This is a genomic window from Ruegeria sp. BHSC029, from assembly GCF_059613085.1.
Genome location: NZ_JBXWRU010000004.1, coordinates 283,232 through 338,148, shown reverse-complemented (window position 1 = coordinate 338,148; position 54,917 = coordinate 283,232). Strand labels below are relative to the sequence as shown.

Here is a 54,917-nt window from a genome sequence, read left to right as displayed (position 1 = left end):
CCCTTCCAGATCTTGGGCACGATGTCATGCGGCAGGTCATAGGGCAGCCAGCCGTCGGTCTCGGCCACGATTTCCACGAGGTCGGGGGTGACGCCGATTTCCTCCTGCAACTCGCGCAGCGCGGCCTCGCGGGGGGATTCGCCCTCGTCCACGCCGCCTTGGGGCATCTGCCAGGCGTCCTCGAACCGGTCGTTGCGCTGGCCGACAAAAATCTGACCCTGATCGTTCATCAGCATCAGGCCCACGCAGGGGCGGTAGGGCAGTTTGGCGATCTGTTCTGGGGTCATGGGCGGGCCTCGTGATGTGGTTGGCCAAGCTGTAGCAACTGGCAAAGCGGCGGCAAAGGGGGTGACGTCAGGTTTCGCGTGACACCGGCGCGGTGCGGCGCGATTGTCGGCCCCGAATTGAGGGAGAGTTTCAAGATGACTGCGTACCCGAACCTGCTGGCCCCGCTGGATCTGGGCTTCACCACGTTGAAGAACCGGGTCCTGATGGGCTCGATGCATACCGGGCTGGAGGAAACCGGCGACTGGAACCGGGTGGCCGAGTTCTATGCGTCGCGCGCGCGCGGTGGCGTGGCGCTGATGGTGACGGGTGGCATCGGGCCGAACCTCGAAGGCTCGGTCCTGCCGGGGGCGGCGATGATGGCCAGCGACAAGGATGTGGCCAATCATTCCGTCGTCACCGACCGGGTGCATCAGGCGGGCGGCAAGATCGCCATGCAGATCCTGCACGCAGGCCGCTATGCCTATGGCCCGAAATGTGTGGCCCCCAGCCCGGTGAAGTCACCAATCTCGCCCTTCCCCCCCAACGAGCTGGACGAAGAGGGCATCGAGAAGCAGATCAGCGACATCGTGAACGCCGCCGTGCTGGCCCAGAAGGCGGGCTATGACGGGGTCGAGATCATGGGGTCCGAGGGGTATTTCATCAACCAGTTCCTGGTGACCCATACCAACAAGCGCACCGACCGCTGGGGCGGGTCCTATGAGAACCGGATGCGCCTGCCGCTGGAAATCGTGCGCCGCACCCGCGAGGCGGTGGGCACCGATTTCATCATCATCTACCGCCTGTCGATGATCGACCTTGTGCCCAACGGCTCGACCCATGAAGAGGTGGTACAGCTGGCGCAAGCGGTCGAGAAGGCCGGGGCGACGATCATCAACACTGGCATCGGCTGGCACGAGGCTCGGATTCCCACAATTGCCACCAGCGTCCCGCGCGCGGCCTTTGCCTGGGTGACGAAGAAGCTGATGGGCAAGGTGGGGATTCCGGTCATCACTTCGAACCGGATCAACACGCCCGAAGTCGCCGAAGAAGTGCTGTCGACCGGCTGCGCCGACATGGTCTCGCTGGCGCGGCCGATGCTGGCGGATGCGGATTTCGTGGCCAAGGCGATAGCCGGTGAATCGGCCAAGATCGCGCCCTGCATCGCCTGCAACCAGGCCTGCCTGGATCACACCTTCAGCGGCAAGCTGACATCGTGCCTGGTGAACCCGCGCGCCTGCCACGAGACCGAGCTGGTGATCGAAAAGGCCGCCGCGCCCAAGCGCGTGGCCATCGTGGGCGCGGGTCCGGCGGGCCTGTCCACCGCGATGACGGCGGCTGAACGCGGCCATGACGTGACCGTGTTCGACAAGGCCGACGAGATCGGCGGCCAGCTGAACATGGCCAAGCAGGTGCCGGGCAAGGAAGAGTTCTGGGGCTTGGTGGACTGGTATCGCACCATGCTGGACACGCTGGGCGTCACTGTGGAACTGGGCCGCGCGGTTGGCGCCGACGATCTGGCCGGGTTCGACGAGGTGGTGATCGCCACCGGCGTCAACCCGCGCGACCCGCAGATCCCCGGCGAGGACCGCGACAATGTCGTGAACTATATCGACGTGCTGCGCGACAAGGCCCCGGTGGGCAAATCGGTGGCCGTGATCGGCGCCGGCGGCATCGGCTTCGACGTGTCGGAATACCTGCTCGAGGAAGGCCACTCGCCCACCACCGACCTGCCCTTGTGGATGAAGGAATGGGGCGTCGCCGACCCTGAACAACACCGCTCGGGCCTGGCGCCCGAAGGCCCGCAGCCCGAGGCGCCCAAGCGGCAGGTCACGCTGCTTCAACGCAAGAAGCAGGCGCATGGCAAGGGGCTGGGCAAGACCACCGGCTGGATCCACCGCGCGACGCTGAAGATGAAGGACGTGAACTTCGTGGGCGGCGTGAACTACGAGCGCATCGACGACGAGGGGCTGCATGTCTCATTCGGAGAAGAGCGCGCGGACCCGACGGTTATCAAAGCCGAAACGATTGTCCTTTGTGCCGGACAGGTGCCCGAGCGGTCGTTGGCCGATGCACTGATCGAACGCGGGATCACCCCGCATGTGATCGGCGGCGCGGATGTGGCCGCGGAACTGGATGCCAAGCGGGCGATCAACCAGGGCACGCGGCTGGCCGCTGCACTTTAGGGAAGACCCGTTCCGTCCACTGCCCCAAGGCGAGAACACCCAGACAAAAGAAAGCCACCCGAACGATGCCCGGGTGGCTTTTTTGAGAGTTGAGCCAATTCCCCGCCTTAAACGGAAAAAGTCAGACCTGTCTCGTCCTCGAACAGTGCCAGGTATTCCTGGTAGTCCCGAAAGGCGCGGCGCAGAAGAATTTGTGACGCTGGCTTCGCGCGCCAGGGCTTCTTGCCCCCGATATAGTGCCACATCTTCGGGTTTCGGCTTGCCTGTTTCAGTTGGTCTCGAAATTCGGCAGAGGTATGCCGGAATTTCGGACTGTGCGCGTCGTACCAAATCTGCGGCCGCGTGTTCCACTGCTGAGGAAGTCTGAGCCACTGGCCCGCAAAAATCTGGTTCATCCGATCCTGCTCGGGCAGGTCGTGGATATGCGGGATCAGCTTGTCGAAATCGCCCAGCTCCTTGCCTGCGGGTGAGTTCCGGATCGCTTCGCAATCCATCAGAAGGATGCCCGCATTGAAGTAGTTCTCGCCGGGCAGAAAGCCCAACCGGATGCTGCGCAAAACGCGCGTCACCGACTTTTGGTGTTCGTGCCCCGGCCTCAGAACACTCTGCATGGATGGGCGCAGAAAGCGACCTTCGCCCAGCGTGACCAATCCCATGTCGACACAGGCCCCGATCCCGTGGCCATTCATGTCGAGCTCCTGCAACTCGCAGACATCGCCCAGCACAAGAGTGTCGGCGTCAATGAACAGACACCGGCCCGAAAAGAAGTCTGGCAGAAACAACGGCAGCAGCGTGATTTTCGGGTATTTCGTCTTGAACTCTGAAAATCGGCCGAGCGTCTCGGACTGGAACTCCCGATAGCGGACCGTGCCGTTGTCGACGGCGTGGTCCAGCTGTTCGACGGCTGCGATGTCCTGTGCGGTGAAATCCTGACCGAAAATGGTAACGTCAACAGGCCGGCTGGCGTTCTTGACCACGGAATAGGCCGACAGCAATGCGGGATACATAAAGTTCCGGTCGACCCCAAAAACAACGTTCATTCAAATACCATGGCTCCGCCCCTGATCGGGATCGTGTATAGGCGAGGCAAGCACATGCAATCAAACCGAAACCGTCCCGCCGCTGTCGGCGGGTTGGTCCCGGCGCTGCGGTTGGTCGGTACGGGCTACTCCACGGTGATCGTTATCACCTCGGAAACGATCGGCGTCGCGTGAGGCACATGACCCGCATCGCCCAGGACCAGTTGCAACGTGTGCGTCCCGGGGGCAAGCTCCAACGTGACTTCGGTCTGACCACCGCCAAAGTGCAGGTGGTTGTCATCAGCCGGCAGTCCATAGGCCAGTTCGTCGACTCCGTCCTCACCCTGACCCAATGGGGGGCGATCGATCAGCAAATGGTGATGGCCGGTGTTTTCCTTTTCGGTCCCGGCTGGCGCAACGCCCATACCGCGGAGGCCAAAGACCACCGTCACCGGCGACGTTACCGTGTCGCCGTCCGACAGGTTGACGAAATAGACCTCGGCGTCCGGGTTCGATGGCGTCTCCCCTCCGGCCCAGGCCAAGGGGGCAAACAGGCAAAAAATAGTTGCTAGAATGGCTTTCATGATCTCCTCCCTGGTCACAAAAATGCCATTCTGACTTTAGCACGTTGCGAGAAATTACCAGAAAAGAACACGCAAACAGGGGGCGGATGCAGGCGGGAAACCACTGTTTCCGCGTTTCCGAAGCGCAAACGATCCGATTCAAAACCCTGATATTATCCCATGTCTGCCCAGTTTCCGCCCAGATTGGAGGCGATGGTCGGTCAACGAACAGACGACCTGGGGAACGAGAATGGACCGACTGACAGAAATGGAGGCCTTCGCCAACGTGGTGGACCAAGGTGGTTTCACCGACGCGGCCAAAAAGATGGGCATTTCCAAATCAGCCGTGTCAAAGCACGTGTCGAGCTTGGAGGCCCGCTTGGGCGCGCGTTTGCTGAACCGCACGACGCGCCGCGTGTCGCCGACCGAGATCGGGCTGGCCTATTACGACCGCGCACGCCGCGTGCTGAATGATGCAGGCGAAGCCGACGCGCTGGTGACGTCGATGCAATCGGCGCCTTCGGGTCTGCTGCGCATCAGTGTGGCCACTGATTTCGGGGTGAACCACCTGTCACCCGTTCTTTCGGGTTTCCTGGCGGCCTATCCCGACATCACCGTGAACATGGTCTTGAACAATCGCTATGTCGAACTGATCTCCGAAGGGTTCGACGTGGCCGTGCGTATCGGCGAACTGGAAGACAGCACCCTGCGCGCGCGCAAGCTGACCGAAACGGTCAAACGCATGGTTGCGGCCCCCAGCTATATCGAGAAGTTCGGGCGCCCGGCAAAGATCGATGACCTCAACGAACACAAGCTGCTGCATTACTCCAGCCAGTCCTCGGGCAACGTCTGGAAGTTGACTGCGCCCTCGGGCGAAAAGAGGCAGGTGCGCACGGCCGGTTGGCTGAGCGTGAACGACGGACAATCCCTGTTGAATGCGGCGATCTCGGGCCTCGGAATCGCTTATCTGCCCAGCTATCTTTACGCGGACGCGCTGAAATCCGGCCAGGTGGTCGACGCGATGCCATCGTTGCCGGACGAGGTTCAGGGCGTCTATGCGGTGTACCCGCCGGGCCGGTTCACCCAGCCCAAGGTGCGGGCGTTCATTGATTTCCTTGTCGAGTCCTTTGCCGAAAAAGGTCCGATGGATTGGTAAGACCTCCCAGTGAAGACTGACCGGCCCGCGCAAGTTGCGCGGGCTTTTTTTCTTGGTCAGTTCAACAGCAGAACAGCCTCGACCCGGCGGTTCTGTTCGCGCCCTACCGGGGTGGCGTTGGAAACGATCGGGGCGAGGTAGCCGACGCCCTGCGCCTGCACGCGGTCTTCGGCCACTCCATGTGCCTCGATCAATCGCGCACGGACAGCCTGAGCGCGGCGCGTGCTGACCTCGATATTGGCCTGCAGGTCGCCGGTGTCGTCGGTGTGCCCAACCAGCGCCAGCCGCGCGCCGGGGGTTTCAGCCAGGTAGCCAGCCAGCAGGCCCAGCGACTCGAATGGCCCGGCCCCCAAGGCGACCTCGCCCGTCTCAAAGCTGAGATCGCCGAGTATCACGTGTCCATCCCGTACAAGGCTGGCAACCAGCCCGTCGCCGCCAATCACCGTTTCCTCGACCACCAGCGGCGGTGGGGTCTTACCCTTCGGAGTGACGCGGATCATCTGCACATACCCGTCGGGCTGGTTTCGGCTGATCAGCAAGGTCAGGGCTTCGGCTCCACGAGTGGCTGACAGAAATCGATAGTCATTGATTGCCACATACATGTCGGGCGTCGGCACCACCTCGGTTCCAAAGCGGAAGTCGAACCCACCGCAAGTGCGGGCCTCACATTCGAAAGCGATCTCGAAACCCTGCGCCTTGAGCTGATCCCGCAGCGGGTCGAGGATCTGCAGCGTCGTGCTGGATCCGGCCTGCAAGCGCCATGTGGTGCGCTCGATCCGGCCTTCGACCGTGCGCGCGGGAACGGCGTTGTCTGCAAACGGGCCGGTCGGCAATTGGTAGCTGTCCAACGGGCTGACGCGCTGGCTGATTTGTCGCGCGCTCGCCGGCAGCGACAGGTCCTGCGCCGCCACAGGACCCGCGATCAGACAGAAAAGAAGGACAGCAAATCGGGTCATCGGAACTGCGCGTGATACTCGTCATTGGGCACCATCGCCGTGGCACTGGCGACCCGGTTGGACATGTTGAAAAAGCCCGCAACATTTGCGATGTCCCAGATATCGCGGTCGGTGAACCCCGCATCGCGCAGGCGCTGGCGGTCCGGTTCCTCGATCTCGGCGCTGGCGGTGGTCATCTTGGCGGCGAAGTCCAACATCGCGCGCTGGCGGGCATCCAGCGGCGCCACACGGTAGTTCATCACCAGCATTTCACCCAGCTTGGGATCACCTGACAGCTGACGCACGGCGGCACCATGGGCCACCAGGCAATAGAAGCATCGGTTGATCGACGAGACCACGACCGCGATCATCTCACGTTCCAGCTTGCTGAGCCCGCTGTCCGCCAACATCAGGTCATTGTACATGCCCGTGAACGCGTTCAGCTTGTCGATGTCAAAGGCGTTTGCCTTGAGTACGTTCGGGACCATGCCCAGCTTCTCGACGCAGATATCGAAGTATTTCTGCGTCTCGGGCGGCAGCGGATCCACCATTGGCAGGTCAAGCGCGGTGGGCATGTCTCGATCGGTCACGTCTGTCTCCTCTCAGACCAGCTGGCGATAGTGATACTCTCCGACGCGTTCCATCCCCAGAGAGTGGTAGAGCGCGTTGGCGCCGGTATTGGCCTTGGTGCAGATCACGCTAAGGGTATGCGCGCCATTGTCCAGCGCCCAAAAGGCCGCGGCGCGCATTGCCCATTGGCCCAGCCCCTGCCGTCGGTGGGCGGGTACGATCTCAAGCGCGTGCAGCATGGCGATGCCGTCGTGGATGGCCACGAAACCGGTGCCCGCCGGCTGATCGCGGTGGCGCAGCAACAGGCCGGTCTTGGGCCCGGGGACGCGCTCCATCACCGCTAGGCGTTCGGGGCCGATGCCCCCCTGCGCCCAGATCTCGCGCATGATGGCCAGCGGCTCCCACAGGGTAAAGACGGTGACCGGCGGCACCGGCTGGTCGGTCAGCCGCGCGACCGGGCAGGCATAGATGTTGACCGGATCGAGGATCCCATAGCCCCGCGCGGCCAGCATTTCATCCAGTGCCTCATCACCCGGGCGCAGGCAAAAGATGCGTTTCTGGCCCATCTCCAGCATGGCCGCCTCGGCCGCGTCGATATCCGGCGGGGTGACCGGGCCGATACGGCTGGCCGCCGACACGCGCGAGCCGCCCCCCTGCCCTTCGCGCAGCAGGAACGGACCCAGTTGCGAGTACCGAGCGGCAGGCCAAGTGCCGTCAACGACGGCGGCCCAGTCGACGCTCAAAGGTCAAGCTCCCTTGCCAGGCGGGTGATGGCGGCGTCGATGCGGGCGCCGTCGGTGCCGCGCACCACCACGTTGGCGCCGAACACGCCGTTGACCTGAAACGGGTAGCAGCCGATCGACAGGTCGCCGAAATCCTGCGCCAGGGCCGACAGATTGGCGGCGATGTCGCCCTCGCCCCGGTTCACGCGCAGGGTCTGCGACAACAACGGTTTGCCTCCGGTCAGGGTGGGCAGCACGCTGGCCACCATTGCCCGGAACACCGAGGGCACCCCGGCCATCACGTGGACGTTGCCCAGCGTGAAGCCCGGCGCGGTGGAAACCGGGTTGTCGATCAGCGTTGCCCCGTCAGGGATGCGCGCCATGCGCAGGCGCGCTTCGTTCAACTCCAGCCCCGATTGGTCGTAATGCGCCTGCAGCAGGGCACGGGCGTCCTCGCGCACGTCGATATGGGCCCCGAAGGCGCGGGCGATGCAATCGGCGGTGATGTCGTCATGGGTCGGGCCGATGCCCCCGCTGGTGAACACATGGTCATAGGCCTGCGACAGCGCCTTGACGGCGGATTCTATGGCCTCGGCGTCATCGCTGACGATACGAACTTCTTTCAGGTCGATGCCATGCTTGGTCAGCTCCTGCGCCAGAAAGTGCATGTTCGCGTCGCGGGTTCGGCCGGACAGGATTTCATCCCCGATCACCAGCATTGCAGCGGTTGGGTTGGGCATGGCACGCTCTCCTCTTGATCGACCTTTGCGGCAGGTATAGGCCCGGAACCATGCGCTTTCAAACCCCTCTTGTGCCCGCCCGCCTGATCCGCCGCTATAAACGCTTTCTGGCCGACTGCAGGCTTGAGGACGGGCGCGAGGTGACGGCCCATTGCGCCAATCCGGGTTCGATGATGGGTCTGGCCGAACCGGGCGAAAAGATCTGGCTTGAGCCTAATGAAGACCCGAAGAAAAAGCTCAAATTCGGCTGGCGGCTGGTCGATCATGAAAACGGCCATTTTACCGGCGTTGATACTTCGGTCCCCAACCGGGCCTTGCGCGCTGCGCTCCAAGCCCGGGAGATCCCCGCATTGGCCGCCTATGAAACCGTGCGGCCCGAGGTCAGATACGGCCAGAACAGCCGCATCGACTTTTTGCTGACGCAACCCGGGCTGCCCGACGCCTATGTCGAGGTCAAAAGCGTGACCCTGTCGCGCGAACCGGGGCTGGCCGAATTCCCCGACAGCGTCACCGCTCGGGGCACCAAACATCTGGGGGAACTGGCTGAAATGGCCGCGCAAGGACACCGGGCCATCCTGCTCTACCTTGTTCAGCGCACGGACTGCCGCAAATTCGCGTTGGCCGCGGATATCGATCCGGCCTACGCGGCAGCGTTTGCGACTGCCCGGGCCAATGGGGTTGAACACGTGGTCTGTGGTACGCGCATCTCACCGGATGGCGTCTGGGTTCAGCCGCAGGCGACGATCTCCAGCGACTGAAGGCCGGTCGATTTCCGCCGCACAGCAATTCAATCGGGGACGACGGCGTCGACCTCGATTTCAACCAACCATTCGGGATTTACGAACCTGTTGATCGCCATGATCGTGTCCACGGGTCGCGCGCCCAGACAGTACAGCTTGCGGGCCTCAATCGCCTGCTTCCAATTGTCGATATCGGTCAGGATCACGCGGGTTCGGACGATGTCCTGCAAACCCGATCCGGCACGCTCCAGCGCATCCTTGATGATCTCAAAGCATTGTTTGGTCTGCAGATAGACGTCCCCGACCCCGACTGTCTTGCCTTGCGCATCGACCGGGGCAGTCCCCCCGACCGCGCTGAAATTCCCCACCCGAACGGCGCGGCTGAAGCCGACGACCGCCTCCATGGGGTTTCCATTCGATATCAGTTCCCGTTTCTGCGACATTCATCCGGCTCCTCTCTTCCCGACCAAATGAGTCTCTGTAGATTCATTTGGCCCCAAATCCGGGCATCGGTCGAGGCCTTTTGACGCCGGGCCGGACCACCCGCGCAAAACGCGGCAGCGTCCCTTGACGTTTCGCCCCCCGCATCCAAATTCAGATCAGGGCGGGCACCCGCGACCCTGCGCCCTCTGGTACTTTCTGCACAAGCAGCGTAGAAAGGATGCTGCGCAGAATTTTTTGGAGCCCCGCACGAATGAAAGAGCATCGTGGCCGTCTGACGAAGGACGGTATCCGCATCTACGAACAGGCTGACTTTGCCGGCATGCACGCGGCAGGGGCTCTGGCGGCGCGCATCCTGGATGATATTGCCGAGCATGTCTTTCCCGGCCAGACCACTGGCGAGATCGACCGGATCATCACCCAGATGGTCGAGGACGCCGGCGCGAAATCGGCCACCATCGGTTACAAAGGCTATCAGCACGCCAGCTGCATCAGCGTGAACCACGTGGTCTGCCACGGGATTCCCGGGGACAAGAAGCTCAAGGATGGCGACATCCTGAATATCGACGTGACCGTGATCGTCGACGGTTGGTTCGGCGACACGTCGCGCATGTATGTGGCCGGAAAGCTGCCGCGCAAGGCCGAGCGGCTGATCCAGGTGACCCACGACGCCCTGTTCAAAGGCATTGAGATGGTCAAGCCGGGCAACACCTTCGGTGACATTGGCCACGCGATCCAGTCTTATGTCGAAGCCCACCGCATGAGCGTGGTGCGCGATTTCTGCGGGCACGGGCTTGGCCGCGTGTTCCACGCGCCGCCCAACGTGCTGCACTATGGCCGCCCGGGCACCGGCGCGGTTCTGGAAGAAGGCATGTTCTTCACCATCGAGCCGATGGTGAATTTGGGCCGCCCCGAGACCAAGACGCTGGCCGATGACTGGACCGCCGTGACCCGCGACAAGTCGCTGTCGGCGCAGTTCGAGCATTCGGTGGGCGTCACCGCAGACGGGGTCGAGATCTTTACCCTGTCACCGGGCGGCAAGTTCCACCCGACCTATTCCTCCTGATCGGCGGCCTGATCGCGCAGAAGCTTCAGCAGCAGGGTGTCCGGGCCCCATGACGTCACCGCGTCCTGAATGAAGACGGGTGCGGGCCGAGGCCGTGGCTCGGGTCCTGAGGTAGCCTGCGCCTCGAACCGGGCGGGCCAGAGTGGGCGTGAAAGTGCGCGGTCCATAACCGCAGTCTAGCACAGGCCGGTCAATGACCCAAAAGCCGCGGCGCGTCCTTCATGTCACGGATGACTTCAGCCCCGAGCCCGGCCAGGCGCGCGCCGTCATCGTGCGGCGCATAGGCAAGGCACCTCATCTGGGCCCGGATCGCGGCGGTCACACCGTTCGCACTGTCCTCGATGACGACGGGCGACTTCGCACCGAAATGTCGGGCCGCGGTCTGGAACAACCCCGGCTCGGGCTTGGCGCTGCCGACCTCATGGGCCGAGAAGATCGCGCCCTGGAACCTGTCCCACAGCCCGTTCTGGCCCAAGGTGATCTGCATCTTCTCGCGCCGCCCGTTCGAGGCCACACAGAATGGAATGCGCTGTTCGTCCAGATGGCGCAGCAACTCGGGGATTCCCGGAATCACCGGAACACCCGCGCGCAGCACATCATAGATCTGCGCATAGATCTGCTCGGTCCAGTCATCGGGCAGGTCAGCGCCCATCTTGCGAGCCGAGTCCCGGACGCCCGACATGGTGCCGCCCACGAACATCGACATGCAGTCCTGCAGCGACAGGTTCAGCCCATACCCGGCCAGGTTGTCGACCATCACTTGGTTGGAGATCGTTTCACTGTCGACCAAGACACCGTCGCAATCAAAGATTACCAGATCATGCATGCGTTCCGTCCCGCCACATCAGAGAGACATGGGTGTCGCCGTATTTGCGCGCATCGTGCAGCGTAAAGCCTTCGGGCGGGGCCATCGGGGCGTTCTCTTCCCAGACCACCAGCGTGTCATCGGCCAGCCAGCCGCCCTTGAGTGCCGCCACCAGCGCCTTTTGCCCCATTCCCTTGCCATAGGGCGGGTCGAGAAAGATCAGGTCGAACGGCGCTTCGGGATTATCGCCCAGCCGCGTCGCGTCGCGGCGGATCAGGGCGGTGCGGTTGGCGCTGCGGGTCAGGTCGATATTCTTGCGGATCAACCCCTGCGCCACCCGCCCGTCATCGACGAAGATGACATGCGCCGCGCCGCGTGACAGCGCCTCGAGCCCCAGCGCGCCGGTGCCGGCGAACAGGTCCAGCACCCGCAGCCCGTCGAAATCGATCAGGTGGTTCAGCACGTTGAACAGGCTTTCGCGCACCCGGTCGGTGGTGGGGCGCAGATGCGCGCCCGCATCCCCCTTGCCGACCGAGGCCAGCGCCCGGCCCCGGAAATCTCCGGCGATGATCCTCACGCCTTGAGCAGCGGTTTCAGATCCGCTGCGGGGTCGGCCACCACCGCCGGATCCGCGGTTTTCCCTGCGTCGATCAGGCGCTTGCCGACCATATAGGCGCGCGGGTCGTTCATCGCATCCACGGCCAGCAGCTGATCGCCCTGGTAATACCAGAACGAGGTGGTCGCTCCCTCTCCCGGACGGGTTACGACGTGGTCATAACCCATGTTCAGCCCGGCGATCTGCAGCTTCACGTCATACTGGTCCGACCAGAACCAGGGCGTGGCCACGTAATCCTTGCCCGCGCCCAGCATGTTCTGCGCCACCACCTCGGCCTGGTCGATGGCGTTGGGCACGCTTTCCAGACGGATTCGCCGGCCCTTGTAGGGGAACGAGGCGCAATCGCCCGCCGCCCAGATATCGGCGGCAGAGGTGCGGCCATGCACATCGGTTTTGATACCGTTTTCGATGGCAAGCCCGGCCGCTTCGGCCAGTTCGGTGGCCGGAGCGATGCCCACGCCGACCACCACGAAATCGACCTCGAGTTCGGTCCCGTCGCCCAGCACCGCGCCGGTGACCTTGCCATTCTCGCCGGTGATCCGGTCCAGCCCTACGCCTTCGCGGATGTCCACGCCATGCGCGCTGTGCAGTGCGCGGAAATAGTCGCTGGTCTCGGGGGCCGCGACACGCTGCAGGATGCGGTCAGCCATCTCGACCAGCGTCACCTGCACGCCGCGTTTGGCGCAGACCGCCGCGGCCTCGAGCCCGATATAACCGCCGCCCACGATCAGCGCCCGCGCGCCTTGGGTGACGGCGGGGGCCATCGTGTCCACATCGGCCAGCGTGCGCACCACATGCACGGCCGCCAGGTCTCCGCCGATCGCGGCAGGCAGGCGGCGCGGATGCGAGCCGGTGGTCAGGGCAAGCTGGTCGTAGGATATCACCTCACCGCTTATGGTCACGGTCTTGGCCGCCGGGTCGATCGCGCCCACCTGCTGGCCCAGACGCAGGGTGATATCGTTCTCGGCATAGAAACTTTCGGGGCGCAGGTAGAGCCGTTCAAGCTCCATCTCGCCCAGCAGATAGGCCTTGGACAGCGGCGGGCGCTGATAGGGCAGCACGGGTTCCGCCCCGATCAGGGTGATCGCCCCGTCAAACCCGCCTTTGCGCAGCCCGGCCACCAGTGATGACCCCGCCTGCCCGGCTCCGATCACGACGATATGGCTCATCTGGTCCGCCCCCTGTCAATTTCCCGTGGCTTGTGCCACCCGCCCACCTATATTGCGGCAAGGAGCGAGTTTGCAATTTCAATCGACAGGAGCATGAAGATGATTTCAACCGGCAACACCCTGCCCGAAGCAACCCTGATCCAGATGGGCGCTGACGGACCGGAAGAGGTGCGGGTCTCCAGCAAGATCAAGGGCCGCAAGGTGGTGATCTTTGCCGTGCCCGGCGCGTTCACCCCCACCTGCCACTCGGCCCATGTGCCCAGCTTCATGCGCACCAAGGACCAGTTTGCGGCCAAAGGCGTGGACGAGATCATCTGCGTGTCGGTCAACGACCCCTTCGTGATGAAGGCCTGGGGCGAGGCCACGGGCGCAACTGCGGCCGGACTGACCATGCTGGCCGATCCGGCCTCGGAATTCACCAAGGCGATCGGCATGGATTTCGACGCCCCGCCAGCCGGCCTGATCGCGCGCTCCAAGCGCTATGCGATGCTGGTCGAAGACGGCAAGGTCGTGGCGCTGAACCTGGAGGAAAGCCCCGGCGCCTGCGAGATTTCGGCTGGCGAAGGCTTGCTCGAAGTCATCTGACAGGACGGCCCCGGTGCGCACCGGGGCCATGCCACAGATCACGTTGGATGAAGGCCAATTAACTTGGCCCGCACCCGCGGATTGTGCCAGTGTTCCTGCATGGGAACCGGGAGCTCATTCATGAAAAGAATTCTAGCAGTCATTACTTTGGGTGGCGCGGGGCTGTTGACCGCGTGCGGGCCTGCGCCAACACCGCAGCAACAGGCTGCGCGCCAGCACGAAATCGCCTGTCTTGGCGGCACCCTGGGCGGCGCGTTGATCGGCGGCGCCATCGGCAACCAGTTCGGCGGTGGGTCGGGCAAGGATATTCTGACCGCAGCCGGCGCCGTGGCCGGCGGGGTCGAAGGCCAGAGATTCGCATGCTGAGGAGCGCCAGGATGAAACACTCGGTTCTATTGATGACGGCCCTGATGATGGCAGCACCTGCCGCCGCAGACAGCGTGGCCGAACTGAATGAGCGCGAATTGAACGCGATCGACGCCAACAACGACGGTTTCCTGTCGCGCGACGAATTCGATGCCTTTTCGGATTACGCCTATCAGGAAATGGACGATGACAAGAATGGCACGCTCGGTCTGGACGAGGCCAAGCCGTTCATGGATATCAAGATGTTCCAGAAGATTGACCGCAATCGCGACAACTCTATCTCTCGGTCAGAGTATGACTCGCAGATGAATGACGATTTCCTGTCTGCGGACAAAGACCGGAACGGTCAGTTGGATTGAGGCCCGGCGCCCCGGCACGGCTGACCCTGTGACCAATAGGAGCGCAGGCATGAGAGTATTTTATTGGCTTGGCGCGGTCGTTCTGCTGGCAGCGTGCGACGTCCCGCAGGCGCCGGTCGTGACCGGGCCGGACGGGCAAGCGCACATTCAGATCAATACGGCAGGTCTGACCTGCTATCAGACGCGCTGTCTGGACATCAATCCGGCGGCGCGTAGCGTACGGATGATGGGCAATCGCACCGCCGGAATCCCGCGCGACATCGACGTGAGCGACGGTACCGTGACCCCGGCCGAGTTCCGTCGTCTGGGCGAGGTAGCGATGTTGGCTGGGGGCATGGGGTCGCGGGGCGACCGCGGCTAAAGCAGGCTGTCCATCTTGCGCGCAAGCTTGGCGTCCTGAGACGACAGGCCGCCCACGTCATGAGTGGTCAGCACCACCTCGACCGTGCGGTAGACGTTGGACCATTCGGGATGATGGTTCCATTTTTCCGCAAAGATCGACACTTTGGTCATCCAGCCGAAGGCATCGACAAAATCGTCGAAGATAAAGGTCTTGGTGATCGCGTCACGATCCTTGACCATGGTCCAGCCGTTCTTGAACAGCGGATCCAGCAGCGGGCCACGGGTCTCGGTCGACAGAAGTTCGCTCATTGCTGTTCCTCCGGGTTGGCTTTTCTGAACGGGCCGTAATCCGTCAGAATTTCGATCTCTTCCCCCACCGCGCGGGCCTCGGCCTCGAGATACCGCGCGACGGCGTCCGCAAAGCCGGGATCGGCGATCCAGTGCAGGCTGTGCGTGCGCGTGGGCAGATAACCCCGCGCCAGCTTGTGTTCTCCCTGCGCGCCGGCTTCGACGCGGTCAAGACCATGCGCGATGGCAAAGTCGATCGCCCTATAGTAGCACAGTTCGAAATGCAGGCAGGGGTGATGTTCGTTGCAGCCCCAATAGCGCCCGAACAAGGTCTTGCGCCCGATGAAGTTCAGCGCCCCCGCGATCGGGTATCCGCCCCGCTCGGCCAGCACCAGCGCCACGTCATCGGCCATGGTTTCGTGAACGATGTCAAAGAATTGCCGCGTCAGATAGGGCGAGCCCCACTTGCGCGCGCCGGTGTCCTGATAGAACTCCCAGAACGCGTCCCAGTGATCGGGGCGCAGATCGGCGCCGGTCAGGGTGCGGATCTCGCCGCCAAAGGCATTGGCCTGCGCCCGTTCCTTGCGGATGTTCTTTCGCTTGCGCGAGGACAGCGCGGTCAGAAAGGCTTCAAAATCGGCATAGTCGTCGTTCAGCCAGTGAAACTGCTGCGAGTCGCGCGCCAGCAGGCCCATCTGCTGCCCGGCCAGCGCCTCGTCCTGGGTGCAGAAGGTGACGTGAAGCGACGACAGGCGATTGTCGGCGGCCAGTTGCACCGCCCCCTGCACCAGCGCCGACATGGCGATCCCGTCATAACCGGGCCGTGTCAGGAACCGCCGCCCGGTGGCCGGAGTGAAGGGCACCGCGATCTGCAATTTCGGGTAATACCGCCCGCCCGCGTTTTCATAGGCATGGGCCCAGCTGTGATCGAAGATGTATTCGCCCTGGCTGTGCGACTTGGCGTACATCGGCGCGGCCCCGATCAGCAGGCCGTCCAGATAGGCGGTCAGGTATTTCGGCTGCCAGCCGGTGCCCCGCCCGACCGAGCCGCTGTCTTCCAGCGCGCGCAGGAACCGATGCGTGGTGAACGGGTCCAGCGGGCGGGTGCCGTCGGCGGCCTCGGGGCAGGCGCAACTGTCCCATTCGGCCGCCGGGATCTGATCCAGCGTCGACAGAACCCGGATCTCGATCTGTGACTGGTCCATGTGCCCTCCTGCGTCCCCCTGAACTATCTGTGACGCCGGCAGCCGGGTTCAACCCGGAATGGCGGCCAGATAGTTTTCGAAGGTCACGTTGTCGGCCACCTTTCGCGCCTCGGCCTCCTGTTCGGCCGAGCGCACCGTCCAGCACAGGATCGGCACGCCTTGCGCCTTCAACTCGGCCACGCGGGGGCGGGCCAGGTCCTGCACCTCGTGGCTGATGAAGCTGGCGCCAACCCGGTTGAAATCGGGGATGTCGCGCAGGTGGTCGCAGACCTCGGCCGGCAGATGCTCGACTTCGGGCTTGTAGGAACAGGTCGTCAGCCCACGCGGAATCTCCGGCGCCAGCCGGGCCAGCTCGGCCACGGAGTTAGGGTTGAACGACATCAGCGCGACCGGACCGTCATAGGACTTCAGCAGCGCGACCGCATCCCCTTCCAGCCGCCCGTCCACAGGCCCCATCGCACCGTGCTGATCCTTGAACTCGATCAGCAGCGGCACGCGGCCCGCCACCAGTTGCAGAACTTCCTCAAGCGAGGGGATCCCCTCGTCCCCGTGCAGCAGCGGAAGGTCCGCGGCCTCGGCCCGGGTGATCTGCTGGATCGCGCCGGACTGGCCGGTCAGGCGCGCCATGTCATAATCGTGGAACACCATGGCATGGCCGTCCGACGTCAGCTGCAGGTCAATCTCGATCCCGTAACCCGCAGCAATGGCGGCCCGGATGGCAGCCCGGCTGTTTTCCGGGCGGGTCTGGCGAATGTCATGCAGCGCCCGATGCGCAATCGGCGCGCCCATGAACACACGAGGCAGAGACGGTGTCATTGGATCTCGAAAATCCCTTCGATCTCAACCGCGACGCCCAGCGGCAGCGACGCGGCACTGACGGCCGAACGCGAATGGCGACCCGCATCGCCCAGCGCCTCGACCAGGAAGTCGGACGCGCCGTTGATCACTTGCGGCTGGTCGGTGAAATCGGCGGTCGAGTTCACGAAGCCGGTCAGTTTGATCACCCGCACCAGCTTGTCGATGTCCCCGCCGCAGGCGGCCTTGACCTGGGCCAGCAGGTTGATCGCGCAGACCCGGGCCGCCGCCGCACCGGCAGCGACATCCATATCGGCACCCAGCTTGCCGGTGATCAACGCATCGTCCTTCGAGATCTGGCCCGACACATAGACGATGTTGCCCACCCGCACGAACGGGACGTAGTTGGCTGCCGGTGCGGGGGCGTCCGGCAGGGTCACGCCCAGGGATTCCAGTTTGGCTGCGATGCTCATGTGATTGTCCTCAACTTCATGTGACTCGGGCGGACGCTAACCGGGAACACCGCCCACGAAAAGCCGGAAACCGGCAATTTCGCATTTGCCCGCGATTTGGGCAGGTCTCCACTCATGCGGATGTGTTGAATGCAGGCCACTTTACCCGGGTCCGGCGCGCGGGTTAAACGCTAGGAGTTTCCTTTCGAGTGCGAAACGACTATGTGCCGTTGAATTGGTCCGTTGTGCCAACGAGAAAACGTATTGATTGAGTGTCCGGCTGGATTACATCCGGACGATCGGGAGTAACCAAGACCGTGTCCAACCGGATCCGTTTCAAGCACATCGTCGCAGTGTCGCTGTTCGCGGTTCTGTCGGCCTGCGCGTCGCAGCCCCAGGACGCAGCGGCCCGCGGCGAGGTCTTCGACCCCTACGAAAACGCAAATCGCGGCATTCACAAGTTCAATCTAGGCGTCGACCGGTTCCTGTTCCGCCCGGCCTCGAAAGGCTATGTGAAAATCGTACCCGACCCGATGGTCACCAGCTTCAACAACTTCGCTGAAAACATCTCGTTGCCCGGACAGGCCGTCGACTATCTGCTGCAGGGCAATCTGAAACAGTCGGGCAACGCCCTGCTGCGGTTCGTGATCAACTCGACCGTGGGCGGGTTCGGTCTGTCCAAACCGGCGGATGAGTTGAACCTGCCGCCGGTTGATACCGATTTCGGCGAAACGCTTCATGTCTGGGGCTTCGGCGAAGGGGCTTATGTCGAACTGCCGTTCTACGGCCCCTCGACGACCCGGGATGCGGTCGGCGTTGTGGTCAACCTGTTCTCGAACCCGATCAACTTCTCGCCGACGCGACCGGCCGACAACCTGGGCGTCTATGCCGAGGTGGTACGGCGGATGGGCGATCGGGGCAGATTCTCGGACACGGTCGACTCGATTCTGTACGAAAGCGCAGACAGTTACGCTCAGGCCCGCCTGATCTATTTGCAAAACCGCCGGTTCGAACTGGCAAGGGACGATGAGGATGCCTATCTGGGTCTGTATTCCGATCCCTACGCCGATACCGGCACCGACCCGGTCAGGGACCCATACCTTGACCCTTACGAGGACCCATATGAGGACCCCTATGCTGAATAACGCCATGAACCGCCGTACCTTTGCCGCCACCGCCCTGGCCGGGCTGGCCGTGGCTGGCCTTCCGCAGCAGACCCTGGCGTTGACCGAGGCCAGCGCGACACAACTGGTCAACAGCGTCGTTTCCGACATCACGCGCGTAATCGAGTCGGGCAAATCCGAAAGCGCCATGCTGCGCGATTTCGAAAAGATCTTCGTGCAGTATGCCGACGTTCCGATCATGGCGCGCTATGCGCTGGGCGCCGATGCGCGCAGCGCCAGCAATGCACAGATGCGCGAATTCACCAAGGCTTTCCAGGGGTATATCTCGCGCAAATACGGTCGACGCTTCCGCGAATTCATCGGGGGTGAGGTCACCGTGAAGAATGCCCGCAAGATCAAGGCCGGCTACGAGGTTCGCAGCAGCGTCAAGCTGCGCGGCGAAGCGCCGTTCGAAGTGACCTTCCTGGTGTCGGACAAATCGGGTCGCGACAAGTTCTACAACATGTTCATCGAAGGCGTGAACCTGCTGCTGACAGAGCGGACCGAGATCGGCGCCATGCTGGATACGCGCAAGGGCAACCTGGATCAGTTGATCAATGACCTGAAAAAGACCGGCTGAACCAACCGGTCAGAGTAGTGATGACGCCGCGCAGGATCCCTGCGCGGCTTTTTTCGTGGCTCAGTTCAGGCGTTCGCCTGTCGCTTTCGCAAAATAGGACACTTTGCTCATGTCAAAGGCCAGGTTCAGCATCTGACCGGCCCTGGCACTGGTCTCGGCATGCAGGCGGGCTGTGACCTGTTTGCCTCCCAGTTCCGACACGACGTAGGTATCGGCACCGGCCGGTTCGACCATATCGACCAGGCAGGCGGCCTCTTGCACACCGGCACCAGCGCGGAACCCGGATTCAGCGATATCCTCGGGGCGCAGGCCCAGGATCACCTCTTCGGGCAGGTCCAGATCGCGCGTATCCGTCAGCACGATCGGGTCAGCCCCATCCCGCGCAATGGCGACCTGCGTGCCGGTCCCGTTGCGCTGGACCCGCGCCGGGATCAGGTTCATCGCCGGCGAGCCCATGAAATCGGCCACGAACAGGTTGGCGGGGCGATTGTATATCTCGGCCGGAGTGCCGATCTGCTGCACCACACCGCCCTTCAGCACCACGATCTTGGTGGCCAGGGTCATCGCTTCGATCTGATCATGGGTCACATAGACGATCGAGGCATCCAGCGTCTGATGCAGCTTTTTGATCTCGGTCCGCATCTCGACCCGCAGCTTGGCGTCCAGGTTTGACAGCGGTTCGTCGAACAGGAACAGCTTGGGGTCACGCACCAGAGCCCGGCCCATTGCCACACGCTGTCGCTGACCACCCGACAATTGGCTGGGGCGGCGGTTCAGCAACGGCTCGATCTGCAGAAGCGAGGCGACCTCTTTCAGCTTGGCGTCCTGAGTTGCCTGATCGACCCCGCGCACCTTCATGCCAAAGGTGATGTTCTTGGCCACCGACATGGTCGGGTACAGGGCGTAGGACTGGAACACCATCGCGATGTCGCGGTCTTTGGGGCTGACATGAGTCATGTCCTTGCCGCCAATCGACAGCGTCCCGCCCGAGATCGGCTCGAGCCCGGCGATGCAGTTCAGCAGGGTCGACTTGCCACAGCCCGAAGGGCCGACCAGCACCAGGAAATCGCCCGGTTCGATCGAGATGTTGATGTCCTTCAGAATCTCGGTTGCGCCGTAATTCTTGTACAGGTTTTGGATATCGAGGATGGGAGCCATGGGTTATCCCTTCACGGAACCGGCGGTCAGGCCGCGGATGAAATACTTACCGGCAACGACATAGACGAGCAGCGTCGGCAGCCCCGCGATGATCGCGGCGGCCATGTCGACGTTGTACTCTTTGACGCCGGTGGTTGAGTTGACGATGTTGTTGAGCGCCACGGTCACGGGCTGCGTGCCCGCCTGGCTGAACGAAACGCCGAACAGGAAATCGTTCCAGATCTGGGTGAACTGCCAGATCACGGTCACCACGATGATGGGCAGCGACAGCGGCAGGAAGATCGACCAGAAGATCCGAAAGAACCCGGCACCATCCACTCGCGCCGCCTTGGTCAGCTCGGCCGGGATGGTGACGTAGTAGTTGCGGAAGAACAGCGTTGTGAAGCCAAGCCCATAGATCACGTGGACGAAGATCAGGCCCGGAATGGTTCCGGCGATCCCCATCAGGCCCAGCAGACGCGCCATCGGCAGCAGGACCACTTGGAACGGGATGAAGCAACCGAACAGCATCAGAGAAAAGATGATGTTGGCCCCTTTGAAACGCCACTGCGCGACGACAAATCCGTTCAACGCCCCCAGAAGGGTCGAGATTGCCACGGCAGGGACCGCAATCAGGACCGAGTTCCAGAAATAGGGCCGCAGGCCTTCGCACTGGATACCGGTGCAGGCGCCTGACCAGGCGGTTTTCCAGGCATCCAGACTGACCTCGCGCGGCAGCGAGATCAGCGATCCCGTACGAATTTCCTCGAGGCTTTTGAGCGATGTGGTCAGCATCACGAAAAGCGGCATCAGGTAGTAGAGCGCAAAAAGACCAAGCAGGACATACAGCAACCAACGCAGGGCAATCTTGCCCGTGGCACTCTGGCTGCGGGTTCGGGTTTGGGGCATCGACAGATCAGTCATTTTTCGCCCTCAGTTCTGAGTAGAGGTAAGGAACCACGATGGCAAAGACGACCAGCATCATGATCATCGCGGACGCCGCCGCCTGGCCGATATCGCCGCGCGAAAACGCCATCGCGTACATGTATGTTGCGGGCAAATCGGTTGCGTAACCCGGACCACCGCCTGTCAGGGCAATGACAAGGTCAAAGCTCTTGATCGCAAGGTGCGCCAACACGATGAAGGCCGACAGGAAGATCGGAGCCATCGACGGAATGATGATTGCCGTATAGATCCGCCAGGTGGGGATGCCATCGACCTGCGCGGCCTTGATGATCTCACCATCCACCGAGCGCAGCCCGGCCAGGAACAGCGCCATGACAAAACCCGAGCTCTGCCAGATCGCGGCGATGACGATCGTGTAGATCGCGTAGTCCGGGTTCACCAGCCAGTCGAACTTGAAATTCGGAAAGCCCCAGCCCTGGACCATGGCCTCGATACCCAGACCCGGGTTCAGGATCCACTTCCACGCGGTGCCGGTCACGATCATCGACAGCGCCATCGGGTAGAGATAGATCGTTCGGATCGCGCCTTCGACGCGGATCTTCTGATCCAGCAGGATCGCCAGCAGCAGGCCCAGCACCATCGCGATCACGATGAACAGCGCGCCAAAGACGTAAAGGTTGTTGATCGCCGTGTCCCAGCGGGGCGAGTCAAACAGGCGGTCATATTGGATGAAGCCCTTGATCTCGTATTTCGGCAGCAGTTTCGATCGGGTCAGCGACACCCAGGCGGTCCATCCGATAAATCCGTAGACAAAGATCAATACGGCGATGAACGACGGTGCCAGCACCACCTTGGGAAGGTGGTTTTCCAGCCATTCGGACATTTTTTCCTCCGGGGAAAGATGCTCTGCCCCGCAGTATAGGGGGCAGAGCGTGTTGGATCAGTAGCTGTTTGCCACCGCGTCCGCCAGTTGCTGAACCGCGTCAGCCGAGGACATATCCGAGTTGAAATGTGCGGTCACGACGTCGGTGATCGCACCAGCCTGCGCACCGCGCAGCGCCATGCCATGCGCGTAGGACGGCAGCAGCGAGCCATTGGCGGACGAAGCGCCCATGTCTTCGGCCGAGATCTTGGCGCAGATGTCGAACTTGTCCAGTGCGACGTCGGTCCGCGCCGGAATCGACCCCTTGTTCAGGTTGAACACTTCCTGGAACTTGGGGGCCACGATCAGCTTGGCGAGCAGTTCCTGACCGGCGCGCTTGTCGTCGCCGTCCACGTCGAACATGGCAAAGCTGTCGACGTTGTACAGATAGCCGTCACCGGGGGTCGAGGCGCACAGGAAGTCTTCGCCGGGGACCTTGCCCGCGGCCAGGAATTCACCCTTGGCCCAGTCACCCATGATTTGGAAGGCGGCCTCACCGTTCATGACCATGGCGGTGGCCAGGTTCCAGTCGCGGCCCGAGAAGTTCTCATCAACGAACCCGCGCAGGGTGCGCATCTGGTCAAAAATCTGAACCATCGTGTCCGAGGTCAGAGTCTCGGGGTCCAGATCGACAAAGGCCTTCTTGAAGAACTCGGGTCCGCCGATGCCCAGCGCAACTGCTTCGAAGACGGTTGCGTCTTGCCAGGCCTGACCACCATGGGCCAGCGGGATGATGCCTGCGGCCTGCAGCTTCTCGGCAGCGGCGTTAAACTCGTCCCAGGTGGTCGGCATCTCGATGTCATTGGCGGCCAGGATGTCGGCATTTGCCCAGATCCAGTCGATACGGTGCACGTTGACCGGTGCGGCACACCAGGTGCCTTCGCATTGCATATGCGCCGCGATCGAGGCGGGCAGGACTTCGGCCCAGCCCTCGGCCTTGGCAACGTTCGAGATGTCCGCCAGAACACCCTCTTCATACCATTCCTGGATCGCCGGGCCTTTCAGCTGAACGGCGGTCGGCGCGTTGCCGGCCAGAACGCGGGCGCGCAGCGCGGTCATCGCCGCGTCTCCGCCGCCGCCTGCAACGGGCATATCCGTCCAAGTGCCGCCATTGGCCGCGAATTCTTCCTGCAGAACGGCGACCGACTTGGCCTCGCCGCCCGATGTCCACCAGTGCAGAACTTCGGCCTGCGGTTCGGCCATCACCGACGTGCCAGCCAGAACGGCCAGCGACGACGCCGTGGCGAGTGCGAAACGTTTCATGTTTGGTATCCTCCCAGATCCTTGTTTGCTGCCGCGGGGCAGCGATGCGGGACATTACCGGTAGCCGCTTGCCGTCTGGCAATGGCAAATTTCCCATGTATCCGGCGCGGGCTGCAAATTTTCCCGCCTTTTGTTACAGCGTGTTACGTTGACCTTGAATCTGTTGCAGTCCGTTACAATTGAGGGCAGCGTCGAGGGGGAAATCGGGGAGGAACAGTGTGAGCATTCCACGTCTGCTGGTTGTGGATGACGATCCGGAAATCCGGTCGATGTTGACCCAGTTCTTTCACCAGAACGGGTTCATTGCCCTGCCAGCAGCCACCGAGCGCGAGGTGCAGGCACACCTGAAGTCAGGCCGCATCGACCTGATCCTTCTGGACGTCATGCTGGGTGACGAGAACGGAGTCGATATCTGCGCCCGCCTGCGCCGCGAGCAGGACGTGCCGATCATCTTCGTGTCGGCCCTGTCTGCCGATCATCAGCGGATGGCCGGGTACGAGGTTGGCGCCGACGACTACATCGCCAAGCCGTTCAACCCGCAACTGCTGCTGGCGCGTGTGCGCGCGGTGATGCAGCGCGCGCGGCGCACGCCATCGCTGGCCTATCGCCGACGGATCCGCACGTTCCGCTTTGGCGGATGGGTCTATGACGGCAAACGCGACGAGGTGCATGCCCCGGACGGGTACCAGGTGTCGCTGTCGCAGCGCGAAACCGCGTTGCTCAAGGTGCTGCTGGCCAACCCGCACATTCCGCTGACCCGCGACGAGATCGCCGCCGCGCTGGACGTGACCGGCACCGGTGACAAGCCCGAAGCGCAGGGTCGGGCCATCGACGTTCTGGTGGGGCGGCTGCGCTCCAAAATCGAGGCCAACCCCAAAGATCCGCAGATGCTGCGCACGGCCCGCGGTGTCGGCTATGTCTTCGCCTGCGAGGTCACCGTGGAACAGGAGGCATGACCCTGCGCCTGCGGGATCTGGGCTGGGCCTGGAGCCTGGGTGCGTTTGCTGCCGGGCTGCTGGCGGCAGGACTGTGGTTTTCATCCGTTCGCAACTGGGACGCCTATCTGACCCGGGCCTATGTTGCCGGGTTCTCGGTCTACGAAGATCTGCGCACAGGTCGCGCCTCGCATCCCGACGTGTTGATCACGCCACTGCCGCCCGAGGCCGCAAGTCTGGCCGATGCGGGTGAATTCGAGCAGTTGCCCGACCTTGCAGGACGCCGGTTTCTGACCAACCTGTCCATTCTGACCGACAGTTCCGCACCGCTTAGCGGACGGAACCTGACGCTTGCGGTCTTGTCCGACCGGCTGGTCTATCCGGTATCCGACATCGTGTCAGGCAGCGACCAGACCGGGCCGCAGAAGATGGGCAACCTGACACGCCTGCTGGCCACCTATTGCAGCGAACCCATTCTGGTGGCCCGGTTCGGTCAGGGCGCCTGGCAGAAGATCGACGGTACGCAGGTCTGGGGGTGCGATGCGGCCCCGACCGACCTGCGCCTGCCCGCGATCTTTCTGGCCGTCGTGGCACTTGCGATCATTCTGACATCGGTCGGCAATGTGACAGACAGCTTTTCGCGGTTCTCCCAGTCGCTGCGTGACCGCCGGCGCAGCGGGGGTCCGGACAGCTACGACATGTCCGGGCCGGCCGAACTGCGCGACATCGTATCGGCGGTCAATACGCATCTGGAGGACGAACGCGCACAGCTGGAAAAGCGTGCCACGGTCCTGTCCGGCGTCAGCCACGACCTTGGTACGCCAGCGGCCCGCGTGCGTCTGCGCGCGGCGCTGATTCCGGACGCCGAATTGCGAGAGAAGCTGGAGTCCGATGTCGACCAGATGACGGGCATGATCGAAAGCGTGTTGACCTACACCCGCTCGGAACTGAGCATCGAGGACCCGCGCCAAATCTCCCTCACCTCACTGGTCGAGTCGCTGGTTGCCGACTATCAGGACATGGATCTGCCTGTGACCCTGAAACAGGTCGCCCCGGTCGAGGTGGAGGGCGCGGCGTCGCTCTTCATGTCGCGGCGCGGGCATGGCTCGCTTCCGGAAACCCGCCGCATCCTTGTCATGGCGCGACCGATCTCATTGAAACGGGCGTTGACGAACCTGATCGACAACGCGCTGAAATACGGGCGCCACGCAACGGTTGAACTGGAAACCGACGCGGAAACCGCCACGATTGTCGTCGAAGACAAGGGAACCAACTTGTCCGTTTCGGATATCGAGGCGCTGATGGCCCCGTTCCGGCGCGGTTCGAACATCGGGTCGTCCGACGGGTTCGGGCTGGGCCTGACAATCGTTGCAACCGTGGCAGAGCAGCATGGCGGCTCGCTGCGCTTTGAAGCGGGTGATCAGGGTCTGCGGGCACGGCTGCAGATCCGGCGCTGAGACCGTCCACACGCAGGCTAGGAATAGCTTCGCACCAAGGCACTGGCGATCAGGGACCACCCATCTGCAATCACGAAAAACGCCAGTTTGAACGGCAGCGAAACCGTGGCGGGCGGCACCATCATCATCCCCATCGACATGAGTACCGCAGCCACTACAAGATCGATGATCAGAAACGGTAGAAATATCAGGAATCCGATCTGGAACGCGCGGGCAACCTCGGACAACATGAACGACGGCATGAGAACCGACAGTGGCGCCTCCGGCGACAGCTCCATCGACGCGGTGTCGGGGCGCAAGGCCGCCATGGCCCGAAACGTGTCACCATCCAGCCGCGCCACCATGAACTCGCGGAACGGCACCATGACACGTTCCAATGCAGGCTCTACCGCAAGTGTTTCTTCGACCATCGGTCGGATCCCGGTGTCCCAAGCCTGGGTAAAGACCGGCTCCATGATGAAATAGGTAAGAAACAGCGCCAGGCTGACGATCAGCATGTTGGGCGGGGACTGTTGCAATCCGATCCCCTGCCGCAGAATGGCCAGTACCGTGACCAGAAATGGAAAACAGGTCACCATGATCGCAAGGCCTGGTGCCAGGCTGAGCACCGTGATCAGCAGGATCAACTGAATGGTTCGCGCCGATATGGATCCGCCGTCGCCCAATGACAGCGACAGCTCCTGTGCCGATGCCAGTGCTGGTGTCAGCACAAGGATCGCCAATGCACACCAGGCCGCCCGGCGCATCATCCAAGTCCGTTCTGGAAATCCGAAATCTCGGTCAGACGCACCGCCAATTGACCGGCATTGTCCCCCTCCATTTCCTCGAGCAGACCACGGGCGACCAATTGGTCGCCGACATACAGATCCACCGGATCTTCGACCCGTTTGTCCAAGGTCAGAACGGCGTTCTCACCCATGGTCAACAGGTCGCGTATCAAGGGGCGCGCCCGACCGACGGAAACCGTCACCTCTATGGGAACGGCTTCGAACGGGTTGGGTCTTTCAGGTTTGGATGCAGGTGCGTCACTCATTTGACAAAGCCTCTTTTGCCTCAAAAACATATGCGTCGAAAGCGGCGGCGATCGCGTCCAGCAGCGCGGTGCAATCAACCTCGGACCGGGCTGTGCCGACCTGCAACCGCGCCTGACCCGGCAGCAACCCGGGGTCCGCGACGACCTTGGGGAGGGGCGTTATGTCGGCGGGCAACATTGCCTCGACATCCCCTTCAACACCGGGTGGAACCAACAGAAGGATCGGTTGTGCAACCTGCGCCTTGGCCATTTCGCTCAACTGCTCGATCACGCGGGCGGCAAGTCCCCGATCCAACGCCTGGGGAAGGACGGTCTGAACCAGAGCGCTGAACATCGGTTCAAGCGACAAGGTCATCCGGGTCAGAGCTTCCTGGTAGGTGAAGGACATGTCGGAGAAGGCTGCCCGCATATCCTCGGCCAGCGCAGCACGACCTTGGGTTTGGGCCTGCAACGCATCCTCCCACCCCGCACCATATCCGCGTTCGAAAGCGGCAAGCCGCTCTTCCTCCAAAGCTTCTTCGTCCAGCAATCGCAGATCCGCGCCGTCGGCCTGAGCCGTGAAATCCTCGAGCAGGTGGGCGATCGACATCACACCTTCTCCTCGTTTTCTTCCAGCCAGCTCCGCAGAATTTCGACCGTTTCTTCCTGTTTGTCCCCGATCAGGGCGCGCAAACGGCCGACCGCATCTTCGCTTGCCGTGGACCCAATCGCAGGCACAGAGCCTCCGTTTTCACCCTGGCCGGTGAGAGCGCTGAATTCCTGTCCATCAGCATCTGAGATTTCACCGACTAGATATGGCGCGCCGCCCTCGGCGGAGGCTGCGGCAGGCGGCAAGGCTGGCACTGCGGCCGAACCGGTCAGGATCGGCCGGATCACGAACAGCCCCATGACCAGCGATACGATGGCCAACACTGCCATCTGTATCAGCGACATCGTATCCAGATGGATGCTTTGCCAGACCGAAGCGGTCGCCAATGTTCCTTGCGGTTCGACATTGGGCAGTTCCAGGGATTTCAGCGTGATGACATCCCCGCGATCCGCATTGAAGCCCACGGCCGAGGCGACAAGCTCTTCCAGAGCGTCCAGTTCCGGCTGTGCCATCGGCATAAAAACCTCGGCACCGGTGGCGTCCGTTGTTCGGGTTCCGTTGACCAGCACGGCAACCGTCAGGCGTTTGATGGCCCCCGGCACCCGCAGAACTTCAAGCTCGGTCTCTGAAACCTCATAGTTGATCCGCTCGCGGGTTTGCGTGGCTGAAGAATTCGATTCATCGCTGCCATTGCCGTCCCCGTCCGGCAGGTTGGACGCGACCGTCACATCAGACGATTGATTGCGGGAGGTATCCGACCGTTCCTCGACATCGGTGCTGATTGCGACACGGCCCTTGGGGTCGAACCGCCGCTCTCTTATGGATTCGGTCTCGGTAACCGTGTCGACACTGACTTCGACCACCGCATTGCCAGGTCCGACGCGCGCCTCGACCAGCCGCAGGACGCGGTCGCGCAGGACCTTGGCCTTGTCATCGGCAGTGTCGGCGGCAACCGCCGTCTCTTGCGGGCCGATCACCGCACCGTTGGAATCGATCACCGCAACATCCTCGGGCGCGAGGCCGGTCACGGCGGAGGCCACCAGAAAACGGATCGCCTTGGCCTGTTCGACCGTGATCTTGGCCCCGGATGGCACCAGATAGACCGAAGCGGTTGGCGAAACGCTGGGCTGGAACGGGCTTGTGGACCCGCTGGCAATGTGAACCCGCGCCTGCCCCACATGAGGGCTGCTGACGATGGTTCGCGCCAGTTCACCCTCCTTGGCGCGCCAATAGGCAGCGTCGAACATCTGCGAGGTCGTACCGAACCCACTCAGGGTATCCAGCAGTTCATAACCCCGGTTGCCATTTGCAGGCAGACCCTCGCTTGCCAGGGTCATGCGCAACTCGTCGCGTTGCGAGCCCGGAACATAGATTGAGCCGCCACGAATCTCGTAGGTGACACCGCGTTGATCCAGGGCCCGGACGATATCCCCCGCTGCCCCGCTTTCCAGCCCCGCATAGAGGAGTGTCATGGACGGAGATGTCACCAACCGCGACATCGCCAGGACACTCAGGAACACGACGACAGCCGTGCCCGCCACGATGATTTGTTTGCGCCTGCCCAAACTTGCCCAGACAGTTCCGATCTGCTGCACGCTCACCTCCGACTCGCCGACATTCTGTGCGGCTCGGGCCCTGTTTGAACGATTGCCCTTAACAATCGGTTAGTCCCTGCGGGGTTATGACGGGTGCCGAACGCAAGAATGAGGACGCCATGACAGACGCGACCGTGGATGAGGCAGAAGGCCCGAAGAAGTCGAGCAAAAACGGACTGATGATTGGCGCGGTTCTGGCGCTGCTAGGTGCTGCGGGCGGGTACTATGTGACCGCGTCCGGGCTTTTGGGCAAAGGCCCAGAGGCCGAGGGAGAAACAGCGGAAAACGCGGACGCCGGAGATGCGATCGATGCGTTGCCGGATGTCGGGTTCGTCGACCTGCCGCCCGTGATCGTGTCCGTGAATTCCGGCGATTCGCGCCATCTGAAATTCCACGCTCAACTTGAGGTGGCCGCCGGTCACGAGGCCGAGGTGGAAAAGATGATTCCCCGCATCATGGACGTGATGAACGGCTATCTCCGGGCCATCAACCTGTCCGACCTCGAAGACTCGCTGGCTCTGGTTCGCATCCGCGGGCACCTGCTGCGGCGCATCGGCATCGTCGTTGGCGAAGGTCGGGTACGTGACGTTCTGGTCACGGAATTCGTATTGAACTAGGAGGCGAAATTGGAACTGATCTCGGACATTCTGCTGGTCGCCGGCGCCTTGGGGGCCGGATTGTACTGTTTTGTTCTGGCCCGACGCCTCAGGCGGTTCACGGACCTGGAGCGGGGCGTCGGTGGCGCGGTTTCCGTGCTGTCCGCACAGGCGGAAGAACTGAAAAAATCCCTGGATGCCGCGCGTGCTGCATCTGACCAGTCCGGGCACAAACTGCAGGATCTGACCGAGCGCGCCGAGTCAGTCGCACAGCGGCTTGAGTTGATCATGGCGTCGATGCACGACGTGATCCCCGAGGACAAACCCAAGGTTAAGGAGCCTGCAATTTCCTCGGCCGAAACCAAAAAGCCGTCACCTCTCGAAGCGGAACCGGTCTCGCTGAAAGAGGAATCCGGGCCTCAAGCACCCGAGCAACCCGCCGAGCCTGAGGCGGTGGAACCAAAGCCATCCAAGCCGGAAGCCGAGGTCAAATCCACCAACGACCCCGCAGAGGATCCCGGCCCGATTCCCAAAGGCGTATTGTTCTTCAGGCACAAGGCGCAAGGTAGCGAGGCCCGATCCTGATGCTCAGCCTGCAACCTGCCCAGCGTCGACCACGTGGTGGCGCTCTGACCCTCATTTCAGCCTTGATGATCAGTTCCGCCATCATACGGCTGGCGCTTGAGGCTGGGCCGGCTTTGGCAAGGGGGCCTGACCCCTCGGAAGTCTCTGCACACAGCGCCGGCTCGGACGAAAAACCGGACATGCAAGCCTTGCTGACCGAATTGCTGCGTCGGGAAGCAGCCGTCAAACAGCGTGAGAGCGCGCTGCGCGACAGGGAGCGTGCCCTGGAGATTGCCAACGAGGCCATTGCGACGCGCCTTTCCGCTTTGCAAGAGGCCGAGGTATCGCTGCGCGAAACATTGGCCGTGGCGGACAAGGCGGCTGAAACCGACCTTACCCGTCTGACCGATGTCTATCAGAACATGAAGCCCAAGGACGCCGCGGCGCTGTTCGAAACGATGGACCCGGTTTTTGCGGCCGGTTTCCTGTCGCGTATGCCGCCTGAGGCTGCTGCGGGTGTGATGGCCGGTCTCAGCCCCGAGGCCGCCTATACCATCAGCGTCGTAATGGCCGGACGCAACGCCAACGCCCCCACTGAGTAGCCGCCATGAGCCCCACCCTCAAAGACCGCTCTGCCGGAGAGACCACATGATCGGAATTCTTGGAATCGTCGTTATTTTCGTAATGGTGTTCGGCGGCTACCTCGCCGCCGGCGGCAAGATGGCCATCATCCTCAAATCTCTGCCGTTCGAGATGATGATGATCGGCGGGGCCGCCATCGGCGCCTTTCTGATCAGCAATGACATGTCGGCGGTCAAACACACGGTCAAGGATCTGGGCAAGGTTTTCAAAGGCCCGAAATGGAAGCCCGAGGACTACCGCGATCTGCTATGCCTTCTGTTCTCGCTGATCCGGCTTGCCCGTTCAAATCCGGTCGAGCTCGAGCAGCACATCGAAGACCCTGAAAACTCGGCCATTTTTACGGCTTTCCCCAAAATACAGGCGGACAAAGAGGCGGTGGACCTGATTTGCGACACCATGCGGTCGGCGGCGATGAACTATGACGATCCCCATCAGGTTGAAGAGGTTCTGGAAAAGCGGATGGATGCCAATTTCCACCACGCCATGCATTCCAGCCACGCCCTGCAAACCGTGGCGGACGGGTTGCCGGCACTGGGAATCGTTGCGGCGGTTCTCGGTGTGATCAAGACCATGGGCTCGATCGACCAACCGCCCGAGGTCTTGGGCAAGTTGATCGGTGGTGCCCTTGTCGGGACTTTCCTGGGCGTCTTTCTGGCCTACGGTCTGGTCGGCCCCTTCGCCGGAAAGCTGAAAGCGGTCGTGGAGGAAGACAATCACTTCTATCAACTGATCCGGGAAGTTCTGGTTGCCAACCTGCACAATCACAACCCCGCAATGTGTATCGAGGTTGGTCGCCAGAACACGCCGACCCACAATCGCCCCGGCTTCACCGAATTGGAAGAAGCCTTGAAAGAGATCAAGCAGGCGGCAGCATGATCCGGATTTTGCTCCTGACCCTTGGCCTGAGCGCATCGGCAACTGGAGTGCTGGCAAAGGATGTTCCGGTGCGGTCCGGCGAACATGACGGCTTCACGCGGCTTGTTCTCAGCGTTCCTGCGGGCACCAACTGGAGCCTCGCCCACCGGAAAAACGGTGCGCGCCTTGCGGTCGAATTGGACGACGTGGAATTCAAGACCGGATCGGTCTTTGCACGATTGTCCACAGGCCGGCTTGAGGCCATATCGCAGGCCGATTCCGGCGCGCCGCTTGAGTTGGACTTCGGCTGTGACTGCGCCGCGACCGCTTTTTTGTACAAGGATACGATGATCGTTGTGGACATAGCGGCGCAAAAAGCCTTGCCTCCGCCAAGTCTGGACATTCCATCGATTCTGATCCCAGAACAGACTTCCAAACGTCGTCCACAGGCCGAAGCGCCATCAATTGAAATCGTTGCCCCACTTCCGCAACTGGATCGCGATGGCCTGCAGCAGCGCCTTTCGACCCGTCTGTTGCAAGGCTCGGATCGCGAGCTTGTCGACCTGAATGTCACACCTCCGGGTCCGCGTGCCTCGGTGCCGGAAGCGCTTCCGGACATCGCGCAGGATCTGCCTGCTCATATCCAGGTAAGCTCGATCCTTGACGAGTTGGGCAAACTGGGAGAGCCACCTCTGCAACCTCTGGAGTCACTGCCAGCCTGTATTTCGGATGCCGAATTGGGGTTCGACACCTGGTCTGACGGTCGGCCCTTTACGCATCAGGTGGCTGAGCTGCGAGCGGGCTTGTTCCTGGAGTTCGACAGGGTCGACAGATCCATCGCGCTCAAGCTCGCAAAGCTGTTGGCACACTGGGGTTTCGGTTCAGAGGCCATACAGGTTCTGCAGTTGATCGAAGATGCATCGCCGGAACAGGAATGGGTTCGAGCGGTCGCGCAAATAATTGATGATCAGCCTGTATCAGAGCCTAACCAATTGCGTGGGTTGCAACACTGCGACGGCGCGGTTGCCATGTGGGCCGCGATGGCGGATGGCCAGTTGCGGGATGATGCGCAGCAGGAACGGATGGAACAGGCGTACCTGAGGCTTCCTGAGCATCTACGCCGGATCCTCGGCCCCCGGCTGGCCGAGATATTCGTCACCTCCGGCCAGCTTGAAGCCGCCCGGCGGGTACTTCGTTCGGTGGATCGCGTCCAAACTCTGCAACACCCCGAGGTGACACTCGCGCAGGCAACTGTTGCTGCCGCTGAGGGAGATGCGGACACCCGCGACAATTTGTTGAACGACGTCATCGACAACCCAAGCTCGGATTTGGAAGCCCCGCTTGCCCTGGCCCGGCTCGCTGAAAAGAAGTGGGCAGAGGGTGGGGCCGTTTCGCGACGCCAAATCGATCTGATCTCGGGCTACGCGGTCGAACTGCGCAATTCTGAATTGGGCCCGGTCATGGCCCGCGGTCACGCTCTGGCGCTTGCCCTTGGCAGCGAGTTTTCTGCGGCCTTCAATATCCTTGATGCCCATCGCGGAGACGAGACCTGGTCCGGCACGCGCAATCGTATCTTGCAGCTGGCAGCAGCGCGCGCCGATGATCTGACCTTTCTGCTGTATTCAAGTACTCTGAAACCATATGAACTAGAGTCTAATTCGACCGAGACTTCGCTGTTGCTTGCCAAGCGTTTTGCGGACCTCGGCTTTGCCAAGCAAGCCCGAGACTTGACTGATGCAGGTTCGGATGGGACACGCAGGCGCGACCGCGCCATCCTTCGGGCCCGGGCCGCGCTGCTGGAAAACCGACCGGATCTGGCCCTGCGCGAATTGGCCGAGGATCCCTCCGATGTCGCTGAAAGGCTGCGGGCACAAGCCCTGACCGATATGGGCAATTACACGGCCGCCGTTGAGGCTTGGCGGGACATAGGGGATGAAGATACCGCCGCGCGCCTGTCATGGTGGGCGGGATTCAACTTGGAAGAAGTTGGGGCGAAGGACACCGCGCTGGGGCAGGTCATAGATCTGAGCTCGGCCCTGCGTGCGCCAGTGCAGCGAGAACCGGACAAGCCGATTTCGGACGCTGAACAGCTGCTTGAGGCCAGCGCCGACACGCGGCAGAAGATAACCGAATTGCTGAACGTGACAACTGAATTGGAATAGTCAGGATCCGCGCGACGAACAGCCGGCTTGTGCGCCTCGCATTGAGAGCATGCGCTTGTCTGAAAGAGCAAGCACCGGCAGACTGCCCGGCAAATTCAACCTTTTCCAGATCAGGGGCAACGGATGTCCGGAGCGCTCATTCGATGTTTTGTCGCCATTCCCGTATCTTCCGAAATCGCCCAGATATGCGCCGACGTCGCTCGCGCAGCAAATTGCGGTCGAAGTTTGCCTGCTGAAAACCTTCATCTGACGCTGGCTTTTCTCGGCGACCAGACCCGAAACGCCTTGATCGAATTGAATGATCACTTCGAAGTGCTGAGGCGCCCGGCCATTTCCGTCAGACTGTCCGGGCTGGGCAGTTTCGGAAACTCGCTGCACATGGTGGTAGAGCCCGATCCTGGACTCCTGCACCTGCATGAAAGCGTCCTGCAGTGCATTGGGCGGGCCGGGCTGACGCTGCAACGCCGCCGCTTTCGACCGCATATCACCATAGTTCGGGGTATTGAATCGGCTCTAAACAAGGCCATTTTGCATATCCCAGTTCCCCAAACCACCATGGTGGTGACCCAGTTCAACCTGAACTCTTCCACACTTCGGCCGGACGGCGCACGATATGAAACGCTGTCGACCTATCCTTTGCAACTGCAAGGCTGGTCGGGTCAGGCTGACGACTTCACCGACCGGTAGAGAGGCTGCACTATGTCACTAAACCGGGTGCCGGGATCGGTAAGGTTCAAAACCGCCCTGCTCAGATTCTTGGCAGCAGACTCTCCGATTTCCGGAGAAGAAAACTCGACAAACTTGTCGATGACGTCCTGTCGCGACATCGGAGACTCAGGCCCGCCCCGGGCATGGATGTCGCCCGAGCGGAAAACGCGACCGTCTTGCGTCGTTACCTGAACGTCGGCCCAGCGCCCAGCGGGAAAGCGGGAATTATGGCGGTCCGACTCGGATACGGTGATGCGGCTCAGGAAATCGGCGACCATCGGATCGGACAATCCATCGCCGCCGATGTGCTCGACCCCGATCCGCCCGTGTACCGCAAAAGTCGAGACAGCAAATGGCAGCGAGTATTGCGCCTGCGACGTCGTCTCGGGCATCCCCGAATACAGTTGAACCGCTTCGTGAAAACTGTGGATCTCGACACGGGCGATCTGGTGATGGGTCAGACCGTGCGAGTTCATCACCATGCGCAGCCCGTCTATGGCGGCATGGGCCCAGCGGCAGATCGGATAGGGTTTCACATATTGATGTTCCATCTGCCAAAACGTTCCGAGGTCCTGCCAATAGGGTGCGGCGCGGTCCTCCTCGATGGTGATGGCGGGGGCGCCGGTAAAGCCGCGCTCGGCCAGAATTGCCGCCGACATGCCCACCAGCGCGCCCCAGCCTGAGCCGTCATGCAGCATGGTGGGGTTGGCAATCTCGCGCATCATCTGGCTGCGAGGGCCGTGATATTCGGCAATACCAAGGCCTTGGCGCAACTGGTCCGGTGAATGGCCCCGCAAGCGGGCGGCCATGGCAACCGCGCCCAGTGCGTTCCACGCTCCCGAGGTGTGGTAGTCGCTGACGGTGGCGTGCAGCGCGATACCCGCGCGGCCCGCAATTTCGTAGCTGGTGATGACGGCGGCCAATGCATCGGGTCCCGACAGATCAGGGAAGTGTTCGGCCAATGCGCACAGCGCGGGCACGACCACCACGCCGATATGACCCTTGGTCGGGTTGTAGCCGTCGTGCCCGTCGAGATTGTCGGTCTGCGTGGCGGCCGCGTAGGCCGCGCCTGCCAGACTGACCCGGCGCCCATCGCACAGCATCCGCGCCGAGAATGCAGGATCGGTCGATCCGTACAGCAATGCGGCAGTGTCGCGGGCGATCACGCCGGCCTCCATCGGGGTCGAGGCGATCACGATGCCCAAAGTATCCAGCAGCATCAGGGCCGCCGCTTCGCGCGCGCTGTCGGGCATCTGGTCCGCCGGGCGGTTCAGAACAAACTCGGCGACGCGGGCGAAGGTTTCGGTCACTTGGCACCCTCCATCGCCGGTTTCTGGTCTCGCAGGCGCAGGCCCTTTGGGTCGAACGGAGGCGCATGCAGGATCCGCGCCCTGTGCGGCTTGCCCAGGATGAAGACATGCACCTCGTCACCCGGCTGGGCCACGGCTGGGTTGGCGTATCCGATGGCCAGCGACTTGCCGACCGTATAGCCATAGGCGCCCGAGGTGACGCGCCCGACGGGCGTACCATCTGGGGTGAAGATCGGCTCGCCCCCGCTGGCATCGGCATCGTGGGTGACATCGACCTCGAAAATCGACAGCACCTCGCGCGCGGGATTGTCCTTGATCGCCAGCCAGGCCGCCTTGTGCAGGAAATCCTTGTCTGGCTTGATCAACCCATCCAGACCGACCTCGTGCGGCCAGTACTCCTGCGAATACTCGCGCCCCCATGAGCCATAGCCTTTTTCGATCCGCAACGCGCCCAGAGCACGGCCGCCGACCGGCCCGCCACCACAGGCGCGGGCAGCGTCCAGAAGCGCTGTATAGAGTCTGATTTGGTCCTCTTCGGCGCAGTGCAGCTCCCACCCCAGATCGCCGGTGAAGCTGACGCGGATGGCAAGGCAGGTGACCCCGGCAACCTCGATCGTGGCCGAGCGCATGAAGCGGAACGCCTCATTCGACAGATCGGCGTTGGTCAGCCGTTGCAGGGCCTCGCGCGATTTAGGGCCGGCGATGTTGAGGCCCGCGATGCGGTTTGTGGCGACCTCGACGGTGGTGCCTTCAGGCAGGTCCACCATGTTGAAGAACCGCTGATGATAGCGTTCGGCCATGCCCGAGCCGATCATCATGTATTCGTCTTGGGCCGCCTTGGTGATGGTGAAATCCCCCGCCACGCCGCCACGTACGGAAATCAGCGGGGTCAGGCAAGACCGCCCCACCTCGGTCGGCACCCGGTTGGCCACCAGCCGGTCGAGCCAGTCATGCGCGCCCGGCCCCTTGACGACGTAGTTGGCAAAGTTCGAGATGTCGATCATGCCCACGCTCTCGCGCAGCATCCGGGCCTCGTGCCCCACCGGTTCGAACCAGTTCTGGCGGGTGAAGCCGGTGGTTTCGACCGTTCCGGGCCGGTCGGCGAACCACAGCGGGTGTTCCCAGCCGCAGTTGAGGCCGAAGACCGCGCCCAACTGTTTCTGCATCTCGTAGGCGGGGCGCACGCGGGCGGGGCGGCCGGCGCTGCGTTCCTCGTTCGGGAAATGGATGGCGAAGCGGTGGGAATATTGATCGGCCACCCGCGCCTTGGTGAATTTCTTGTCGGCCCAGTCGCCGAACCGCGCCAGATCCCAGGCAAACATGTCGTATTGCGGCTCGCCCTCGATCATCCATTGCGCAGCCAACAGCCCCAGCCCGCCCGATTGCGAGAATCCGGGGATGATGCCGGTGCAGCAGAAATAGTTGCGCAGCTCGGGCACCGGCCCCCAGATGGCGTTGGAATCCGGAGACCAGATCATCGGGCCGTTGATCACCCGTTTCACACCTGCGGTCGCGGCCACCGGCACACGCTCGGTCGCGCGGATCACGTTTTCCATGATCCGGTCCAGATCGTCGGGAAACAGGTCATGGGCGAAATCCAGCGGCGTGCCGTCCTCGGCCCAGAACCGCATGTCTTTCTCATAGGCGCCGATCAACAGGCCGTTGCCTTCCTGCCGGAAATAATACTCGCCGTCGCGGTCGGCGATCGAGGGCAGACGGCGGCCAAGGGCGGCCACCTCGTCAATCGCCTCGGTCACGAAATACTGGTGCTCGGTCGGTTGCAGCGGCAGTTCCAGCCCCGCCAGCGCTGCCACCTCACGCCCCCACAACCCGGCGGCGTTGACCACCCATTGCGTGTGGATGTCGCCCTTTTCCGTGCGCACGATCCACGAGCCGTCAGGCTGCTGTTCAGTTCCTATTACAGGGCAAAACCGCTGAATCTCAGCCCCCAGCGCCCGCGCTCCGGCGGCATAGGCGTGGGTCACGCCCGAGGGGTCCACGTTGCCGCCGTCGGGTTCATACATGATGCAACGGATGTCATCGAACTGCGCCAGCGGGTGCAGCTCCATCGCCTGTTCGCGGCTGATTTCATGGAAGTTCAAGCCGTAGAACCGCGCCTTGGCCTCTTGCAGGCGCAACTGGTGCTCGCGCGCTTCGGTCTGGGCGAGATACAGCGATCCCGGCTGGAACACGCCGCAGCCCTGCCCGGTTTCCTGCTCCAGCTGCTTGTACAGGTTCATCGTGTAGTGCTGGATGCGCGTGACGTTGTTGTTGTCGTGCAGCCCGTGGATGTTGGCCGCCGCGTGCCAGGTGGACCCGCTGGTCAGTTCGTCCCGCTCCAGCAGGATCACGTCGGTCCAGCCCAGCTTGGCAAGGTGGTAGAGGATCGAGCAACCGACAAGGCCCCCTCCGATCACGACGGCCTGTGCATGGGTTCTCATTGGGCTTTTCTCCTGACTGGCGGGGACGCGTCACCCCTCTGCCTCAGAAGTCAGCCACAGGACCTGCACACCGTATGCTCTGTTCCCGACCCCAAATGTCGGGAACAGGGCAAGTTGGACCGGAATCCCGATTTGGGAACGTCTAGTAGGGTGCCTCGACGTCATTCATCGAGACATAGACGGTTTTCATTTCCGAATAGTGGTTGATCGCCAGCTTCGAATTCTCGCGCCCGACGCCTGACATTTTCGACCCGCCGAACGGGGCCTCGACCGGGGCCAGGTTGTAGGTGTTGATGTAGCAGGTGCCCGCCTCGAACCCGGCCACCACGCGATGGGCGCGGGTCAGGTCGTTGGTGAAGACGCCGGCGGCCAGGCCGAACTCGGTGGCGTTGGCACGGGCCATCACCTCGTCTTCGGTTTCGAAATCCAGCACCGACATGACGGGGCCGAAGATCTCCTCGCGGGCGATGGTCATGTCGTCGGTCACGTCGGCAAAGACAGTGGGCTGAATGTAGAAGCCCGGAAGATCCAGCCGCGCGCCACCATGGACCAGCCGCGCGCCCTCGGCCTTGCCCTTCTCGATATAGCCCAGAACGATGTTCATCTGGGCCTCGCTGACCATCGGCCCGAAATTCACGGCCTCATCCATCGGGTCGCCGATCTTCACATTGGCAAGGCGTTCGGTCAGACGGCTCAGGAACGCCTCTTTGATGCCCTTCTGCACGAAGACCCGCGTGCCGTTGGAACAGACTTGGCCCGAGGAATAGAAATTGCCCAGGATCGCGCCCGAGACGGCGTTTTCGATGTCGGCATCGTCGAACACGATCAGGGGCGACTTGCCGCCCAGTTCCATCGTGACGTGTTTCATGCCCTCGGCCGCGGCGGCATAGACCTTGCGGCCCGTGGGCACCGAGCCGGTCAGCGACACCTTGGCCACGCGCGGGTCGGTGACCAGCGCGGCGCCCACATCGCCATAGCCCTGAACCACGTTGTAGATGCCCTTGGGCGCGCCGGATTCGATCAGGATCTCGGCCACTTTCAACGCCGACAAGGGGGTGGTTTCCGAGGGTTTGAACACCATCGCATTGCCGCAGGCCAGCGCCGGGGCGCCCTTCCAGCAGGCGATCTGGGTCGGGTAGTTCCACGCGCCGATGCCAACGCAGACGCCCAGCGCCTCGCGGATGGTATAGACGAAGTCGCCGCCGCCCAACCGGATATGCTCACCGGTCAGGGACCCGGCCAGCCCGCCGAAATATTCCAACGCATCCGCGCCCGAGGTCGCATCGGCCACCAGCGTTTCCTGCAACGGCTTGCCGGTGTCATGGGTTTCCAGGATCGACAGCTCGCGGTTGCGCTCGCGCATGATGTCGGCGGCGCGGCGCAGGACGCGGCCGCGCTCGGTTCCGGTCATCGCCGCCCAGGCCTTTTGCGCGTGTTTTGCACTTGTTAGAGCGTGTTCGATGATTTGCGGCGTCGCCGAATGCAAGCGGGCGATGACCTCGCCCGTGGCTGGGTAGATCACGTCGATCGGGGTGCCTGCGGTGTCTTCGACATATTCGCCATCAATAAAGTGGCTGGCCTCGGGCTGAACTTTCATCGCGGATCCTTTTTTACTCGGGCCCCGGGGAACCGGTGCCGGTCGGTTTCATCCGCAGGTAATGATTATTGATTGATCAGTCAATAAAGCACTGCTTTGGGCGAATTCTTGCCAACAAAAAAAGGGGCCCTCTTGAAAAAAATGGTTAATGTTCCATTTCTGTTCTACATGATCGGAGGATCACCCGATGGAACAGTCTTTGCGCAAAACCGCCCCGATGGGGCCGACCAACGACTACCACATTCTGCCCGTCACGGACCGTCAGATGCGCTATGCGCGCGCGATCGCCCAGCAGTCCGCGCTGGAGATCCCGGTTGAGGCGCAGCGCGATCGGCGATCCATGTCCGATTGGATCTCGGCGCACAAGCCGCACGATCCCTCCCCCTTTGCCGACTACCCGACGGGCAAACAGGTGGCCTTTGCCGAGCGGATCTCGCGCACCAAACGCCGCCCGATCCCCAGCGAGTGCTTCCGCGACAAACGTGCGATGTCGCAATGGATTGAGCGGAACAAGTGAAGAAATGTGGCCGGCGGCCTCAGGCGTCTTTGTCATGGCGATGGCGATGCGACCGACCATACAGCCCTACGGCCGCTGCCACGAACAGGCCCAGTAGAATATAGCCGGTAATCGCCTCAGCCACGGCAAGCGCGCGGCACACGCCAACCGGCCGCAAGTCACCAAAACCAACCGTCGTGAAGGTAACATACGAGAAGTACAGGACATCCGCCGGACCGCGGGCGCCTTCAACGCACAGATCGTAGTACCCGTATGACCCGTAGACTGCAGCGAACAGGAACGGCACGACCTGGATGAAGGAAATCCCCATCAGCAGCAACTGCCGCTTGGGCGAGCGCACAAGCGCAATGTAGTACCAGGTTTGCGAGAACAGCCAAATCGCCAACCCGATGGTGGCTGCGGCTCCGATCGTGTCGCCGGCTGCGGATTCGGTCAGGTGTGAAAGGATGTACCAAGCCAGAGCGCTTAGCATGACAAGGCCCATCGCTGCGATCAGCGTGGGCTTCCAATCCTGCAATGTGGTTGGATCATGCGCCATCGTCCCCCTCCCCAAGCACGGGTACCGGCCATTTTTTAACGCCGGGCGCATCATCGCAAGCTTTTTTGCGGGATTCGAAGCTATTGGCCGCCGATATGCTCTTCGCCCCGCGCCCTTGCCAGCGAGATCTGTTTCTGCCGTTCGCGGAACCGGGCCTTGTCGGCCTCGGACGTCTCGTGGATGCATTGGTGGCAGGACACGCCGTGCTCGTATTCGGGGCGCTCCATGTCCTGAGGCAGGATCGGGCGGCGGCAGCCATGACACAGCTGGTGCGGTCCCTCGGCCAACCCGTGCCCTACGGAAACGCGATTGTCGAACACGAAGCACTCGCCCTTCCAGGTGCTGTCCTCGGGCGGGACCTCCTCGAGATAGCGCAGGATGCCGCCCTTCAGGTGATAGACATCCTCGATCCCCTGCCCCAGCAGATAGTTGGTGGATTTCTCGCAGCGGATGCCGCCTGTGCAGAACATGGCGACGCGCTTGTTGTGGAACCGGTCCTTGTTCTGCTCCCACCAGGTAGGAAAATCGCGGAAACTGGCCGTTTTAGGGTCGATTGCGCCGTCGAACGTGCCGATCGACACCTCATAATCATTGCGCGTATCGATCACCACCACATCATCCGAACGGATCAGATCGTTCCAGTCCTGAGGCTCGACATAGTGGCCGGTGCGGGCGCGCGGATCGACATCCGGCTGGCCCATGGTCACGATCTCTTTCTTCAGGCGCACCTTCATCTTTCCAAAAGGTGGCTGGCTGGCGGTGGCCTCTTTCCATTCCAGATCGGCGCAGCCCGGCAGCGCCCGGATATGCGCCAGAGCCGCGTCGATCCCGGCGCGTGGGCCGGCGATGGTGCCGTTGATGCCCTCATGCGCCAGCAGCAGCGTGCCCTTGACCGACTGCGCGCGGCACAGCTCCAACAGCGGCGCGCGCAGGGCGTCCGGGTCGGCAAAACGGGTGAAGTGATACAGTGCGGTGATCGTGTACATGGCCGCGATCTAATGCGCGGCCCCCCGCAACGCAAGACACCGCATTGACGACCCCCGCCCGCCCGCCTACCGATAGGACACGCAAAGGAGGCCGCCATGACCCATGCCCTGATCGTGATCGACGTCCAGAACGACTTCTGCCCCGGCGGTGCGCTGGCGGTTCCCAACGGGGATGAGATCGTCGCCCCGATCAATGCCATAATGCCCGATTTCGATGCGGTGATCCTGACGCAGGACTGGCACCCGGCGGGTCATTCCTCGTTCGCGTCATCCCATCCGGGCAAGGCGCCTTATGACGTGGTCGAGATGCCCTATGGCCCGCAGGTCCTGTGGCCCGACCATTGCGTTCAGGGCACGCCCGGCGCCGAATTCCACCCCGACCTGCGTACCGATGCCGACCTGATCCTGCGCAAAGGTTTTCGCAGCGCGATCGACAGCTATTCGGTCTTCTTCGAAAACGACCGCACCACGCCCACCGGGCTGGAAGGCTATCTGCGCAACCGCGGGATCGACCGGCTGACGCTGGTGGGCTTGGCGACCGATTTCTGCGTGCATTATTCAGCTGTGGATGCGGCCCGGCTGGGGTTTGACGTGACCGTCAGAACCGACACCTGCCGGGCGATCGATCTGGATGGATCGCTCGCAGCGGCGGAACAGGCCATGCGCGACACGGGTGTTACGTTGGCCTAGCGATTCAGGGCGTCGCTCCCGCCGCAGCCAGGTATTTCAGCAGGACGAACACGATCACCGCAAGGCCAAGGGCGAAGCCAATGCGCCCGGGCACGGTTCTTCGGTCAGGTTTTGCGGGCGCAGGTGTGGCCGGCTGCGGGCGGCGCACCGGATCGCGGCGTTTGATGCCGATCCCAGGCTGCGCGCTGCGAACATGGCGCAGAAAGTCGCGCAGATCGAATTCACCGCAATACTGGCCGCGCAATCCCGTGGCCCGAATATTTGCAAACAGCTGGCGCAGGATCTTTTCGCGGGCCGCGGCGTCTTCGGGCGGATAGAAACCACGCGATTCACCACTGCCGTGGCTGTCCAGAATGAACCCGGCATCCACGAACACCTGACGCAGCTTCGGTGACGCCCCCCTCAGAGCATCGGCCGTCTTCACGTCGCGAAAACGCGCACAGACCGTTGCGGTTTTCGGCTCGGTCTTAGCCGACGAACCGCAATCGCCCCCATCTTTTGCAATCGTTACAATATCAAAGTCGTAAGCCAGACCCATTCAACCAACTACTACCTTCTCGTACCATCCCACCGTTTAACTAGACCGCGAAAAGAACAGACATTATGCCCGCATTATGGCCTGTCCTTGGCATTGTTACCAAATCCGCGACTCTTGCCATTCACCGCCCCGATTGATCTAACAACGGAAATGGCAGGAGTTCCCCATGGTCGACATCGCGACCCGTGTCTACAATCACAAATGGAAGATCGACCCGATTGTCCGGTCTTTGATCGACACAGACTTCTACAAACTGCTGATGTGCCAGTCAGTGTTTCGAAACCGACCTCAAACAACGGTCGAGTTTTCCTTGATCAACCGGTCGAATCACGTCCCCCTGGCCAATCTGATCGACGAGGGCGAGTTGCGCGAACAGCTGGATCACATCCGCTCGCTCAGCCTCAACCGGGGTGAAAGCACCTGGCTGCGGGGCAACACCTTCTACGGCAAACGCCAGATGTTCCGCCCCGATTTCATGGAATGGTTCGAGAATCTGCGCCTGCCGCCCTATCACCTCGAACGCCGCGGCGATCAGTACGAGCTGACATTCGAAGGCAAATGGCACGAGGTCATGCTGTGGGAAATCCCGGCGCTGGCGGTGCTGATGGAGCTGCGCTCGCGCGCGGTTTTGAACGACATGCGCCGGTTCGAACTTCAGGTTCTCTATGCCCGCGCCATGACCCGTGTCTGGGAAAAGATCGAAACGCTGCGCGGCATTCCCGGTTTGGGCATCGCAGATTTCGGAACCCGGCGGCGGCATTCCTTCCTGTGGCAGGACTGGTGCGTGCAGGCGATGATCGAAGGGCTGGGCCCTGCGTTTACCGGCACGTCGAACTGCCTGATCGCCATGCGGCGCGAGGTCGAGGCGATCGGCACCAATGCACATGAACTGCCGATGGTCTATTCGGCGCTGGCCGAAACCGACGAAGAACTGGCCCGCGCGCCCTATGACGTGCTGAGCGACTGGCATGACGAACATGACGGCAACCTGCGGATCATCCTGCCCGACACCTATGGCACCAAGGGGTTTCTGGACCGCGCGCCCGACTGGCTGGCCGGATGGACCGGCATCCGCATCGACAGCGGCGATCCGGCCAAGGGCGCCGAGATCGCCATCGACTGGTGGAAATCGCGCGGCGAGGATCCCAGCCAGAAGCGGATCATTTTCTCGGACGGGCTCGATGTGGACAAGATCCGCGAATTGCATGGCCAATTCGCGGGCCGGGTGAAGGTCTCGTTCGGGTGGGGCACGTTGCTGACCAACGATTTCCGCGGTCTGGTGCCCGGGGATGCGCTGGCGCCGTTCTCGCTGGTGTGCAAGGCGGTCTCGGCCAATGGGCGTCCGACGGTGAAACTTTCGGACAACCCCGAAAAGGCGATGGGGCCGAAAGACGAGATCGAGCGCTACAAGCGCGTCTTTGGCGTAGGGGAACAAGAAGCGATCGAAGTGATCGTCTAGCCCGGCTCAGCCGTGATGGGCGGCCACGGTTTTCAACTGGGAAAAACCGTACAGCGCCTCGAACCCCTTTTCGCGGCCATGGCCCGATTTGCCGACCCCGCCGAACGGCAGTTCGACCCCGCCGCCCGCGCCGTAATTGTTGATGAACACCTGCCCCGCGCGCAGCCGTTTGGCCAGCCGCATCTGCCGCGCGCCGTCCCGCGTCCAGACCCCGGCCACCAGCCCGTAATCGGTGCCGTTGGCGATTTGAATGGCCTGCTCCTCGGTGTCGAAGGGGATCAGGACCTGCACCGGGCCAAAGATTTCCTTCTGCGCCAGCGGATGATCGGGCGGCACGTCACCAAACAGCGTCGGGCGCACATAGGCCCCGCCCGGCGGCGCGTGATCCACGATCCGGCCTTGTGCGGCGATCTCAAGATCGGCCCCCTGCGCCAGGAAGCCGGTTACGATCTGCTTCTGCCGGTCCGAGATCAGCGGCCCGACCCGCAGATCCTCGGTCGCGGGGCCGACGGTCAGGTCGGTATAGGCGGCGGCCATGCGCGCCTTGACCTCGGCATAGACCCCGCGCTGCACCAGAACACGCGACCCGGCCGAGCAGGTCTGACCCGCGTTCTGGATGCCCGCATTCACCAGAAACGGCAACGCGGCCTGCAAATCGGCATCATCGAACACCAGTTGCGGAGATTTCCCGCCCAGTTCCAGCGTCACCGGCACCACGTTGCTTCCGGCCGCCTGCTGCACCAGCGCACCCGTCGCCACGGACCCGGTGAACGAGATATGATGCACACCCGGATGCGCCGACAGGGCCGCGCCCGCCTCGGACCCGATGCCGGACACCACGTTCAGCGCCCCCGGCGGCAGGCCGGCCTCGGTGGCCAGATGGGCAAAGGCCAGTGCTGTCAGACAGGCCTCTTCGGCCGGTTTCAGAACGCAGGCATTGCCCATGGCCAGCGCCGCCCCGACCGAGCGGCCGATGATCTGCATCGGGTAGTTCCACGGCACGATGTGGCCGGTCACGCCATGCGGCTCGCGCAGGGTATAGACGGTGTAGCCGTCCAGATAGGGGATGGTCTGACCCATCACCTTGTCCGCCGCACCGCCGTAGAATTCGCAATACCGCGCCAGCGCCAGTGCGTCGGCGCGCGCCTGGGTCAGCGGTTTGCCAACGTCCAACGCTTCGAGCAGCGCAAGCTCTTCGGTCCTGTCCCGCACCAACTGCCCCAGCCGGGTCAGGATGCGGCCCCGCTCCAGCGCGGTCGTCCTGCCCCAGTCACCGTCCAGCGCCGCCTGCGCGGCCTGCACGGCGGCATCGATCTGCGGCGCCCCACCGCGCGCAATCCGGCACAGCGGCGTGCCGTCGGACGGGTTGGTCAGATCAAGCGTGTCGTCGGTTGCGACCCAATCGCCGCCGATCAGGCACAGGGTGGGGTCAAACCAGATGGGATTTAGCATATCTGCCTCCAAAACAGGCTCTAACAATGGGATTTCATGCTGCGCCCTGCCCGATCTCGGGCAATTTCGGCACGGCTTGGATCAGGGATTGCGTATAGGGGTGCTGCGGGTCCGCGAACACGCGCTCGGTCTCGCCCTGCTCGACGATCCGGCCTGCTTGCATCACCATCACCCGGTCGGTGATGGTGCGCACCACGCTCAGGTCATGGCTGATGAACAGGTAGGTCAGGTCATAGGCCGCACACAGCTCGGCTAGCAGGTCGAGGATCTGCGCCCGCACGGACACGTCGAGTGCCGAGACGGCTTCGTCGAACAGGATCAGCTCGGGCCGGATGATCAGGGCGCGGGCGATGGCGATGCGCTGGCGCTGCCCGCCCGAGAATTCGTGGATGTATTTCCCCGCATCGTCCGGCGAGAGGCCTACGGCGGTCAGCATCTCGGCGATCCGATGCTGCCGTTCGGACCCGGTGGGCGGCGTTCCCAGCAGGTGAAAAGGCTCGGTGATCAGGCGGGCGACACGGTGGCGGGGGTTGAAGCTGCCGAACGGGTCCTGGAACACCACCTGCATCTTGCGGCGCACGGCCAGATTGGGTTTGCGACCGGTGAACACTGGCAGGCCGCCCAGCAGGATCTGCCCGCCCTGAACCTCCTCAAGCCCCAAAACAGCCCGTGTCAGGGTCGATTTTCCGCAGCCGGACTCGCCCACAAGTCCAAGGCGCTCGCCCCGGTTCAGCGTGAAACTGACGTGGTCCACGGCCCGGTGATGGCCGGGCTTTTCAAACAACCGCGTGCGCGGCAGGCGATAGTCCCGCACCACGTTGCGGACCTCGAGCAGCGGCGCGGGCGCGGGCGGCGCAGGCAATGCGACCCGATGGCCCGAGGCCTGAAACAGCATCCGCGTATAGGGATGCTGCATGTGGCGCAGCAGATGGTCGGTGGCCCCGGTTTCGACCACCCGCCCCTTCTGCATCACCACGATCCGGTCGGCCATGTCGGCCACCACCGCCAGATCGTGGGTGATCATCAGCAGGCCCATGCCGTATTCGGTGACCAGCCCCCGCAGCAGGTCGAGGATCTGCGCCTGCGTGGTCACGTCCAGCGCGGTTGTCGGCTCGTCCGCGATCAGCAGCCTGGGGCGCAGGGCGATGGCCATGGCGATCACCACCCGCTGCCGCTGCCCGCCTGACAGTTCGTGCGGATAGCGCGACAGGGGAAAGCGATCAGGCGGAAGGCCGACGCGGGTCAGAACCTCTTGGGCGCGCGCGCGGGCGGCGTCGGCGGGCATGGCCTTGTGGATCAGGATGGTCTCCATCACCTGATCACCGATGGTCTTCACCGGATTGAGCGCCGTCATCGGCTCCTGAAACACCATCCCGACGGCCGCGCCGCGCAGGCGGCACATCTCGTCCTCGGGGCTGTTCAGAACCTCGTGCCCGTCAAGGCGGACCGAGCCGCTGGCCACGGCCCCTGCGGGCAGCAACTGCATCACCGTCAGCGCCGTCATCGACTTGCCCGAGCCGCTCTCACCGGTGACGGCCACGATCTGACCGGGGTCGATGGACAGGCTGACCTGGTCCAGAACGGGGACCCCGTGGATCGACAGCGACAGGTTATGGATTTCCAGCAGGCTCATGCGCGGGCCACCCGGATGCGAGGGTCAAGCCAATCGCGCAGCCCGTCGCCCAGCAGGTTCAGCCCCAGCACCGTCACGATGATCGCCAGCCCCGGAATCAGAGCCAAATGCGGGGCAAAACTGACCATCGTCTGCGCATCCGCCAGCATCCGGCCCCAGCTGGGCGTGGGTGGCTGCGCACCGAGGCCGACATAGGACAGCCCCGCTTCGGCCAGAATACCAAGGCTGAACTGGATGGTGCCCTGCACGATCAGCAAATTGGCAACGTTGGGCAGGATGTGCTCGACCGAGATCCGCGCCGCGCCCTTGCCCGCGACACGGGCGGCCAGGATGAACTCGCGCTCCCACAGGGACAGCGCCGCGCCGCGGGCGATGCGGGCAAAGACGGGGATGTTGAAGATGCCGATGGCGATGATCGCGTTCACCGCACCGGGGCCGAAGACGGCGGTGATCAGGATGGCGATGACCAGCGAGGGGAAAGCAAAGACCAGATCGTTGCCGCGCATGATCAGTTCGTCCAGCCACGACCCCTTGCGCGCCGCGGCCGTCAGACCCAGCGGCACGCCCAGCGCCATGCCGATGCCCACCGCCACCAGAGCCACCGCGATCGAGGTGCGCGCGCCGACCATGATCATCGAGAATATATCGCGCCCGAAATGATCGGTACCGAACCAGTGCTGCGCATTGGGCGGCTGCAATTTGTCGGGGATGTTCAGCGCGGCGTGGTCATAGGGTGTCCAGACGAAGGACAGCAGCGCCATCAGCACCACCACCGAGGACAGCCCCGCCCCCAGGATCAGAGACCGGCTCATGTGCGGCTCCGCAACCGGGGGTCGACCGCGGCATAGGCCAGATCGACCAGGAAGTTCACCGTGATGACCGCAAAGACCAGCAGCATTACAACCGACTCCACCACGATCAGGTCCCGCGCCGAGATCGCCTGGAACACCAGCCGCCCCAACCCGGGCAGATAGAAGACCTGCTCTATGATGATCGATCCGGCCAGCAGGAAGGAAAACTGCAGCCCGATGATGGTCAACACCGGGATCAGCGCGTTGCGCACCCCGTGCCGCCACAGCGCCTGACGGCGCGACAGGCCCTTGGCGCGGGCGGTGCGCGTAAAATCCTCACCCAGAATGTCCAGCAGTGCCGATCGCATGACCCGCGACAGAATCGCCGCCTGTGGCAGAGCCAGCGCAATCGCCGGCAGGGTCAGCGAGTGCAGCCCGGCCCACAGGCCAGTGTCCCACCCCGCGAACCCGCCCGCGTTGAACCAGCGCAGATTGATTGCGAAGATCAGCACCAGCATCATCGCAAACCAGAAGTTCGGCACCGCGATGCCCAGCTGCGTGGCTCCCATCACCGCCAGATCGCCCGGTTTCCCCCGGCGCGCGGCGGCGAAGATACCGACCGGAAAGGCGATCAACGTCGACAGTGTCAGCGCATAGAGCGCCAGCGGCAGCGACACCCACAGCCGGTCGGCCACCATCTGCGCCACCGGCGTGCGATAGGTGTACGAGGTGCCGAAATCTCCGGCCAGCATGCCGCTGACCCAGTCGAGATAGCGCTGCGGCCGTGACACGTCCAAGCCCAGCTCGGCGCGCAGGGCAGCCAGCGTTTCGGGCTGGGCGTTCACCCCCAGCATGAACGAGGCCGGATCCCCCGGCGCCACCTCGATCACCGCGAAGATGACCACCGAGGCGGCGGCCAGGCTGAGTGCCAGCGAAATCAGACGTTTGAGCGCATATCGGAGCATTGCCGCCACGTTAGGCCGGGATTGGCCGCCGGTCCAGCGGCACAGCGCGTCAGGACTGCATCAGAAACGCCCAGACCGCGTAGCCCACGATCGCGGCATAGCCCAGCGGATAGATCCACTTGATCGCGTAGTTGTCCAGCTTGCGCGCCGTGTCCTCGCGCCCCGAGACCTTGAGCCGCCGCAGCATCACGTTGAACACCACCAGCGCCCCGGTCATCAGGAACATGCATTGCAGGATGAAATCCAGAAAGGTCAGATAGCCCAGCTTGGGCAGATCGGCCGAGATCGCCCAGTTGAAGGCGACAAAGACCAGCAGGTTGGCCCCGGCGATGTCGATCCGCTTGCGGTATTCGTCCAGAAAGAACAGCGCCCAGCCGACCAGAACCAGCACCAGCATCGGCAGGAACACCCGAATGACATAATAGGTCAGGTGGCGCTTGCCCTGAAAGACCAGCGACACCTGATCGCTTTCATTGCCCGACAGGCCGGTCGTGGTCGAGGCCAGCATACGGGCATTGCCCAGAATCCACTCCTCTTCGCCCAGCGTGTCGCCCAGCCCCGAAAACTGGTCCAGCGCGTAGTAATGCACGAAGTCGGACGGAAAGACCGAGACGACCTCGAAATGGAACTCCTGCGTGTCGAAGGGGAACCTGAGGAAGTTGAAATGCGGCGCCTGCAGCGTCAGCGAGGATTTCTCGACAAACGTCACATGCCCATCATAGCGCAGGGCGGCCGCGGATTCGTGCACCCAGCGGTTGGATTGCTGGTTGTGGATGACGAAGGCCGGAACCACCGCATCCCGTTTGGCTGCATGCCGCACGAAGGCCGGCGGATCGAACACGCGGAAATCGCGGCCCAGCTCATCCGGATCGAACGCCAGGGCCGGATCGCTCCATTCAAACCGCAGCACGACCACGGCGCCATAGTTCTCGGCCTTCTGATCGACCGAGGTGATCTGGTCGATCTTGATGCCGACGCCGACCTCGACCGGGTTCTCCGGGGTGCCCAACAGCGCGCTGTGGCCATCCTGAAACAACCCTTGCGCACCCAAAGGCCCCGACACGGTCAGGGCGACCATGAAGAAAAACACCGAAACCAGGCAACGTGTCATCTGAAACAGACCCTAATATGGGGAAACAGGCCCGCCGGGCGGACCCGTAAGGCTCATTCCGCCCAGCTGATCGCGGTCAGGTCGATGGCCGCCGTGGGCGCGTTTTCCCACAGGCCCTGAACCCCGGCCTTGGCCACGCCCAGCTTGGCAAGTTGGAACAGATAGGCGTTGACGTAATCCTCGGCGATCATGCGCTGCGCCTCACCCATAAGGCGGGTGCGTTCATCGGGGTCGGTGGTGGCGTTCAGCGTCGCCATCAGGGCCTGGAAGTCCGGGTTGTCATATTGGAAGTAGTAATCCGGCCGGGCATAGATGCCGATGTCCATCGGCTCGGTATGGCTGACGATGGTCAGGGCGAAATCCTTGCCCTTGAACACGGTTTCCAGCCACTGCGCCCATTCCACGTTGATGATCTCGGCCTTGATCCCGACCTCGGCCAGCTGCGCGGCCACGATCTCGCCCCCGCGGCGGGCGTAGGAGGGCGGCGGCAGGTGCAGCGTAGTTTCGAACCCGTCTGCGAACCCGGCCTCGGCCAGCAGGGCGCGGGCCTTGTCCGGGTCATGCGCCGAATTGCCGGTCAGATCGACATAGGCCGGGTTGTGCGGTGCGAAATGCGTGCCGATCGGCGTGCCATAGCCGAACATCGCGCCGTCGATGATCGCTTGACGGTCGATCGCATGGGCCAGCGCCTGCCGCACCTGCACGTCGTCAAAGGGCGGCTTCTTGTTGTTGGTCGCCAGAATGGTCTCGCCCTCGGTCGAGCCGACAAGCACCTGGAACCTAGGATCAGCCTCGAACTGCGGCAGGTTCTCGGGGGCGGGAAAATTGTCGAACACGTCCACGTCCTCGGCCATCATCGCGGCAAAGGCGGCGGTGGGGTCCGAGATGAACTTGAACGTGGCCTTCTCCAGCGCGGGTTGGTCACCCCAGTAATCGGGGTTGCGCTCTAACGTGATGCGGTCGCCCTGGACCCATTCGGCGAACTTGTAGGCACCGGTGCCCACCGGGTTGGTCTTGATGCCCTCGATGCTTTCGGGCGCCACGATCACCGCGTCGCCCCAGGCCAGGTTGAACAGAAAATTGCCGTTGGGTTCCGCCAGAGTGATTCTGACGGTCAGCGGGTCCACGACCTCAACGCTTTCGATCCCGGCGAACAGGGCCTTCTGCGCATTGGCGCTGTCCTCGGCGGTGGCGCGGTCGAGGCTGAACTTCACGTCCTCGGCATCCATCGTGGTGCCATCGTGAAAGGTGACGCCATCGTGCAGCGTGAAGGTATAGACCTTTCCGTCCTCGGAAATCTCCCAGCTTTCGGCGAGCCCCGGCACGACCGAGCCATCGCCCATGAACCGGGTCAGCCCTTCGAACACGTTGGTGTAGACGACCGAATCGATGGCTTGTGCGGCGGCGCTGGTCGGGTCCAGATGCGGCGGCTCCAGCTGCATGGCGATTGTGATGTCCGACCGGGCCATGGCCTGCGAGGCGATCAGCCCCACGCCCAGCGCCATGGCGCCGGCAAAGATGCGAAAGAACGGCTTGGTCATGTAAATTCCCTCCCAGAATCTGCGGATGGGCGGCGGATGACGCGGCCCTGACGGAATCAATGTCCCTGCAAACCTTGGGTCATTCAAGGAAATGTTCGCGCAACCGGGGTTTCTCTGGCCCCTGCCGATCTGCTATGCCGCGCTGCAACATGAACCCCGCGAGGAGCGAGCATGAGCGCCACCGCCCGCAAGACAGCCCCGAATGCCGAGGATATCCGCGCCCGCAAAGGGGGCGATCCGCTGGTCAGCCTGACCGCCTATACCACGCCGATGGCCCGGCTGATGGATCCCCATTGCGATTTCGTCCTGGTGGGTGACAGCGTGGGCATGGTGCTGCACGGGCTGAGCTCGACCCTGGGCGTGACGATGGAGATGATGATCCTGCACGGGCAGGCCGTGGCGCGCGGGCTGGAGACGGCGATGATGGTCATCGACATGCCCTTTGCCAGCTATGAGGAAAGCCCCGAGCAGGCCTTCCGCAACGCGGCCCGGCTGATGGCCGAGACCGGCGCCGGCGCGGTCAAGCTGGAAGGCGGGGTCGAGATGGCCGAGACGATCCGCTTTCTGGTCAAGCGCGGCATCCCGGTGATGGCGCATGTGGGTCTGACGCCGCAATCGATCAACACGCTCGGCGGCTATAAGGTGCAGGGCCGCGACGAACAGGCCGAGACGGTGCTGGCCGACGCCCGCGCCGTGGCCGAGGCCGGGGCGTTTTCGGTCGTGCTCGAGAAGGTTCCGCAGGGGCTGGCCGACCGGATCACCGCCGAGCTGCCCATCCCCACCATCGGCATTGGAGCCTCGGCCGGCTGTGACGGTCAGATCCTGGTGGTTGACGACATGTTGGGCTTTTTCACGGCCTTCAAACCGAAATTCGTCAAACGCTATGCCGATCTGGGCCCGCTGGCCGAGGCCGCCATCGCCGAATACGCCGCCGAGGTGCGCGCCCGCACCTTCCCCGCGGCCGAACATGTGTTTGCCGATCAGGCCCCTGCCAAGGGGGGCAAGGCATGACCGCGCCCATCCTGCGCACCCTTTCGGAGCTGCGCGCCAAGACCCAGGCCTGGCGCAGCGCGGGCCAGACCATCGGCGTGGTGCCCACCATGGGCGCGCTGCATCAGGGGCACCTGTCGCTGGCACAGGCGGCGCGGACCGATTGCGACCGGGTGATCGTGACGATCTTCGTCAACCCCAAGCAGTTCAACAACCCCGAGGATCTGGCCAAGTACCCCCGCACCGAGCAGGACGACGCGGCCAAGCTGGCGCCGCTGGGGGTTGATGCGATCTATGTCCCCGACCCTGACCAGATCTATCCGGACGGGTTCGCCACCACCGTCTCCGTCGCCGGACTGACCGACGTGATGGAGGGCGAATTCCGCCCCGGACATTTCGACGGCGTAGCGACCGTCGTGGCGAAACTGTTCCTGCAGACGCAGGCAGACAGGGCCTATTTCGGGGAAAAGGACTATCAGCAGTTGATGGTCGTGCGCCGCATGGCCCGTGATTTGGACATCCCGATCGAGGTGATCGGCCGCCCCACCGTGCGCGAGCCCTCGGGTTTGGCGATGTCCTCGCGCAATCTGCGCCTGTCGGACCAGGGGCTGGCGACCGGGGCGCGGATGCATGCGGTGATGCAGGACATGGCCGGGCAGCTGGCGCGCGGCGCCGCATTCGCGGATCTGGTGGGGCCGGCCCGCGACACGCTGCTGGCGGCGGGCTTTTCCGAAGTGGAATATATCGACCTGCGCTGCGCCGAAACGCTTGCGCCGCTGACCGCCGCCACCCGCCCCGCGCGCCTGTTCGCCACCGCCTGGCTGGAAGGCGTGCGCCTGATCGACAATATCGACGTGCCTGTGGCCTGAAACTGGGGTCTGGAACGGCCCCGACCAATCGCCTAATGTCCCCTGAAAATGACGACCGGGGGGGAACACGGGCATGACCTTTATTCTGGCAATCGATCAGGGCACCACGTCCTCGCGCGCGATCCTGTTCGACGCGCAGATGCAGCGCGTGGGCACCGCACAGCAGGAATTCACCCAGTATTTCCCACAGGAAGGCTGGGTCGAGCACGACCCCGAGGAAATCTGGGACAGCGTCCTGAACGTCTGCCGGCAGGTGATAAACGAGGTCGGTGCCTCGCCCGACCAGATCGCCGGGATCGGCATCACCAACCAGCGCGAAACCACCGTGGTCTGGGACAAGACGACCGGCAAGGCCATCCACAACGCGATCGTCTGGCAGGACCGCCGCACCGCCGAAATCTGCCAGCGGTTCCGCGACGCGGGCTGCGAGGATGACGTGACCGCCCAGACCGGCCTGCTGCTCGACCCGTATTTCTCGGGTACCAAGGTCAAGTGGATACTGGACACCGTACCCGGCGCGCGCGACCGGGCCGAGGCGGGCGAGCTGCTGTTCGGCACCATCGACAGTTTCCTGATCTGGCGCCTGACCGAGGGCCGTGTCCACGCCACCGACGCCACCAACGCCGCGCGCACCCTGCTGTTCGACATCCACAGGGGCAACTGGAGCGCCGAGATCTGCGATCTGCTGGACGTGCCGCTGTCGATGCTGCCCGAGGTGCGCGACTGCGCGGCCGATTTCGGCCAGACCGGCCTGTTCGGCGGGGCGATCCCGATTCTGGGCGTGGCCGGTGACCAGCAGGCCGCCACGATCGGGCAGGCCTGTTTCCAACCGGGCATGATGAAATCCACCTATGGCACGGGCTGTTTTGCGCTGCTCAACACCGGCACGCAGCCGGTGGAGTCGAAAAACCGCCTGCTGACCACCATCGCCTATCAGCTGGACGGTCAGCGGACCTATGCGCTGGAAGGCTCGATCTTCATCGCGGGCGCGGCGGTGC

The 54,917-nt window shown here is 62.9% G+C and carries 60 protein-coding genes (2 of these 60 running past the window's edge); 24 read left to right on the top strand and 36 right to left on the bottom strand.

What is annotated here, in order from left to right:
* Positions 1-287, bottom strand: the 5' portion of a protein-coding gene (locus tag AC2FML_RS11715) for an RNA pyrophosphohydrolase (protein ID WP_496783256.1). It extends 199 nt beyond the left edge of the window; the window shows 287 of its 486 coding nt (coding positions 1-287); its start codon is at positions 285-287; its stop codon lies off the left edge, out of view.
* 135 nt (positions 288-422) lie between these two features.
* Here AC2FML_RS11715 and AC2FML_RS11710 point away from each other — a divergent pair, with 135 nt between their 5' ends.
* Positions 423-2,450 (top strand): FAD-dependent oxidoreductase, encoded by a 2,028-nt coding sequence (locus AC2FML_RS11710; RefSeq protein WP_496783254.1) that lies wholly within the window; start codon positions 423-425, stop codon positions 2,448-2,450.
* Between the two features lie 107 nt (positions 2,451-2,557).
* On the opposite strand, the gene AC2FML_RS11705 is transcribed toward AC2FML_RS11710, so the two are convergent.
* Both AC2FML_RS11705 and AC2FML_RS11700 read right to left on the bottom strand, forming a co-directional pair.
* Complete coding sequence (locus AC2FML_RS11705) at positions 2,558-3,490, bottom strand: glycosyltransferase family 8 protein (protein WP_496783252.1); 933 nt, start codon at positions 3,488-3,490, stop codon at positions 2,558-2,560.
* Between the two features lie 125 nt (positions 3,491-3,615).
* The gene (locus AC2FML_RS11700; protein ID WP_496783250.1) at positions 3,616-4,053 is read right to left on the bottom strand and encodes a DUF4399 domain-containing protein; all 438 of its coding nucleotides are present in this window, start codon (positions 4,051-4,053) and stop codon (positions 3,616-3,618) included.
* Between the two features lie 229 nt (positions 4,054-4,282).
* On the opposite strand from AC2FML_RS11700, the gene AC2FML_RS11695 reads away from it, so the two are divergent.
* On the top strand, positions 4,283-5,188 hold the full coding sequence (locus AC2FML_RS11695; RefSeq protein WP_093964122.1) for a LysR family transcriptional regulator: 906 nt from the start codon (positions 4,283-4,285) through the stop codon (positions 5,186-5,188).
* A 56-nt stretch (positions 5,189-5,244) separates the two neighbouring features.
* Here AC2FML_RS11695 and AC2FML_RS11690 read toward each other — a convergent pair whose 3' ends face one another.
* Genes AC2FML_RS11690 through AC2FML_RS11675 form a run of 4 tightly spaced genes read right to left on the bottom strand, consistent with a single transcriptional unit; the run spans position 5,245 to position 8,155 of the window.
* Complete coding sequence (locus AC2FML_RS11690) at positions 5,245-6,144, bottom strand: OmpA family protein (protein WP_496783249.1); 900 nt, start codon at positions 6,142-6,144, stop codon at positions 5,245-5,247.
* Positions 6,141-6,713 (bottom strand): peroxidase-related enzyme, encoded by a 573-nt coding sequence (locus AC2FML_RS11685; RefSeq protein ID WP_170360556.1) that lies wholly within the window; start codon positions 6,711-6,713, stop codon positions 6,141-6,143. Before AC2FML_RS11685 ends, AC2FML_RS11690 begins: the two co-directional genes overlap by 4 nt.
* A gap of 12 nt (positions 6,714-6,725) precedes the next feature.
* Positions 6,726-7,436, bottom strand: a complete 711-nt coding sequence (locus tag AC2FML_RS11680) for a GNAT family N-acetyltransferase (RefSeq protein WP_480637150.1) — start codon at positions 7,434-7,436, stop codon at positions 6,726-6,728.
* Positions 7,433-8,155, bottom strand: coding sequence for a competence/damage-inducible protein A (locus AC2FML_RS11675; RefSeq protein ID WP_170360552.1), 723 nt, complete (start codon positions 8,153-8,155; stop codon positions 7,433-7,435). Before AC2FML_RS11675 ends, AC2FML_RS11680 begins: the two co-directional genes overlap by 4 nt.
* A gap of 50 nt (positions 8,156-8,205) precedes the next feature.
* On the opposite strand from AC2FML_RS11675, the gene sfsA reads away from it, so the two are divergent.
* The gene (gene sfsA, locus AC2FML_RS11670; protein WP_480637147.1) at positions 8,206-8,913 is read left to right on the top strand and encodes a DNA/RNA nuclease SfsA; all 708 of its coding nucleotides are present in this window, start codon (positions 8,206-8,208) and stop codon (positions 8,911-8,913) included.
* 29 nt (positions 8,914-8,942) lie between these two features.
* Here sfsA and AC2FML_RS11665 read toward each other — a convergent pair whose 3' ends face one another.
* Positions 8,943-9,338, bottom strand: a complete 396-nt coding sequence (locus AC2FML_RS11665) for a Rid family hydrolase (protein ID WP_496783247.1) — start codon at positions 9,336-9,338, stop codon at positions 8,943-8,945.
* Between the two features lie 251 nt (positions 9,339-9,589).
* Between AC2FML_RS11665 and map the strand changes: the two genes are divergently transcribed.
* A complete protein-coding gene (gene map, locus AC2FML_RS11660) occupies positions 9,590-10,402 on the top strand; it encodes a type I methionyl aminopeptidase (RefSeq protein ID WP_170360548.1) in 813 nt (270 codons plus the stop codon).
* Here the strand turns inward: map and AC2FML_RS11655 are convergent.
* Genes AC2FML_RS11655 through AC2FML_RS11640 form a run of 4 tightly spaced genes read right to left on the bottom strand, consistent with a single transcriptional unit; the run spans position 10,390 to position 12,992 of the window.
* Entirely contained in the window at positions 10,390-10,569 is a 180-nt protein-coding gene (locus AC2FML_RS11655; RefSeq protein ID WP_170360546.1) for a hypothetical protein, read from the bottom strand. The two genes, map and AC2FML_RS11655, sit on opposite strands and share 13 nt — an antisense overlap.
* A 23-nt stretch (positions 10,570-10,592) precedes the next feature.
* Positions 10,593-11,228, bottom strand: a complete 636-nt coding sequence (locus AC2FML_RS11650; RefSeq protein WP_496783245.1) for an HAD family hydrolase — start codon at positions 11,226-11,228, stop codon at positions 10,593-10,595.
* Positions 11,221-11,784: a 16S rRNA (guanine(966)-N(2))-methyltransferase RsmD gene (gene rsmD, locus AC2FML_RS11645; protein ID WP_170391268.1), complete on the bottom strand. Its 564-nt coding sequence runs from the start codon at positions 11,782-11,784 to the stop codon at positions 11,221-11,223. The genes AC2FML_RS11650 and rsmD overlap by 8 nt, the downstream gene beginning before the upstream one ends.
* Positions 11,781-12,992: an NAD(P)/FAD-dependent oxidoreductase gene (locus AC2FML_RS11640; RefSeq protein ID WP_496735689.1), complete on the bottom strand. Its 1,212-nt coding sequence runs from the start codon at positions 12,990-12,992 to the stop codon at positions 11,781-11,783. Before AC2FML_RS11640 ends, rsmD begins: the two co-directional genes overlap by 4 nt.
* Before the next feature lie 99 nt (positions 12,993-13,091).
* Between AC2FML_RS11640 and AC2FML_RS11635 the strand changes: the two genes are divergently transcribed.
* The 4 genes from AC2FML_RS11635 to AC2FML_RS11620 all read left to right on the top strand — a co-directional run bounded on the left by AC2FML_RS11635 (position 13,092) and on the right by AC2FML_RS11620 (position 14,663).
* Entirely contained in the window at positions 13,092-13,577 is a 486-nt protein-coding gene (locus AC2FML_RS11635) for a peroxiredoxin (protein WP_496783467.1), read from the top strand.
* Positions 13,578-13,697: 120 nt separating this feature from the next.
* Positions 13,698-13,943 (top strand): glycine zipper 2TM domain-containing protein, encoded by a 246-nt coding sequence (locus AC2FML_RS11630; protein WP_170439942.1) that lies wholly within the window; start codon positions 13,698-13,700, stop codon positions 13,941-13,943.
* 11 nt (positions 13,944-13,954) lie between these two features.
* On the top strand, positions 13,955-14,302 hold the full coding sequence (locus tag AC2FML_RS11625; RefSeq protein ID WP_170360535.1) for an EF-hand domain-containing protein: 348 nt from the start codon (positions 13,955-13,957) through the stop codon (positions 14,300-14,302).
* Positions 14,303-14,351: 49 nt separating this feature from the next.
* Positions 14,352-14,663 carry a hypothetical protein gene (locus AC2FML_RS11620; RefSeq protein WP_170360533.1) on the top strand — a complete coding sequence of 104 codons (312 nt, stop codon included), beginning with the start codon at positions 14,352-14,354 and terminating at the stop codon, positions 14,661-14,663.
* Here AC2FML_RS11620 and AC2FML_RS11615 read toward each other — a convergent pair.
* From AC2FML_RS11615 to AC2FML_RS11600, 4 genes are read right to left on the bottom strand one after another with little or no spacing between them, the layout of a single operon-like run.
* A complete protein-coding gene (locus tag AC2FML_RS11615) occupies positions 14,660-14,953 on the bottom strand; it encodes a 4a-hydroxytetrahydrobiopterin dehydratase (RefSeq protein ID WP_170341049.1) in 294 nt (97 codons plus the stop codon). The two genes, AC2FML_RS11620 and AC2FML_RS11615, sit on opposite strands and share 4 nt — an antisense overlap.
* Complete coding sequence (locus tag AC2FML_RS11610; RefSeq protein WP_496783243.1) at positions 14,950-16,137, bottom strand: GNAT family N-acetyltransferase; 1,188 nt, start codon at positions 16,135-16,137, stop codon at positions 14,950-14,952. The genes AC2FML_RS11615 and AC2FML_RS11610 overlap by 4 nt, the downstream gene beginning before the upstream one ends.
* Before the next feature lie 48 nt (positions 16,138-16,185).
* A complete protein-coding gene (locus AC2FML_RS11605; RefSeq protein WP_170444056.1) occupies positions 16,186-16,953 on the bottom strand; it encodes a glycerophosphodiester phosphodiesterase family protein in 768 nt (255 codons plus the stop codon).
* Entirely contained in the window at positions 16,950-17,405 is a 456-nt protein-coding gene (locus tag AC2FML_RS11600) for a RidA family protein (protein ID WP_005980179.1), read from the bottom strand. Before AC2FML_RS11600 ends, AC2FML_RS11605 begins: the two co-directional genes overlap by 4 nt.
* Positions 17,406-17,701: 296 nt before the next feature.
* Between AC2FML_RS11600 and AC2FML_RS11595 the strand changes: the two genes are divergently transcribed.
* Positions 17,702-18,529 carry an MlaA family lipoprotein gene (locus AC2FML_RS11595; protein WP_170341043.1) on the top strand — a complete coding sequence of 276 codons (828 nt, stop codon included), beginning with the start codon at positions 17,702-17,704 and terminating at the stop codon, positions 18,527-18,529.
* The gene (locus tag AC2FML_RS11590; protein WP_496783241.1) at positions 18,519-19,127 is read left to right on the top strand and encodes an MlaC/ttg2D family ABC transporter substrate-binding protein; all 609 of its coding nucleotides are present in this window, start codon (positions 18,519-18,521) and stop codon (positions 19,125-19,127) included. The genes AC2FML_RS11595 and AC2FML_RS11590 overlap by 11 nt, the downstream gene beginning before the upstream one ends.
* 60 nt (positions 19,128-19,187) lie before the next feature.
* On the opposite strand, the gene AC2FML_RS11585 is transcribed toward AC2FML_RS11590, so the two are convergent.
* Genes AC2FML_RS11585 through AC2FML_RS11570 form a run of 4 tightly spaced genes read right to left on the bottom strand, consistent with a single transcriptional unit; the run spans position 19,188 to position 23,355 of the window.
* Complete coding sequence (locus AC2FML_RS11585) at positions 19,188-20,285, bottom strand: ABC transporter ATP-binding protein (protein ID WP_170341040.1); 1,098 nt, start codon at positions 20,283-20,285, stop codon at positions 19,188-19,190.
* 3 nt (positions 20,286-20,288) lie between these two features.
* The gene (locus AC2FML_RS11580) at positions 20,289-21,188 is read right to left on the bottom strand and encodes a carbohydrate ABC transporter permease (protein ID WP_093964103.1); all 900 of its coding nucleotides are present in this window, start codon (positions 21,186-21,188) and stop codon (positions 20,289-20,291) included.
* Complete coding sequence (locus tag AC2FML_RS11575; RefSeq protein WP_170360524.1) at positions 21,181-22,053, bottom strand: carbohydrate ABC transporter permease; 873 nt, start codon at positions 22,051-22,053, stop codon at positions 21,181-21,183. Before AC2FML_RS11575 ends, AC2FML_RS11580 begins: the two co-directional genes overlap by 8 nt.
* 57 nt (positions 22,054-22,110) lie before the next feature.
* On the bottom strand, positions 22,111-23,355 hold the full coding sequence (locus AC2FML_RS11570) for an ABC transporter substrate-binding protein (RefSeq protein WP_496735696.1): 1,245 nt from the start codon (positions 23,353-23,355) through the stop codon (positions 22,111-22,113).
* A gap of 218 nt (positions 23,356-23,573) precedes the next feature.
* On the opposite strand from AC2FML_RS11570, the gene AC2FML_RS11565 reads away from it, so the two are divergent.
* A complete protein-coding gene (locus AC2FML_RS11565) occupies positions 23,574-24,311 on the top strand; it encodes a response regulator transcription factor (RefSeq protein ID WP_480775794.1) in 738 nt (245 codons plus the stop codon).
* Positions 24,308-25,747: a sensor histidine kinase gene (locus tag AC2FML_RS11560; RefSeq protein ID WP_496783238.1), complete on the top strand. Its 1,440-nt coding sequence runs from the start codon at positions 24,308-24,310 to the stop codon at positions 25,745-25,747. The genes AC2FML_RS11565 and AC2FML_RS11560 overlap by 4 nt, the downstream gene beginning before the upstream one ends.
* Positions 25,748-25,764: 17 nt before the next feature.
* On the opposite strand, the gene fliP is transcribed toward AC2FML_RS11560, so the two are convergent.
* The 4 genes from fliP to fliF are packed head-to-tail and all read right to left on the bottom strand — an operon-like array spanning position 25,765 to position 28,964.
* Positions 25,765-26,493 (bottom strand): flagellar type III secretion system pore protein FliP, encoded by a 729-nt coding sequence (gene fliP, locus AC2FML_RS11555; RefSeq protein ID WP_496783236.1) that lies wholly within the window; start codon positions 26,491-26,493, stop codon positions 25,765-25,767.
* Positions 26,493-26,780: a FliM/FliN family flagellar motor switch protein gene (locus tag AC2FML_RS11550; protein ID WP_170341923.1), complete on the bottom strand. Its 288-nt coding sequence runs from the start codon at positions 26,778-26,780 to the stop codon at positions 26,493-26,495. Before AC2FML_RS11550 ends, fliP begins: the two co-directional genes overlap by 1 nt.
* Positions 26,773-27,369, bottom strand: coding sequence for a FliH/SctL family protein (locus tag AC2FML_RS11545; protein WP_496783234.1), 597 nt, complete (start codon positions 27,367-27,369; stop codon positions 26,773-26,775). The genes AC2FML_RS11550 and AC2FML_RS11545 overlap by 8 nt, the downstream gene beginning before the upstream one ends.
* Positions 27,369-28,964, bottom strand: coding sequence for a flagellar basal-body MS-ring/collar protein FliF (gene fliF / locus AC2FML_RS11540; RefSeq protein ID WP_496783232.1), 1,596 nt, complete (start codon positions 28,962-28,964; stop codon positions 27,369-27,371). Before fliF ends, AC2FML_RS11545 begins: the two co-directional genes overlap by 1 nt.
* A gap of 119 nt (positions 28,965-29,083) precedes the next feature.
* On the opposite strand from fliF, the gene AC2FML_RS11535 reads away from it, so the two are divergent.
* The 6 genes from AC2FML_RS11535 to thpR all read left to right on the top strand — a co-directional run bounded on the left by AC2FML_RS11535 (position 29,084) and on the right by thpR (position 34,470).
* Positions 29,084-29,581: a flagellar basal body-associated FliL family protein gene (locus AC2FML_RS11535; RefSeq protein ID WP_170364659.1), complete on the top strand. Its 498-nt coding sequence runs from the start codon at positions 29,084-29,086 to the stop codon at positions 29,579-29,581.
* Between the two features lie 9 nt (positions 29,582-29,590).
* The gene (locus tag AC2FML_RS11530; RefSeq protein WP_170391279.1) at positions 29,591-30,145 is read left to right on the top strand and encodes a hypothetical protein; all 555 of its coding nucleotides are present in this window, start codon (positions 29,591-29,593) and stop codon (positions 30,143-30,145) included.
* Positions 30,145-30,726 (top strand): MotE family protein, encoded by a 582-nt coding sequence (locus AC2FML_RS11525; protein ID WP_496783230.1) that lies wholly within the window; start codon positions 30,145-30,147, stop codon positions 30,724-30,726. Before AC2FML_RS11530 ends, AC2FML_RS11525 begins: the two co-directional genes overlap by 1 nt.
* Positions 30,727-30,772: 46 nt before the next feature.
* Entirely contained in the window at positions 30,773-31,642 is an 870-nt protein-coding gene (motA, locus tag AC2FML_RS11520) for a flagellar motor stator protein MotA (RefSeq protein ID WP_170364651.1), read from the top strand.
* On the top strand, positions 31,639-33,783 hold the full coding sequence (locus AC2FML_RS11515) for a hypothetical protein (RefSeq protein ID WP_496783228.1): 2,145 nt from the start codon (positions 31,639-31,641) through the stop codon (positions 33,781-33,783). The genes motA and AC2FML_RS11515 overlap by 4 nt, the downstream gene beginning before the upstream one ends.
* A 123-nt stretch (positions 33,784-33,906) precedes the next feature.
* A complete protein-coding gene (gene thpR / locus AC2FML_RS11510) occupies positions 33,907-34,470 on the top strand; it encodes an RNA 2',3'-cyclic phosphodiesterase (protein ID WP_496735712.1) in 564 nt (187 codons plus the stop codon).
* Here the strand turns inward: thpR and AC2FML_RS11505 are convergent.
* The 3 genes from AC2FML_RS11505 to betB all read right to left on the bottom strand — a co-directional run bounded on the left by AC2FML_RS11505 (position 34,443) and on the right by betB (position 39,839).
* Positions 34,443-35,801, bottom strand: a complete 1,359-nt coding sequence (locus AC2FML_RS11505) for an MmgE/PrpD family protein (protein ID WP_496783226.1) — start codon at positions 35,799-35,801, stop codon at positions 34,443-34,445. The genes thpR and AC2FML_RS11505 overlap by 28 nt on opposite strands.
* Complete coding sequence (locus AC2FML_RS11500) at positions 35,798-38,242, bottom strand: GcvT family protein (protein WP_496783224.1); 2,445 nt, start codon at positions 38,240-38,242, stop codon at positions 35,798-35,800. Before AC2FML_RS11500 ends, AC2FML_RS11505 begins: the two co-directional genes overlap by 4 nt.
* A gap of 142 nt (positions 38,243-38,384) precedes the next feature.
* Positions 38,385-39,839: a betaine-aldehyde dehydrogenase gene (betB, locus tag AC2FML_RS11495; RefSeq protein ID WP_170360481.1), complete on the bottom strand. Its 1,455-nt coding sequence runs from the start codon at positions 39,837-39,839 to the stop codon at positions 38,385-38,387.
* A gap of 187 nt (positions 39,840-40,026) precedes the next feature.
* Between betB and AC2FML_RS11490 the strand changes: the two genes are divergently transcribed.
* Positions 40,027-40,356, top strand: coding sequence for a hypothetical protein (locus AC2FML_RS11490; protein ID WP_170360478.1), 330 nt, complete (start codon positions 40,027-40,029; stop codon positions 40,354-40,356).
* A gap of 19 nt (positions 40,357-40,375) precedes the next feature.
* On the opposite strand, the gene AC2FML_RS11485 is transcribed toward AC2FML_RS11490, so the two are convergent.
* Together AC2FML_RS11485 and trhO are read right to left on the bottom strand one after the other, a co-directional pair.
* Positions 40,376-40,894 carry a potassium channel family protein gene (locus AC2FML_RS11485; RefSeq protein ID WP_170364636.1) on the bottom strand — a complete coding sequence of 173 codons (519 nt, stop codon included), beginning with the start codon at positions 40,892-40,894 and terminating at the stop codon, positions 40,376-40,378.
* A gap of 80 nt (positions 40,895-40,974) precedes the next feature.
* A complete protein-coding gene (gene trhO, locus AC2FML_RS11480; RefSeq protein WP_496783221.1) occupies positions 40,975-41,880 on the bottom strand; it encodes an oxygen-dependent tRNA uridine(34) hydroxylase TrhO in 906 nt (301 codons plus the stop codon).
* Positions 41,881-41,976: 96 nt separating this feature from the next.
* On the opposite strand from trhO, the gene pncA reads away from it, so the two are divergent.
* A complete protein-coding gene (gene pncA, locus AC2FML_RS11475; protein WP_496783220.1) occupies positions 41,977-42,570 on the top strand; it encodes a bifunctional nicotinamidase/pyrazinamidase in 594 nt (197 codons plus the stop codon).
* 4 nt (positions 42,571-42,574) lie between these two features.
* Here the strand turns inward: pncA and AC2FML_RS11470 are convergent, their stop codons facing one another.
* Positions 42,575-43,108 (bottom strand): hypothetical protein, encoded by a 534-nt coding sequence (locus AC2FML_RS11470; RefSeq protein ID WP_170391289.1) that lies wholly within the window; start codon positions 43,106-43,108, stop codon positions 42,575-42,577.
* A gap of 166 nt (positions 43,109-43,274) precedes the next feature.
* Here AC2FML_RS11470 and pncB point away from each other — a divergent pair, with 166 nt between their 5' ends.
* Complete coding sequence (gene pncB / locus AC2FML_RS11465) at positions 43,275-44,567, top strand: nicotinate phosphoribosyltransferase (RefSeq protein ID WP_496783218.1); 1,293 nt, start codon at positions 43,275-43,277, stop codon at positions 44,565-44,567.
* A 6-nt stretch (positions 44,568-44,573) separates the two neighbouring features.
* Here the strand turns inward: pncB and AC2FML_RS11460 are convergent, their stop codons facing one another.
* From AC2FML_RS11460 to AC2FML_RS11435, 6 genes are read right to left on the bottom strand one after another with little or no spacing between them, the layout of a single operon-like run.
* A complete protein-coding gene (locus AC2FML_RS11460; RefSeq protein WP_496783216.1) occupies positions 44,574-46,019 on the bottom strand; it encodes an aldehyde dehydrogenase family protein in 1,446 nt (481 codons plus the stop codon).
* 34 nt (positions 46,020-46,053) lie between these two features.
* On the bottom strand, positions 46,054-47,652 hold the full coding sequence (locus AC2FML_RS11455; protein WP_496783214.1) for an ABC transporter ATP-binding protein: 1,599 nt from the start codon (positions 47,650-47,652) through the stop codon (positions 46,054-46,056).
* Positions 47,649-48,464 carry an ABC transporter permease gene (locus AC2FML_RS11450; protein ID WP_496783213.1) on the bottom strand — a complete coding sequence of 272 codons (816 nt, stop codon included), beginning with the start codon at positions 48,462-48,464 and terminating at the stop codon, positions 47,649-47,651. Before AC2FML_RS11450 ends, AC2FML_RS11455 begins: the two co-directional genes overlap by 4 nt.
* A complete protein-coding gene (locus AC2FML_RS11445; protein ID WP_496783212.1) occupies positions 48,461-49,408 on the bottom strand; it encodes an ABC transporter permease in 948 nt (315 codons plus the stop codon). Before AC2FML_RS11445 ends, AC2FML_RS11450 begins: the two co-directional genes overlap by 4 nt.
* A 49-nt stretch (positions 49,409-49,457) precedes the next feature.
* Complete coding sequence (locus AC2FML_RS11440; protein WP_496783210.1) at positions 49,458-50,519, bottom strand: ligand-gated ion channel; 1,062 nt, start codon at positions 50,517-50,519, stop codon at positions 49,458-49,460.
* A gap of 53 nt (positions 50,520-50,572) precedes the next feature.
* Positions 50,573-52,060: an ABC transporter substrate-binding protein gene (locus tag AC2FML_RS11435; protein ID WP_496783208.1), complete on the bottom strand. Its 1,488-nt coding sequence runs from the start codon at positions 52,058-52,060 to the stop codon at positions 50,573-50,575.
* Positions 52,061-52,231: 171 nt separating this feature from the next.
* Between AC2FML_RS11435 and panB the strand changes: the two genes are divergently transcribed.
* The 3 genes from panB to glpK form a co-directional block, all read left to right on the top strand.
* Positions 52,232-53,071, top strand: a complete 840-nt coding sequence (panB, locus tag AC2FML_RS11430) for a 3-methyl-2-oxobutanoate hydroxymethyltransferase (RefSeq protein WP_170360453.1) — start codon at positions 52,232-52,234, stop codon at positions 53,069-53,071.
* Positions 53,068-53,919, top strand: a complete 852-nt coding sequence (gene panC, locus AC2FML_RS11425; RefSeq protein WP_496783206.1) for a pantoate--beta-alanine ligase — start codon at positions 53,068-53,070, stop codon at positions 53,917-53,919. The genes panB and panC overlap by 4 nt, the downstream gene beginning before the upstream one ends.
* A gap of 73 nt (positions 53,920-53,992) precedes the next feature.
* A protein-coding gene (gene glpK, locus AC2FML_RS11420) for a glycerol kinase GlpK (protein WP_496736007.1) crosses the window boundary here: on the top strand, positions 53,993-54,917 show its 5' portion. The gene runs 554 nt beyond the window's last position; the window shows 925 of its 1,479 coding nt (coding positions 1-925); it begins with the start codon at positions 53,993-53,995; its stop codon lies off the right edge, out of view.

Bases quoted from the DNA above. Each gene is read 5' to 3' on its own strand.
- AC2FML_RS11710 (WP_496783254.1), top strand. From the start codon at position 423: ATGACTGCGTACCCGAACCTGCTGGCCCCGCTGGATCTGGGCTTCACC.
- AC2FML_RS11705 (WP_496783252.1), bottom strand. From the start codon at position 3,490: ATGAACGTTGTTTTTGGGGTCGACCGGAACTTTATGTATCCCGCATTG.
- AC2FML_RS11700 (WP_496783250.1), bottom strand. From the start codon at position 4,053: ATGAAAGCCATTCTAGCAACTATTTTTTGCCTGTTTGCCCCCTTGGCC.
- AC2FML_RS11695 (WP_093964122.1), top strand. From the start codon at position 4,283: ATGGACCGACTGACAGAAATGGAGGCCTTCGCCAACGTGGTGGACCAA.
- AC2FML_RS11690 (WP_496783249.1), bottom strand. From the start codon at position 6,144: ATGACCCGATTTGCTGTCCTTCTTTTCTGTCTGATCGCGGGTCCTGTG.
- AC2FML_RS11675 (WP_170360552.1), bottom strand. From the start codon at position 8,155: ATGCCCAACCCAACCGCTGCAATGCTGGTGATCGGGGATGAAATCCTG.
- sfsA (WP_480637147.1), top strand. From the start codon at position 8,206: ATGCGCTTTCAAACCCCTCTTGTGCCCGCCCGCCTGATCCGCCGCTAT.
- AC2FML_RS11665 (WP_496783247.1), bottom strand. From the start codon at position 9,338: ATGTCGCAGAAACGGGAACTGATATCGAATGGAAACCCCATGGAGGCG.
- map (WP_170360548.1), top strand. From the start codon at position 9,590: ATGAAAGAGCATCGTGGCCGTCTGACGAAGGACGGTATCCGCATCTAC.
- AC2FML_RS11655 (WP_170360546.1), bottom strand. From the start codon at position 10,569: ATGGACCGCGCACTTTCACGCCCACTCTGGCCCGCCCGGTTCGAGGCG.
- AC2FML_RS11650 (WP_496783245.1), bottom strand. From the start codon at position 11,228: ATGCATGATCTGGTAATCTTTGATTGCGACGGTGTCTTGGTCGACAGT.
- AC2FML_RS11640 (WP_496735689.1), bottom strand. From the start codon at position 12,992: ATGAGCCATATCGTCGTGATCGGAGCCGGGCAGGCGGGGTCATCACTG.
- AC2FML_RS11635 (WP_496783467.1), top strand. From the start codon at position 13,092: ATGATTTCAACCGGCAACACCCTGCCCGAAGCAACCCTGATCCAGATG.
- AC2FML_RS11630 (WP_170439942.1), top strand. From the start codon at position 13,698: ATGAAAAGAATTCTAGCAGTCATTACTTTGGGTGGCGCGGGGCTGTTG.
- AC2FML_RS11625 (WP_170360535.1), top strand. From the start codon at position 13,955: ATGAAACACTCGGTTCTATTGATGACGGCCCTGATGATGGCAGCACCT.
- AC2FML_RS11620 (WP_170360533.1), top strand. From the start codon at position 14,352: ATGAGAGTATTTTATTGGCTTGGCGCGGTCGTTCTGCTGGCAGCGTGC.
- AC2FML_RS11615 (WP_170341049.1), bottom strand. From the start codon at position 14,953: ATGAGCGAACTTCTGTCGACCGAGACCCGTGGCCCGCTGCTGGATCCG.
- AC2FML_RS11610 (WP_496783243.1), bottom strand. From the start codon at position 16,137: ATGGACCAGTCACAGATCGAGATCCGGGTTCTGTCGACGCTGGATCAG.
- AC2FML_RS11605 (WP_170444056.1), bottom strand. From the start codon at position 16,953: ATGACACCGTCTCTGCCTCGTGTGTTCATGGGCGCGCCGATTGCGCAT.
- AC2FML_RS11600 (WP_005980179.1), bottom strand. From the start codon at position 17,405: ATGAGCATCGCAGCCAAACTGGAATCCCTGGGCGTGACCCTGCCGGAC.
- AC2FML_RS11590 (WP_496783241.1), top strand. From the start codon at position 18,519: ATGCTGAATAACGCCATGAACCGCCGTACCTTTGCCGCCACCGCCCTG.
- AC2FML_RS11585 (WP_170341040.1), bottom strand. From the start codon at position 20,285: ATGGCTCCCATCCTCGATATCCAAAACCTGTACAAGAATTACGGCGCA.
- AC2FML_RS11580 (WP_093964103.1), bottom strand. From the start codon at position 21,188: ATGACTGATCTGTCGATGCCCCAAACCCGAACCCGCAGCCAGAGTGCC.
- AC2FML_RS11575 (WP_170360524.1), bottom strand. From the start codon at position 22,053: ATGTCCGAATGGCTGGAAAACCACCTTCCCAAGGTGGTGCTGGCACCG.
- AC2FML_RS11570 (WP_496735696.1), bottom strand. From the start codon at position 23,355: ATGAAACGTTTCGCACTCGCCACGGCGTCGTCGCTGGCCGTTCTGGCT.
- AC2FML_RS11560 (WP_496783238.1), top strand. From the start codon at position 24,308: ATGACCCTGCGCCTGCGGGATCTGGGCTGGGCCTGGAGCCTGGGTGCG.
- fliP (WP_496783236.1), bottom strand. From the start codon at position 26,493: ATGCGCCGGGCGGCCTGGTGTGCATTGGCGATCCTTGTGCTGACACCA.
- AC2FML_RS11550 (WP_170341923.1), bottom strand. From the start codon at position 26,780: ATGAGTGACGCACCTGCATCCAAACCTGAAAGACCCAACCCGTTCGAA.
- AC2FML_RS11545 (WP_496783234.1), bottom strand. From the start codon at position 27,369: ATGTCGATCGCCCACCTGCTCGAGGATTTCACGGCTCAGGCCGACGGC.
- AC2FML_RS11535 (WP_170364659.1), top strand. From the start codon at position 29,084: ATGACAGACGCGACCGTGGATGAGGCAGAAGGCCCGAAGAAGTCGAGC.
- AC2FML_RS11525 (WP_496783230.1), top strand. From the start codon at position 30,145: ATGCTCAGCCTGCAACCTGCCCAGCGTCGACCACGTGGTGGCGCTCTG.
- motA (WP_170364651.1), top strand. From the start codon at position 30,773: ATGATCGGAATTCTTGGAATCGTCGTTATTTTCGTAATGGTGTTCGGC.
- AC2FML_RS11515 (WP_496783228.1), top strand. From the start codon at position 31,639: ATGATCCGGATTTTGCTCCTGACCCTTGGCCTGAGCGCATCGGCAACT.
- thpR (WP_496735712.1), top strand. From the start codon at position 33,907: ATGTCCGGAGCGCTCATTCGATGTTTTGTCGCCATTCCCGTATCTTCC.
- AC2FML_RS11500 (WP_496783224.1), bottom strand. From the start codon at position 38,242: ATGAGAACCCATGCACAGGCCGTCGTGATCGGAGGGGGCCTTGTCGGT.
- betB (WP_170360481.1), bottom strand. From the start codon at position 39,839: ATGAAAGTTCAGCCCGAGGCCAGCCACTTTATTGATGGCGAATATGTC.
- AC2FML_RS11490 (WP_170360478.1), top strand. From the start codon at position 40,027: ATGGAACAGTCTTTGCGCAAAACCGCCCCGATGGGGCCGACCAACGAC.
- AC2FML_RS11485 (WP_170364636.1), bottom strand. From the start codon at position 40,894: ATGGCGCATGATCCAACCACATTGCAGGATTGGAAGCCCACGCTGATC.
- trhO (WP_496783221.1), bottom strand. From the start codon at position 41,880: ATGTACACGATCACCGCACTGTATCACTTCACCCGTTTTGCCGACCCG.
- pncA (WP_496783220.1), top strand. From the start codon at position 41,977: ATGACCCATGCCCTGATCGTGATCGACGTCCAGAACGACTTCTGCCCC.
- AC2FML_RS11470 (WP_170391289.1), bottom strand. From the start codon at position 43,108: ATGGGTCTGGCTTACGACTTTGATATTGTAACGATTGCAAAAGATGGG.
- pncB (WP_496783218.1), top strand. From the start codon at position 43,275: ATGGTCGACATCGCGACCCGTGTCTACAATCACAAATGGAAGATCGAC.
- AC2FML_RS11460 (WP_496783216.1), bottom strand. From the start codon at position 46,019: ATGCTAAATCCCATCTGGTTTGACCCCACCCTGTGCCTGATCGGCGGC.
- AC2FML_RS11455 (WP_496783214.1), bottom strand. From the start codon at position 47,652: ATGAGCCTGCTGGAAATCCATAACCTGTCGCTGTCGATCCACGGGGTC.
- AC2FML_RS11450 (WP_496783213.1), bottom strand. From the start codon at position 48,464: ATGAGCCGGTCTCTGATCCTGGGGGCGGGGCTGTCCTCGGTGGTGGTG.
- AC2FML_RS11445 (WP_496783212.1), bottom strand. From the start codon at position 49,408: ATGCTCCGATATGCGCTCAAACGTCTGATTTCGCTGGCACTCAGCCTG.
- AC2FML_RS11440 (WP_496783210.1), bottom strand. From the start codon at position 50,519: ATGACACGTTGCCTGGTTTCGGTGTTTTTCTTCATGGTCGCCCTGACC.
- AC2FML_RS11435 (WP_496783208.1), bottom strand. From the start codon at position 52,060: ATGACCAAGCCGTTCTTTCGCATCTTTGCCGGCGCCATGGCGCTGGGC.
- panB (WP_170360453.1), top strand. From the start codon at position 52,232: ATGAGCGCCACCGCCCGCAAGACAGCCCCGAATGCCGAGGATATCCGC.
- panC (WP_496783206.1), top strand. From the start codon at position 53,068: ATGACCGCGCCCATCCTGCGCACCCTTTCGGAGCTGCGCGCCAAGACC.